68 protein-coding genes, 1 tRNA gene, 1 other RNA gene and 2 pseudogenes (1 of these 72 running past the window's edge) are annotated in these 54,385 nt (G+C 71.6%); 53 read left to right on the top strand and 19 right to left on the bottom strand.

The annotated features are described in order from the left end of the window. The first annotated feature begins 184 nt into the window (after positions 1-184). The 5 genes from ffs (at position 185) to bagB (ending at position 6,136) form a co-directional block, all read left to right on the top strand. An RNA gene (ffs, locus tag HNR21_RS04610) (signal recognition particle sRNA small type) lies at positions 185-280 on the top strand. 21 nt (positions 281-301) lie between these two features. Then, positions 302-2,488 (top strand): DNA polymerase III subunit gamma and tau, encoded by a 2,187-nt coding sequence (locus HNR21_RS04605; RefSeq protein WP_182704207.1) that lies wholly within the window; start codon positions 302-304, stop codon positions 2,486-2,488. Positions 2,489-2,560: 72 nt separating this feature from the next. Further along, on the top strand, positions 2,561-3,622 hold the full coding sequence (locus HNR21_RS04600; RefSeq protein WP_182704206.1) for a PLP-dependent cysteine synthase family protein: 1,062 nt from the start codon (positions 2,561-2,563) through the stop codon (positions 3,620-3,622). A gap of 316 nt (positions 3,623-3,938) precedes the next feature. Continuing rightward, the gene (gene bagA, locus HNR21_RS04595; RefSeq protein ID WP_182704205.1) at positions 3,939-4,934 is read left to right on the top strand and encodes an ATPase BagA; all 996 of its coding nucleotides are present in this window, start codon (positions 3,939-3,941) and stop codon (positions 4,932-4,934) included. A gap of 35 nt (positions 4,935-4,969) precedes the next feature. Next, positions 4,970-6,136 (top strand): ATPase BagB, encoded by a 1,167-nt coding sequence (gene bagB / locus HNR21_RS04590; RefSeq protein ID WP_182704204.1) that lies wholly within the window; start codon positions 4,970-4,972, stop codon positions 6,134-6,136. Positions 6,137-7,199: 1,063 nt separating this feature from the next. Here bagB and HNR21_RS04585 read toward each other — a convergent pair. Then, the gene (locus HNR21_RS04585; RefSeq protein ID WP_119731424.1) at positions 7,200-7,508 is read right to left on the bottom strand and encodes a WhiB family transcriptional regulator; all 309 of its coding nucleotides are present in this window, start codon (positions 7,506-7,508) and stop codon (positions 7,200-7,202) included. 838 nt (positions 7,509-8,346) lie between these two features. Here HNR21_RS04585 and HNR21_RS04580 point away from each other — a divergent pair. Then, entirely contained in the window at positions 8,347-10,593 is a 2,247-nt protein-coding gene (locus HNR21_RS04580; protein ID WP_182704203.1) for a penicillin-binding protein, read from the top strand. 121 nt (positions 10,594-10,714) lie between these two features. Here HNR21_RS04580 and HNR21_RS04575 read toward each other — a convergent pair whose 3' ends face one another. Further along, complete coding sequence (locus tag HNR21_RS04575) at positions 10,715-11,170, bottom strand: GatB/YqeY domain-containing protein (protein ID WP_119732220.1); 456 nt, start codon at positions 11,168-11,170, stop codon at positions 10,715-10,717. Positions 11,171-11,301: 131 nt separating this feature from the next. Between HNR21_RS04575 and HNR21_RS04570 the strand changes: the two genes are divergently transcribed. Then, entirely contained in the window at positions 11,302-12,204 is a 903-nt protein-coding gene (locus HNR21_RS04570; RefSeq protein WP_312880844.1) for a metallophosphoesterase, read from the top strand. Between the two features lie 97 nt (positions 12,205-12,301). Next, a tRNA-Pro gene (locus HNR21_RS04565) sits at positions 12,302-12,378 on the top strand. Positions 12,379-12,911: 533 nt separating this feature from the next. Here HNR21_RS04565 and HNR21_RS36735 read toward each other — a convergent pair. The 3 genes and pseudogenes from HNR21_RS36735 to HNR21_RS04555 all read right to left on the bottom strand — a co-directional run. Beyond that, positions 12,912-13,178, bottom strand: a pseudogene (locus tag HNR21_RS36735) (LacI family DNA-binding transcriptional regulator); the annotation flags it as partial. Positions 13,179-13,634: 456 nt separating this feature from the next. Continuing rightward, a pseudogene (locus tag HNR21_RS36730) lies at positions 13,635-14,018 on the bottom strand (tyrosine-type recombinase/integrase); the annotation flags it as partial. Then, complete coding sequence (locus tag HNR21_RS04555; RefSeq protein WP_182704200.1) at positions 13,969-14,568, bottom strand: helix-turn-helix domain-containing protein; 600 nt, start codon at positions 14,566-14,568, stop codon at positions 13,969-13,971. The gene HNR21_RS04555 and the pseudogene HNR21_RS36730, both read right to left, overlap by 50 nt. Before the next feature lie 197 nt (positions 14,569-14,765). Here HNR21_RS04555 and HNR21_RS04550 point away from each other — a divergent pair, with 197 nt between their 5' ends. From HNR21_RS04550 to HNR21_RS04360, 39 genes are all read left to right on the top strand, one after another. Then, positions 14,766-14,978 carry a helix-turn-helix domain-containing protein gene (locus HNR21_RS04550; protein ID WP_220500033.1) on the top strand — a complete coding sequence of 71 codons (213 nt, stop codon included), beginning with the start codon at positions 14,766-14,768 and terminating at the stop codon, positions 14,976-14,978. Positions 14,979-15,094: 116 nt separating this feature from the next. After that, on the top strand, positions 15,095-15,502 hold the full coding sequence (locus tag HNR21_RS36550) for a helix-turn-helix domain-containing protein (protein ID WP_182704199.1): 408 nt from the start codon (positions 15,095-15,097) through the stop codon (positions 15,500-15,502). Then, a complete protein-coding gene (locus tag HNR21_RS04540; protein WP_182704198.1) occupies positions 15,499-15,798 on the top strand; it encodes a hypothetical protein in 300 nt (99 codons plus the stop codon). The genes HNR21_RS36550 and HNR21_RS04540 overlap by 4 nt, the downstream gene beginning before the upstream one ends. A 74-nt stretch (positions 15,799-15,872) precedes the next feature. Further along, positions 15,873-16,067 (top strand): hypothetical protein, encoded by a 195-nt coding sequence (locus HNR21_RS04535; RefSeq protein ID WP_182704197.1) that lies wholly within the window; start codon positions 15,873-15,875, stop codon positions 16,065-16,067. After that, entirely contained in the window at positions 16,064-16,999 is a 936-nt protein-coding gene (locus HNR21_RS04530; RefSeq protein WP_182704196.1) for a bifunctional DNA primase/polymerase, read from the top strand. The genes HNR21_RS04535 and HNR21_RS04530 overlap by 4 nt, the downstream gene beginning before the upstream one ends. Then, positions 16,996-18,525: a YfjI family protein gene (locus HNR21_RS04525; RefSeq protein ID WP_182704195.1), complete on the top strand. Its 1,530-nt coding sequence runs from the start codon at positions 16,996-16,998 to the stop codon at positions 18,523-18,525. The genes HNR21_RS04530 and HNR21_RS04525 overlap by 4 nt, the downstream gene beginning before the upstream one ends. A gap of 291 nt (positions 18,526-18,816) precedes the next feature. Beyond that, the gene (locus tag HNR21_RS04520) at positions 18,817-19,257 is read left to right on the top strand and encodes a single-stranded DNA-binding protein (RefSeq protein WP_182704194.1); all 441 of its coding nucleotides are present in this window, start codon (positions 18,817-18,819) and stop codon (positions 19,255-19,257) included. Positions 19,258-19,269: 12 nt separating this feature from the next. Continuing rightward, on the top strand, positions 19,270-19,440 hold the full coding sequence (locus HNR21_RS04515) for a hypothetical protein (protein ID WP_182704193.1): 171 nt from the start codon (positions 19,270-19,272) through the stop codon (positions 19,438-19,440). Then, positions 19,437-19,577 carry a hypothetical protein gene (locus HNR21_RS04510; protein WP_182704192.1) on the top strand — a complete coding sequence of 47 codons (141 nt, stop codon included), beginning with the start codon at positions 19,437-19,439 and terminating at the stop codon, positions 19,575-19,577. The genes HNR21_RS04515 and HNR21_RS04510 overlap by 4 nt, the downstream gene beginning before the upstream one ends. Next, a complete protein-coding gene (locus HNR21_RS04505) occupies positions 19,570-19,755 on the top strand; it encodes a hypothetical protein (RefSeq protein ID WP_182704191.1) in 186 nt (61 codons plus the stop codon). Before HNR21_RS04510 ends, HNR21_RS04505 begins: the two co-directional genes overlap by 8 nt. A gap of 74 nt (positions 19,756-19,829) precedes the next feature. Continuing rightward, positions 19,830-20,624 (top strand): hypothetical protein, encoded by a 795-nt coding sequence (locus HNR21_RS04500; RefSeq protein WP_182704190.1) that lies wholly within the window; start codon positions 19,830-19,832, stop codon positions 20,622-20,624. Between the two features lie 73 nt (positions 20,625-20,697). Then, positions 20,698-21,339 carry a hypothetical protein gene (locus HNR21_RS04495; protein WP_182704189.1) on the top strand — a complete coding sequence of 214 codons (642 nt, stop codon included), beginning with the start codon at positions 20,698-20,700 and terminating at the stop codon, positions 21,337-21,339. After that, positions 21,336-21,563 (top strand): hypothetical protein, encoded by a 228-nt coding sequence (locus tag HNR21_RS04490; RefSeq protein WP_182704188.1) that lies wholly within the window; start codon positions 21,336-21,338, stop codon positions 21,561-21,563. The genes HNR21_RS04495 and HNR21_RS04490 overlap by 4 nt, the downstream gene beginning before the upstream one ends. A gap of 92 nt (positions 21,564-21,655) precedes the next feature. Further along, entirely contained in the window at positions 21,656-21,847 is a 192-nt protein-coding gene (locus tag HNR21_RS04485; RefSeq protein ID WP_182704187.1) for a hypothetical protein, read from the top strand. 13 nt (positions 21,848-21,860) lie between these two features. Continuing rightward, positions 21,861-22,013, top strand: coding sequence for a hypothetical protein (locus HNR21_RS04480; protein WP_182704186.1), 153 nt, complete (start codon positions 21,861-21,863; stop codon positions 22,011-22,013). Then, positions 22,013-22,300: an HNH endonuclease gene (locus HNR21_RS04475; protein ID WP_182704185.1), complete on the top strand. Its 288-nt coding sequence runs from the start codon at positions 22,013-22,015 to the stop codon at positions 22,298-22,300. Before HNR21_RS04480 ends, HNR21_RS04475 begins: the two co-directional genes overlap by 1 nt. Before the next feature lie 156 nt (positions 22,301-22,456). Then, positions 22,457-22,897 carry a phage terminase small subunit gene (locus HNR21_RS04470; protein WP_182704184.1) on the top strand — a complete coding sequence of 147 codons (441 nt, stop codon included), beginning with the start codon at positions 22,457-22,459 and terminating at the stop codon, positions 22,895-22,897. Continuing rightward, the gene (locus HNR21_RS04465; protein ID WP_182704183.1) at positions 22,887-24,563 is read left to right on the top strand and encodes a terminase large subunit domain-containing protein; all 1,677 of its coding nucleotides are present in this window, start codon (positions 22,887-22,889) and stop codon (positions 24,561-24,563) included. The genes HNR21_RS04470 and HNR21_RS04465 overlap by 11 nt, the downstream gene beginning before the upstream one ends. 15 nt (positions 24,564-24,578) lie before the next feature. Beyond that, on the top strand, positions 24,579-25,925 hold the full coding sequence (locus HNR21_RS04460; protein ID WP_182704182.1) for a phage portal protein: 1,347 nt from the start codon (positions 24,579-24,581) through the stop codon (positions 25,923-25,925). Next, positions 25,909-26,643 (top strand): VG15 protein, encoded by a 735-nt coding sequence (locus HNR21_RS04455; protein WP_182704181.1) that lies wholly within the window; start codon positions 25,909-25,911, stop codon positions 26,641-26,643. The genes HNR21_RS04460 and HNR21_RS04455 overlap by 17 nt, the downstream gene beginning before the upstream one ends. A 59-nt stretch (positions 26,644-26,702) precedes the next feature. After that, positions 26,703-27,275 carry a capsid assembly scaffolding protein Gp46 family protein gene (locus HNR21_RS04450; RefSeq protein ID WP_182704180.1) on the top strand — a complete coding sequence of 191 codons (573 nt, stop codon included), beginning with the start codon at positions 26,703-26,705 and terminating at the stop codon, positions 27,273-27,275. A gap of 38 nt (positions 27,276-27,313) precedes the next feature. Next, complete coding sequence (locus HNR21_RS04445; RefSeq protein WP_182704179.1) at positions 27,314-28,186, top strand: phage capsid protein; 873 nt, start codon at positions 27,314-27,316, stop codon at positions 28,184-28,186. 3 nt (positions 28,187-28,189) lie between these two features. Beyond that, positions 28,190-28,609, top strand: coding sequence for a hypothetical protein (locus HNR21_RS04440; protein ID WP_182704178.1), 420 nt, complete (start codon positions 28,190-28,192; stop codon positions 28,607-28,609). A gap of 12 nt (positions 28,610-28,621) precedes the next feature. Next, a complete protein-coding gene (locus tag HNR21_RS04435; protein WP_182704177.1) occupies positions 28,622-28,918 on the top strand; it encodes a hypothetical protein in 297 nt (98 codons plus the stop codon). A gap of 3 nt (positions 28,919-28,921) precedes the next feature. Then, positions 28,922-29,251, top strand: a complete 330-nt coding sequence (locus HNR21_RS04430; protein WP_182704176.1) for a phage head completion protein — start codon at positions 28,922-28,924, stop codon at positions 29,249-29,251. A gap of 1 nt (position 29,252) precedes the next feature. Further along, the gene (locus HNR21_RS04425) at positions 29,253-29,591 is read left to right on the top strand and encodes a hypothetical protein (protein ID WP_182704175.1); all 339 of its coding nucleotides are present in this window, start codon (positions 29,253-29,255) and stop codon (positions 29,589-29,591) included. A 1-nt stretch (position 29,592) separates the two neighbouring features. After that, entirely contained in the window at positions 29,593-29,967 is a 375-nt protein-coding gene (locus HNR21_RS04420; RefSeq protein ID WP_182704174.1) for an HK97-gp10 family putative phage morphogenesis protein, read from the top strand. Then, complete coding sequence (locus tag HNR21_RS04415; RefSeq protein WP_312880843.1) at positions 29,964-30,359, top strand: DUF3168 domain-containing protein; 396 nt, start codon at positions 29,964-29,966, stop codon at positions 30,357-30,359. The genes HNR21_RS04420 and HNR21_RS04415 overlap by 4 nt, the downstream gene beginning before the upstream one ends. 5 nt (positions 30,360-30,364) lie before the next feature. Beyond that, entirely contained in the window at positions 30,365-30,778 is a 414-nt protein-coding gene (locus tag HNR21_RS04410) for a phage tail tube protein (protein ID WP_182704173.1), read from the top strand. Positions 30,779-30,810: 32 nt separating this feature from the next. Beyond that, positions 30,811-31,215: a hypothetical protein gene (locus HNR21_RS04405; protein WP_182704172.1), complete on the top strand. Its 405-nt coding sequence runs from the start codon at positions 30,811-30,813 to the stop codon at positions 31,213-31,215. An 8-nt stretch (positions 31,216-31,223) separates the two neighbouring features. Beyond that, positions 31,224-31,523, top strand: a complete 300-nt coding sequence (locus tag HNR21_RS04400; protein ID WP_220500538.1) for a phage tail assembly protein T — start codon at positions 31,224-31,226, stop codon at positions 31,521-31,523. Positions 31,524-31,527: 4 nt separating this feature from the next. Then, positions 31,528-33,921 carry a phage tail protein gene (locus tag HNR21_RS04395; protein ID WP_182704171.1) on the top strand — a complete coding sequence of 798 codons (2,394 nt, stop codon included), beginning with the start codon at positions 31,528-31,530 and terminating at the stop codon, positions 33,919-33,921. Between the two features lie 2 nt (positions 33,922-33,923). Continuing rightward, a complete protein-coding gene (locus HNR21_RS04390; RefSeq protein WP_182704170.1) occupies positions 33,924-36,653 on the top strand; it encodes a hypothetical protein in 2,730 nt (909 codons plus the stop codon). Between the two features lie 10 nt (positions 36,654-36,663). Continuing rightward, the gene (locus HNR21_RS04385) at positions 36,664-37,131 is read left to right on the top strand and encodes a hypothetical protein (RefSeq protein ID WP_182704169.1); all 468 of its coding nucleotides are present in this window, start codon (positions 36,664-36,666) and stop codon (positions 37,129-37,131) included. Further along, a complete protein-coding gene (locus tag HNR21_RS04380; protein WP_182704168.1) occupies positions 37,128-37,583 on the top strand; it encodes a hypothetical protein in 456 nt (151 codons plus the stop codon). The genes HNR21_RS04385 and HNR21_RS04380 overlap by 4 nt, the downstream gene beginning before the upstream one ends. After that, complete coding sequence (locus HNR21_RS04375) at positions 37,580-38,038, top strand: hypothetical protein (RefSeq protein WP_182704167.1); 459 nt, start codon at positions 37,580-37,582, stop codon at positions 38,036-38,038. The genes HNR21_RS04380 and HNR21_RS04375 overlap by 4 nt, the downstream gene beginning before the upstream one ends. Positions 38,039-38,053: 15 nt before the next feature. Beyond that, positions 38,054-38,374: a hypothetical protein gene (locus tag HNR21_RS04370; RefSeq protein ID WP_182704166.1), complete on the top strand. Its 321-nt coding sequence runs from the start codon at positions 38,054-38,056 to the stop codon at positions 38,372-38,374. Between the two features lie 2 nt (positions 38,375-38,376). After that, positions 38,377-39,171, top strand: coding sequence for a peptidoglycan recognition protein family protein (locus HNR21_RS04365; protein WP_182704165.1), 795 nt, complete (start codon positions 38,377-38,379; stop codon positions 39,169-39,171). Positions 39,172-39,187: 16 nt separating this feature from the next. Further along, a complete protein-coding gene (locus HNR21_RS04360; RefSeq protein WP_182704164.1) occupies positions 39,188-39,430 on the top strand; it encodes a hypothetical protein in 243 nt (80 codons plus the stop codon). 114 nt (positions 39,431-39,544) lie between these two features. Here the strand turns inward: HNR21_RS04360 and HNR21_RS04355 are convergent, their stop codons facing one another. The 3 genes from HNR21_RS04355 to HNR21_RS04345 are packed head-to-tail and all read right to left on the bottom strand — an operon-like array spanning position 39,545 to position 40,241. Beyond that, positions 39,545-39,757, bottom strand: coding sequence for a hypothetical protein (locus tag HNR21_RS04355; RefSeq protein ID WP_182704163.1), 213 nt, complete (start codon positions 39,755-39,757; stop codon positions 39,545-39,547). Continuing rightward, on the bottom strand, positions 39,754-39,990 hold the full coding sequence (locus tag HNR21_RS04350) for a hypothetical protein (RefSeq protein ID WP_182704162.1): 237 nt from the start codon (positions 39,988-39,990) through the stop codon (positions 39,754-39,756). The genes HNR21_RS04355 and HNR21_RS04350 overlap by 4 nt, the downstream gene beginning before the upstream one ends. Then, complete coding sequence (locus tag HNR21_RS04345) at positions 39,987-40,241, bottom strand: hypothetical protein (RefSeq protein ID WP_182704161.1); 255 nt, start codon at positions 40,239-40,241, stop codon at positions 39,987-39,989. The genes HNR21_RS04350 and HNR21_RS04345 overlap by 4 nt, the downstream gene beginning before the upstream one ends. Positions 40,242-40,463: 222 nt before the next feature. Here HNR21_RS04345 and HNR21_RS04340 point away from each other — a divergent pair, with 222 nt between their 5' ends. Continuing rightward, complete coding sequence (locus HNR21_RS04340; protein WP_182704160.1) at positions 40,464-41,810, top strand: NsdA family TPR-like regulatory protein; 1,347 nt, start codon at positions 40,464-40,466, stop codon at positions 41,808-41,810. A gap of 50 nt (positions 41,811-41,860) precedes the next feature. Here HNR21_RS04340 and HNR21_RS04335 read toward each other — a convergent pair whose 3' ends face one another. After that, positions 41,861-42,091: a hypothetical protein gene (locus tag HNR21_RS04335; protein WP_182704159.1), complete on the bottom strand. Its 231-nt coding sequence runs from the start codon at positions 42,089-42,091 to the stop codon at positions 41,861-41,863. Continuing rightward, positions 42,088-42,846, bottom strand: coding sequence for a DUF6907 domain-containing protein (locus HNR21_RS04330; RefSeq protein WP_182704158.1), 759 nt, complete (start codon positions 42,844-42,846; stop codon positions 42,088-42,090). The genes HNR21_RS04335 and HNR21_RS04330 overlap by 4 nt, the downstream gene beginning before the upstream one ends. Before the next feature lie 170 nt (positions 42,847-43,016). Here HNR21_RS04330 and HNR21_RS04325 point away from each other — a divergent pair, with 170 nt between their 5' ends. After that, positions 43,017-43,178, top strand: coding sequence for a hypothetical protein (locus tag HNR21_RS04325; protein WP_182704157.1), 162 nt, complete (start codon positions 43,017-43,019; stop codon positions 43,176-43,178). Between the two features lie 135 nt (positions 43,179-43,313). Here HNR21_RS04325 and HNR21_RS04320 read toward each other — a convergent pair whose 3' ends face one another. From HNR21_RS04320 to HNR21_RS04300, 5 genes are all read right to left on the bottom strand, one after another. Continuing rightward, positions 43,314-45,224, bottom strand: a complete 1,911-nt coding sequence (locus HNR21_RS04320; RefSeq protein WP_182704156.1) for an FtsK/SpoIIIE domain-containing protein — start codon at positions 45,222-45,224, stop codon at positions 43,314-43,316. Positions 45,225-45,312: 88 nt separating this feature from the next. Then, positions 45,313-45,600 carry a hypothetical protein gene (locus HNR21_RS04315; protein WP_182704155.1) on the bottom strand — a complete coding sequence of 96 codons (288 nt, stop codon included), beginning with the start codon at positions 45,598-45,600 and terminating at the stop codon, positions 45,313-45,315. A gap of 24 nt (positions 45,601-45,624) precedes the next feature. Continuing rightward, a complete protein-coding gene (locus tag HNR21_RS04310; RefSeq protein ID WP_182704154.1) occupies positions 45,625-46,398 on the bottom strand; it encodes a DUF2637 domain-containing protein in 774 nt (257 codons plus the stop codon). Next, the gene (locus HNR21_RS04305) at positions 46,395-46,622 is read right to left on the bottom strand and encodes a hypothetical protein (RefSeq protein WP_182704153.1); all 228 of its coding nucleotides are present in this window, start codon (positions 46,620-46,622) and stop codon (positions 46,395-46,397) included. Before HNR21_RS04305 ends, HNR21_RS04310 begins: the two co-directional genes overlap by 4 nt. A gap of 78 nt (positions 46,623-46,700) precedes the next feature. After that, positions 46,701-46,958 (bottom strand): hypothetical protein, encoded by a 258-nt coding sequence (locus HNR21_RS04300; RefSeq protein WP_182704152.1) that lies wholly within the window; start codon positions 46,956-46,958, stop codon positions 46,701-46,703. Positions 46,959-47,578: 620 nt separating this feature from the next. On the opposite strand from HNR21_RS04300, the gene HNR21_RS04295 reads away from it, so the two are divergent. Continuing rightward, complete coding sequence (locus tag HNR21_RS04295) at positions 47,579-47,974, top strand: RidA family protein (protein WP_182704151.1); 396 nt, start codon at positions 47,579-47,581, stop codon at positions 47,972-47,974. A gap of 225 nt (positions 47,975-48,199) precedes the next feature. Here HNR21_RS04295 and HNR21_RS04290 read toward each other — a convergent pair whose 3' ends face one another. From HNR21_RS04290 to HNR21_RS04280, 3 genes are all read right to left on the bottom strand, one after another. Further along, positions 48,200-48,568 (bottom strand): DUF1801 domain-containing protein, encoded by a 369-nt coding sequence (locus tag HNR21_RS04290; protein WP_182704150.1) that lies wholly within the window; start codon positions 48,566-48,568, stop codon positions 48,200-48,202. An 80-nt stretch (positions 48,569-48,648) separates the two neighbouring features. Continuing rightward, positions 48,649-49,083 carry a VOC family protein gene (locus tag HNR21_RS04285; RefSeq protein WP_312880840.1) on the bottom strand — a complete coding sequence of 145 codons (435 nt, stop codon included), beginning with the start codon at positions 49,081-49,083 and terminating at the stop codon, positions 48,649-48,651. 53 nt (positions 49,084-49,136) lie between these two features. Then, on the bottom strand, positions 49,137-49,841 hold the full coding sequence (locus HNR21_RS04280) for a helix-turn-helix transcriptional regulator (protein ID WP_182704149.1): 705 nt from the start codon (positions 49,839-49,841) through the stop codon (positions 49,137-49,139). Between the two features lie 330 nt (positions 49,842-50,171). On the opposite strand from HNR21_RS04280, the gene HNR21_RS04275 reads away from it, so the two are divergent. From HNR21_RS04275 to HNR21_RS04265, 3 genes are all read left to right on the top strand, one after another. Beyond that, complete coding sequence (locus HNR21_RS04275) at positions 50,172-50,576, top strand: Fur family transcriptional regulator (RefSeq protein WP_220500536.1); 405 nt, start codon at positions 50,172-50,174, stop codon at positions 50,574-50,576. 32 nt (positions 50,577-50,608) lie between these two features. Continuing rightward, positions 50,609-52,846, top strand: a complete 2,238-nt coding sequence (gene katG / locus HNR21_RS04270) for a catalase/peroxidase HPI (RefSeq protein WP_182704147.1) — start codon at positions 50,609-50,611, stop codon at positions 52,844-52,846. Positions 52,847-53,049: 203 nt separating this feature from the next. Next, the gene (locus HNR21_RS04265; RefSeq protein WP_182704146.1) at positions 53,050-53,997 is read left to right on the top strand and encodes a DUF1963 domain-containing protein; all 948 of its coding nucleotides are present in this window, start codon (positions 53,050-53,052) and stop codon (positions 53,995-53,997) included. Positions 53,998-54,083: 86 nt separating this feature from the next. On the opposite strand, the gene HNR21_RS04260 is transcribed toward HNR21_RS04265, so the two are convergent. After that, positions 54,084-54,385, bottom strand: partial view of an acyl-CoA thioesterase gene (locus tag HNR21_RS04260; protein ID WP_182704145.1) — the final stretch only. Its footprint extends 520 nt past the window's final position; 302 of the gene's 822 nt are visible here — the last part of the coding sequence; its start codon lies off the right edge, out of view; its stop codon occupies positions 54,084-54,086.

The following is a 54,385-nucleotide window of genomic DNA, read 5'->3' as shown; positions in this document are numbered from 1 at the left end:
CTGTGCCCGTGCAGCCGGGTAGGCGAGCGAGGGTGTGTCCGTGCAACCGGGCGGGGGTGTCCGTCAGCCAGGTAGGCGGGGCGGGGGTGTGCCGGTGCAGCCGGGCAGGTGGATGGTCGGGCAGGTGAGTGGGGGTGTGGGCGGGAGTCGTGTCCAGGTGGGCGGTGGATGCCATAGACTCGGGGGTGACCCCTCGCACGGCGTCACCCTGTGAACCTCCCCAGGGCCGGAAGGCAGCAAGGATAAGCAGGCTCTGGCGGGTGTGCGGGGGGTCCTTTCGCACTTACTGGACGGACCCCCAATGAGTCTGGCTCTGTACCGCAAGTACCGGCCAGCGACGTTCGCCGAGCTCAAGGGGCAGGAGCACGTCGCCGAACCCCTGCAGCAGGCACTGCGCAACGGCCGGATCAACCACGCGTACCTGTTCAGCGGGCCACGGGGCTGTGGCAAGACCTCCAGTGCCCGGATTCTGGCCAGATCGCTGAACTGCGAGCTGGGTCCCACTCCCGACCCCTGCGGCAAGTGCGACTCCTGTGTGGCCCTGGGGCCCGGCGGCAACGGGCACATCGACGTGATCGAGATCGACGCGGCCTCGCACGGCGGTATCGACGATGCCCGTGACCTGCGGGAACGCGCGTTCTTCGCGCCGGTGTCCGCGCGCTTCAAGGTGTACATCATCGACGAGGCGCACATGGTCACGACCGGGGGCTTCAACGCGCTGCTCAAGCTCGTCGAGGAGCCGCCGCCGCACCTGAAGTTCGTCTTCGCGACCACCGAGCCCGAGAAGGTCATCGGCACGATCCGGTCGCGCACCCACCACTACCCGTTCCGCCTGGTGCCGCCGGGCACGCTGCGGGAACTGGTGGAGGAGATCCTCCAGAAGGAGGACGTCCCCTACGAGCCCGCCGCCCTGCCGCTGGTGGTGCGGGCCGGCGCGGGATCCGCCCGGGACACGCTGTCGATCCTGGACCAGTTGCTGGCCGGCGCCGACGAGAAGGGCATCACCTACGCGCGGGCCGTGTCGTTGCTGGGCTACACGGACTCCTCCCTGCTGGACGAGGTGGTGGACGCGTTCGCCGCGCGTGACGGGGCCGCGGTGTTCGCCGCCGTCGACCGGGTGATCGAGAGCGGTCAGGACCCGCGCCGGTTCGCCGCCGACCTGCTGGAACGGCTGCGCGACCTGGTGATCCTGTCGAACGTGCCTGAGGCGGGGTCCTCCGGGCTGCTGAACGTCCCCCCGGACGAGCTGGAGAACATGCAGCGCCAGGCGGCCGTGATGGGCGCGGCGGAGCTCGCGCGGGCCGCCGACCTGCTGCACAACGGGCTGACCGAGATGCGCGGGGCCACCTCGCCCCGGCTGATGCTGGAACTGGTCTGCGCCCGCATCCTGCTGCCGGCCGCCTACCAGGACGAGGCGTCCCTGATGGCCAGGCTGGAGCGCCTGGAACGCCGGATCGCGATGGGCGGCGGAGAGCCGTTCGCGGGCGGCGTCCCGGCGGCGCCGCAGGGCGGCACCGCGTCCGAGCAGGCGATCGCCGCCGCCAGGGCGGCCGCGGCCGGCGCCGCGGCGCAAGGTCGTTCCCCGGCTCCGTCCGGGCCTGATCGGGAGACCGCCGCAGGGAGGGGAGCCGACGCGGCGTCGCAGGGGCGTTCCTCCGGACCTTCCACGTCAGGGCAGGAAGGCTCCGCAGCAGGCGGAGCATCGCCGGGACCCTCCGCGTCCGAGCAGGGGACCTCTCCACGTTCACCTGCTCCCTCCACTCCGGCGGCATCGTCCGCACCTGGTCAGTGGCCGGACGTCGGTCCCAGTGTCGGCGGCCCCGCCGGCGCCGCGGAAGCACAACGGCGTTCTGTGGACAACCGGCAGGCCGCCGCCTCCGCCCCGCCCGCGTCCCGGCAGCCCGCTCCCGCGGCGGCGTCCGGTGGCGGGGGCGACATGACGGCGATACGGCGTGCGTGGCCGGACATCGTCGAGGCGGTCAAGCGCAAGAGCAAGGTCGCCTGGATGGTGATCATGTCCGGGGTCCAGCCGCTGTCCCTCGAGGGCAACCTGCTCACCCTGGCGTTCGAGGCCGAGGGCGCGCGGACGAACTTCACCAACGGCGGCCGGGACGCCGTGCTGCGCGAGGTCCTCAAGGAGTTCCTGGGCGTCGACTGGCGGATCGACACGGTCCTGGCCGGCAGCCCGCAGGCCGCCGCCAGGGCGTCCGCCGTCCCGGCCCCCGGCGCGGCTCCGCCGCCTCGTCCGGCGGCCGCCCCGGCACCGCCTCCGGAACGCCCGTCGCCCGCGGCCTACCAGGCGCCCGAGCCGCCTCCGCCCCCTCCCGAGGAGTTCCCGCCCCCGCCCACCGCACCGGTCGACGAGACCGACGAGGTGGACCCGGAGGGCGACGCCACCGTGGACGACACCGAGGCGGCGATCAGCGGCATGGAGCTCATCAAGCGCGAGCTGGGCGGCCAGATCATCCGCGAGATCGACAACTCCTGAACGACGCCGGACGCGATCCCGCCCGTCCCGTTGGAGGCGAACGGTGTCGGAGGGGGTGGCTAGGGTTCGGGCGTGGGGACTTCTCGCCGGTGGGTGACCGAGGCGATCGCCAGGGTGGAACGGGATGTGGCCGCCACGCCCTTGCGCGAGGTGGGGCTGCCCCGGGAGTGGGGCATCAGGCTGCACCTCAAGGATGAGTCGGCACAGCCTTCGGGGAGCGTCAAGCACCGGTTGCTGAGCGCGGCCTACGCGGATGCGCTGGCGACCGGGCGGATCACCGAGGGGACGACCGTCGTCATGGCGACGGCCGGTCCCGCGGCGGTGGCGGGGGCGTATTTCGCGCGGTCGATCGGGGTGGAGTTCGTGGCGGTCGTGCCCGGCTCCACCAAGGCGGAGAAGGCCGCCGCCATCGAGGCGATGGACGGACGATGCCGTCCGCACCATCCGCCTGCGGCGATCTATCAGGAGGCGCGGCGGCTGGCCGCCGACAGCGGCGGCTTCTACCTGGACCACTTCGCCGCCGCGGCCCATGTCATGGACTGGCGTGCGCGGGACGCGTTCCCGGAACGACGCGGTACGGGGACCGATGACAGGGGGAGCGGCAACATCGGGGCTGAGGTCGTCGCCCAGCTCGGGCGGGCACCGGAGTGGATCGTGGCCGGGGCCGGTACGGGGGCGACGTCCGGGGCCATAGGGCGGTTCCTGCGGTATCGGGGGTACGAGACGCGGCTGGCGGTGGCGGACCCGGAGAACTCGGCGTACTTCCCCGGCTGGGCGAGCGGCGCGCCCGACTACGGGACGGGGATGCCGTCGCGCATCGAGGGGATCGGACGGCCGCGGATGGAGCCCGGGTTCCTGGCGTCGGCGATCGACCTCGTCGTGCCGGTGCCCGATGCGGCGGCCGTGGGGGCGCTCGCACATCTGCGGTCGTTCGCGGGGATCAGGGCGGGCGGCAGTACGGGAACCTGCCTGTGGGCGGCCTGGCGGCTGATCGACCGGATGCTGGCGGAAGGGCGGCAGGGCGACGTCGTGGCCGTGATGGGCGATGCCGGTGCCGCTCCCGACCTCGACGGAACGGCCTATGCCGAGGCCGTCGCACGCTTCCTGGCGACCGGCCGCCTCGACGTTCCCTGACAGGCGTTCACCCAGGTGGCACGGCTTTCCGGGCATGGGTGGCCTGGAGCGGCGTCAGGCGGGTGAGCGGGCGTGCTTCGCACGTTGTGGGCGGTCGGCGGGGGAGCCCGCCTGCGGCACGACGTTTCTGCAGGATGAGAGGGTTGAGGGTGGGGCTGGGAGGGCAGAGGGCGTTTCGAGGCCTTGGCGCGCGTCGTCCGGGAGGCGGTGCGTTCGGGGTGATCCGCGGCCCGGCGGCAGGCCGTGTCAGGGATCACTTGCGGAAGCCGGGGCCGGGGTCGGAAGTCCTTGCCGAGCGAACGATATTGTGAGTCGAGTGAGCGCCAGAGACACCGATTGGGACGGGGTGCGGCTGCACGTCGTCACGGGGAAGGGCGGCGCCGGCAAGACCACCGCGGCGGCCGCGCTGGCGCTGGCGCTGGCCGCCGGGGGGCGGAAGGTGCTGCTGGTGGAGGTCGAGGGCCGGCAGGGGATCGCCCAGCTGTTCGACTGCCCGCCGCTGCCGTACGAGGAGCGCAAGGTCGCCGTCGCGCCGGACGGGGGTGACGTCTACGCGCTGGCGGTGGACACCGAAGAGGCGCTCATCGAGTACCTCGAGATGTTCTACAACCTCAAGCGGGCCGGGAAGGCGATGACCAAGCTGGGCGTCGTCGACTTCGTGACCACCATCGCGCCCGGCCTGCGCGACGTGATCCTGACCGGCAAGACCAGCGAGGCGGTGCGCCGCAAGAAGCCCGACGGCTCGTTCGTCTACGACGCGGTGGTGCTGGACGCCCCGCCGACCGGGCGGATCGCCAAGTTCCTCAACGTGAACGACGAGGTGTCCGGGCTGGCCAAGGTCGGGCCCATCCGCAACCACGCCGACACGGTGATGCGGGTGGTGCGCAGCCCCGAGACCGCGGTGCACTTCGTGACGCTGCTGGAGGAGATGCCCGTCCAGGAGACCCTGGACGGGATCGCCGAGCTCACCGAGGTCGGGCTGCCGGTCGGCGGGATCATGATCAACATGGTGCACGCGCCGATGCTGGACTCCGCGGAACTGGCCGCCGCCGGGGCCGGGGAGCTGGACGTGGCGGAGATCGTCCGCGGGCTCAAGGCGTCCGGGCTGGAGCACGGCGCAGAGGAGACCGCCGAGGCGCTGGTAGCCGAGGCCGCCGAGCACGCCCGCCGCACCGCCCTGCAGGCCCGTGAGCAGGAACGGCTCGCCGAGCTCTCGCAGCCCCGGTACGTGCTGCCGCTGCTGCCGGACGGGGTGGACCTGGCCGGCCTGTACGAGCTGGCCGAGGCGCTGCGCGAGCAGGGGGCGGCCTGACACGCCGGCCCGCGTACCCCGAGGTGAAGGACGAGATGAGCGCTCTGCGGACCCCGCCGGTGCTGGACGTCGACGCCCTGATCGACGACCCCCGGACGAAGATCATCGTGTGCTGCGGCTCCGGCGGGGTGGGCAAGACCACCACCGCCGCCGCGCTGGGCCTGCGGGCCGCCGAACGGGGCCGTGACGTGGTCGTGCTGACCGTCGACCCGGCCAAGCGGCTGGCGCAGTCGATGGGCCTGTCCGAGCTGGACAACAACCCGCGGCGGATCGACGGCGTCGAGGGCGACGGCGAGCTGCACGCCATGATGCTCGACATGAAGCGGACCTTCGACGAGATCGTCGAGGCCCACTCCGACCCGGACCGCGCCAAGCAGATCCTGGCCAACCCGTTCTACCAGTCGCTGTCCTCCAGCCTGTCCGGAACGCAGGAGTACATGGCGATGGAGAAGCTGGGGCAGCTGCACCGTTCCGGCGCGTGGGACCTGATCGTCGTGGACACCCCGCCGTCGCGGAACGCGCTGGACTTTCTGGACGCGCCGGAACGGATGGGCCGCTTCCTCGAGGGGCGGCTGATGAAGCTGCTGGCGGCTCCGGCCAAGACCGGCGGGCGGCTGGGCGTCAAGGTGCTGACCGCCGGGTTCGGGGTGTTCACGAACGCCCTGAACAAGGTGATCGGGGTGCAGTTGCTGCGGGACGTGCAGACGTTCGTGGCGGCGTTCGAGACCATGTTCGGGGGCTTCCGGGAGCGGGCCGAGAAGACCTACCGCCTGCTGCAGACCCCCGGCACCGCGTTCCTGGTGGTGGCCGCGCCCGAGCCGGACGCGCTGCGCGAGGCCTCCTACTTCGTGGAACGCCTGGCCGAGGAGCGGATGCCGCTGGCCGGCCTCATCGTCAACCGGGTCCACCGGGTCGCCCCCGGCACCCCCACCGCCGCCCGCAGCCAGGCCGCCGCCGAGACCCTGGAGGAACGCGGCGAGCACCCGCTGACCGCCGCCCTGCTGCGCCTGCACGCCGACCGCCGGCACCTGGCCGCCCGTGAGGAACGGCTCCGCGAGCACTTCACCTCGGCCCACCCCACCGTGCCCGTGGCCGCCGTCCTGGCCCAGCCGGAGGACGTCCACGACCTCGACGGCCTCCGCCGCGTCGGCGCCGACCTGGCGGCCAACAAGACGGCCCCGCCCACCGCCCGCCCGGCCTGAACTTCGTTCAAACCTTGCTCGCCCGGCAAACTTGGCCGAAATTATCTAGTCACTTCCTCCCATCCGTCCCCCACCTTCCGACCACCCGCGAAACCGCCCCGGCCCCTCGTGGCCACATGTGGCCAACCCTCCGTTCCGAGATCTACGGATCCCCGTGCCGCCCGGCCCGGCCGCGTGTCGCCTCATCCGCCACATGGGTCACAGGAGCAACGGCCCGCCGTGGTCGCGGTCTGACGGGGCGATGCTGCGCAGCCGAGGGTGTCCTGGGTGGTGCTCGAGCCGTGGTGGGGGATGCGGGATTTCTTGGTTTGAGCCGTCGGCCGGAGTGCAGGCGAGGCTGTGGGCGCTGCCGGCGGCTCTGGCCGATGGCGAGTCCTACCGGGATGTCCGCGTGTTGGATGCGTGCGAGCTGCGAAGAGCAGGCGTTTGAGGCGTGCGGACGTCGCGCGGCTGCGAGCCGGCGGCGAGGATCTCGCTCGTACTGCTGAGCGGTTGCTCGGATGCCAGGTCGTCGGCGGGACACGAGGCGGTGAAGTGGACCAGGCCCCGCACAACGCTCGCCTCAGCGAGCCAGGGACGACGGCGCCGTGGGGCCGACGAACGTGATGACGGGCTGTGACCGGCCGCGTCCGGGGGTGCGTGCCCTGGCGGTGTCGAGAGGGCGTGAGGTCATGTGCGGGATGCGGCAGCGCGGTGACCGGCAGGGTTCTTGCGGAGACGCCTCGGCCGTCGAGCGATGGCCGTATGTGCGGTGATGAGGGTCTCGCCACGGACTTCCGGCGGGTGGCGGGACGGTCGCAAAGGCGGCGGCCAGGGGGCCTGGCGGGCCTTGCGAGAGGCGTCGGGGTGATCGGCCTGGTCAGGGCGCAGGTCGTCGGCGTGGTGAGGCCGAGCGGTGACGATCGAAGGCTGGGCGGACGGGCGGTGATGGCTCGGCGAGGCCGCACCCCCGACAGGTGCGGCCTCGCCGGATGTTGCCGTACCACCCTCGCGACGGGATGCGCACGGCCCCTTGTGGGGGTGTGCGGATCGGTCGCGAGCCGCCTGGCCTGGACCGGGTGTGCTAGCTGGCCACCAGCTCGCCCTGGTCGTCGGCGGATCGCTCGTACTCCTCCTTGGCCGTTTCCAGCAGGTCGCGCCACGAGGACACGTCCGGCCGACGGCGCAGCAGAGCACGTCGCTCACGCTCGGTCATGCCGCCCCAGACACCGAACTCGATCCGGTTGTCGAGCGCGTCCGCCAGGCACTCGGTCCGAACCGGGCAGCCGCGGCAGATCAGCTTCGCCCGGTTCTGGGCCGCGCCCTGGACGAACAGTGCGTCCGGGTCCGCGTTACGGCAGGCGGCGCGGGCGGTCCAATCCGTGATCCACATCTTGGCCCCACTCCCCTAGGGTCTGTCGATTGCGCTCCTTGGCCGGACGGGCGCGGACGTCAGGCCGCCAAACGAAAGCCGTGGGGAAGAACTTACGGAAGTAAGAGAGGTTTCAACAGCCCCCGATGGGCCCATTCTCGATATAGCCCGCCCGGGCCATCCCCCCGGATCGAACTAGTTACCTTCTTGTGGTAGTGGGGTCGCGCTGCGTGTTCGCCCCACGGGACAGGGGCTCCCGCGGCGTGTCGCCCCACCGCCCCAGGCCCGTTCCATCCGGTTCTGTACTGTCCGAAACCCCTGTGGGGACCTGCGGCAACGGACTGCTGCGGGACGTTCGCCCGAGTCGGACGCACCCATGGGGGCGAGGTTGTGCGCGTCTTACCGGGACAAGACCCGCGCCCCCGCCCCAAGAGACCACTCCATCGCGTTCGTACGAGGTCGGCCGAGCCAAGAGTGGAGCTCAGTTGTAGTGGGTCCCGTGGCCGGACGCTCGTGCCAGGTAGGCCTCGGCGGCACGGGCGTGGGTCCCAAAGCCTGGACGCGGCCGTACGCACCGTTCTCCGGGAAGCATGGGGCGGCCCTGTGCACGTACGTCGCCGGGCTCGTCAGTGTGGCGTTCGACCCCGTTCGCTCCGGATGCACCGTCGTGGGGCGCCGCCGCCCGCCGGCGGACTGCGGAGGGCGTGGACGACATGCGTCGGGAGACCTGAAGCGGTCGGTGGTCGCCGGGGGTGACGGGAGGGGGTGAACGGGGACCCGTTGGTAGTGGTCAACCGCGGGTACGGTAGGAGCCGTGCTTGCGCAAAATCAGGGTCGTAGAAACGCGATCGTCCAGCTCGTGCGCCTGCTCGCGGCAGGGGTGGTGGCCGGCGTGCTGGTCGCGTTCATCGCGCTGCCGGGGGTCGGGAGCGTCGGGCTGACCGCGCGGGACGCCGCCAACGACTTCCAGGAGATGGACGCCGAGCTCAACACGTCCCCGCCGCCGGAGAAGACGGTGGTGTACGACGCCAAGGGCGAGCAGATCGCGGTGTTCTTCGACAAGTACCGCGAGTCGGTGCGGCTGAACCAGATCGCGCCGATCATGCAGAAGGCGGTCATCGGCATCGAGGACTCGCGCTTCTACGAGCACGGCGCCCTGGACCTCAAGGGCACCCTGCGCGCCCTGGTCAACAACGCCAGCAGCGACAGCACCCAGGGCGGGTCGACCCTGACCCAGCAGTACGTCAAGAACCTGCTGGTGGAGAACGCCCGGACCGAGGAGGAGTACCGCGAGGTCACCGCGCCGACCGTGGACCGCAAGATCCGCGAGCTGCGCTACGCGCTGCGGCTCGAGGAGACGATGTCCAAGAACCAGATCCTCGAGGGCTATCTCAACATCGCCTACTTCGGCGGCGGTGCCTACGGGGTGCAGGCGGCGGCCAAGCGGTGGTTCAGCAAGCCGGCCAAGGATCTGACGCTGCCCGAGGCGGCGCTGCTGGCCGGCATCACCCAGAACCCCAGCGCCTACGACCCGGTGCAGAACCCGCGGGACGCCCGCAAGCGGCGGGACACCGTGCTGTACCGGATGGCCCAGCTCGGCATGATCACCAAGGCGCAGGCGGACGCGGCGGCGGCCCAGCCGATCAAGCTGAACGAGGACAAGCCGGTCGGCGGCTGCGAGACCAGCAAGGCGCCGTTCTTCTGCGAGTACGTCAAGTACGAGATGTACCAGATCCTCTCGGACGGCAAGTACTGGGAGCTGCCCAAGCAGCGCCAGGCCGAGATCGAGAGCAAGCTGCGCCGCGGCGGCTACGTCATCCGCACCACGCTGAGCATGAAGGCGCAGAACGCCCTCGACAAGGCGGTGCGCTCGCGGGTGTCGCCGACCAGCAACAAGGTCGCCGTCGAGGCGATGGTCCAGCCGGGCACCGGCCACATCAAGGCGATCGGGCAGAGCAAGCGGTTCGGCGCGGGGCCGGGCAAGACCTCGCTGAACCTCGCCGCCGACATGTGGCACGGCGGCGGCGTCGGTGTGTCGGCCGGGTCGACGTTCAAGACGTTCACGCTGGCGGCGGCGCTGGAGAAGCGCATCCCGATCCGCACGTCGATCCACTCGCCCAGCCGGACCACCGTCAGCGGCTTCACCAGTTGCAACGGGGACGGCTTCCCGCCGTGGACCGTCGCGAACTCCGACCCCGCCGAGAACGGGCCGTACAACCTCAAGAACGGCACCTGGATGTCGGTCAACACCTTCTACGCCGAACTGGAGAAGCGGGTCGGCCTGTGCGACGCGGTCAAGATGGCCGAGCGCTTCGGGATGAAGCAGGGCAACGGCAAGCCGCTCCAGCAGGTCCCGTCCCAGGTGCTGGGCGTGAACGACGTCGACATGGTGCACCTGGCCGCCGCGTACGCGGGCTTCGCGGCGCGCGGCAAGTACTGCGAGCCGGTCGCCGTCCTGGACGTCGTCGCCCCCGACGGCGGCAAGCTCAAGCTGCCCGAGAAGGAGTGCAAGCAGGTCGTCGCGCAGAACGTGGCCGACCAGGTGAACGAGATCCTCAAGGGCGTGCTGACCCAGGGCACCGCCAGGGGCAACGGCATCGGCCGCCCGGCCGCCGGCAAGACCGGCACCTGTGAGGACTTCACCTGTGCCGTCTTCGCCGGGCACACCCCGAACATGGCCGCCGCCGTCGCCTACTGGGACCTGCGGGGCCCGTGGAAGTACAAGGTGTACGGCGTGTACGGGGCGACCATCCCGGCGCCGATCTGGGCGCAGAGCATGCGCGGCGCCCTGGCCGGTGAGCCCGCCCCGGCCTTCGCCACTCCGGTCGGCGACTTCGGCGATCTCGCCGACGTTCCCGACGTGCGCGGGCGTCCGGTCCCCGAGGCGATGGCGATGCTGCGGGAGGCCGGCTTCAACCCCGAGGTCGTGCCGCGCCCGGTCCGGTCCAACCGCCCGCCGGGCACCGTGGCCAACACCTCCCCGGGTCCCCGGCAGGAGGTCGAGCCCGGCGCCAAGATCATGATCTATGTCAGCAACGGCCGGGACCGTGAGGACCGTCCCGATCGCCCGGGCCGGGACGACTTCCCCTGGCCCTTCGGCGACTGACCCTGGAACGCGGAGCGGCCGGGCGCCTCGGGGAGGCGCCCGGCCACTTGCGTTTTCGACGCCCGCAGGCACACCCGGGCCGGGTCCGCGGGCCGTCCGGGCTGAGCGTCGTACGGCGGGGTCAGGCGGTGAGCTGGCGCTTGACCTCGGCGGCCACCCGGGAGCCCTCGGCGCGGCCGGCGACCTTGGGGTTGACGACCTTCATGACCTGGCCCATGGCGCGCGGGCCGGAGGCGCCGGTCTCGGCGATGGCGGCGGCCACCAGGGCGGTCAGCTCCTCGTCGGTGAGCTGGGCGGGGAGGTAGCCGGTCAGCACCTCGTGCTCGGCCCGCTCGGCCTCGGCCTGCTCGGTGCGGCCCGCCTTGGCGAACGCGTCGGCGGCCTCGCGGCGCTTCTTGGCCTCCCTGGTCAGCACCTTGGTGATCTCGTCGTCGGTGAGCTCCCGGGCCTTGTCGCCGGAGACCTCCTCGGTGCGCACCGAGGTCAGGACCATCCGCAGGGTGCGGGTCCGCACCTCGTCGCGGGCCTTCATCGCGGCCGAGAGGTCGGCTTCCAGCTTCTCCTTGAGAGCACTCATGCCCCACATCATGCCCGGGGCGACACGGCCGTCTCATCTGTATTTGGTCCTGTTGTGCCGCACCGTTCGGCAGAACATCACATCTCTGACAGCATGGGATGGTCGGGAAGGGCCGACCCGTAGGAGAGACCGTGCGCAAGCTACACGCCGTACCGCTGGGAGTGGCGGCCGCAGGCGCCGCCACGTTCGGCTATGCGTCGGTGGTCGAGCGGAACTGGTTCCGCCTGCGGCGCTTCGACGTTCCCGTGCTGGAGGAGGGCAAGCCGCCGGTCAAGGTGCTGCACATCTCCGACGCCCATCTCACCCCCGGGCGCAAGCGGCTGATGCGCTGGGTGCGCTCCCTGGACGCGCTCGACCCGGACCTGGTCGTCAACACCGGTGACACCATCTCCCACCCGGACGCCATCGGGCCGTTCCTGGACGCCCTCGGCCCCCTGCTGGACCGTCCCGGGGTCTTCGTGTACGGCTCCAACGACCTGTACTCGCCGGTCCTGAAGAACCCCCTGCGCTACATCTGGCGTACGAGCCAGAAGGACTACAAGCGCAGGCGCCGCATCCCCGACCTGCCGTACCGCGAGCTGGGCGCGGCCCTGTCCGCGGCGGGCTGGCTGGAGCTCAACAACCGCATCGGCCGCCTCAAGGTCGGCCCCCTGGACGTGGAGTTCGGCGGCATCGACGACTCCCACATCAACCGCGACCGGTACGACCAGATCGCCGGCCCGGTCGACCCCCGCGCCGACGTCCACATCGGCGTCATGCACTCCCCGGAGCCCCGCAACCTCGACCGCTTCGCCGCCGACGGCTACGACCTGCTGCTGGCGGGCCACACCCACGGCGGCCAGGTCTGCGTCCCCTTCTACGGCGCCCTGGCCACCAACTGCGGCATCGACCGCCCCCGCGTCAAGGGCCTGCACCGCCACAACGGCGCCTGGCTTCACGTCTCCGCGGGCCTGGGCACCTCCCCGAAGGCCCCGTTCCGCTTCTGCTGCCCGCCCGAGGCCACCCTCCTCACCCTGGTCCCCCGCACCTCCTGATCGACTCCCCCGAAAACCGGAACGCACCACCCCCAACCATCCGCTAGACTCAACGAGGCGCCGGGAGCAAGTGCACCGCCTCCCGGGCAGCCACCACCGGGGTGTAGCGCAGCTTGGCAGCGCGCTTCGTTCGGGACGAAGAGGTCGTGGGTTCAAATCCCGCCACCCCGACCAGGTCAGAGGCCCTTTCCTCCATCGGAGGGGAGGGCCTCTCCCAGTTCTGGGAGAGGATTGGGAGACGATCTTCACCGGGCTCCCTCCCGACGCTCCTGCAGAAGCTCGTCCAGCACCGGCACCGGCGAGCGAGGATGCATCGCCGCGCGGGCATCCAGGGCAGCCTCCCACCGCGCCGTCAGCCCGTCCAGCAGCTCGGCGCGCATCGCCGGGGTGACGTGGGAGTAGCGGGCGCCGATCCCGCCGAGCTGGTGCCCGAGCCGCTCATGGCTCAGGATCTCGGGCACCCGCATCTCCACCATCGCCGTCTTGTGGCTGTGACGAAGACCATGCGGGGTCAGGCCCTGGGCGATCGGCGTCCAGCACCAGTCCGCCCGCCCGGCCGCGCCTCGTCCGCGCACCGGCACCCCGGGGAACGGGTCGGCGGCCACCGGCACCGGCCTGGCCGGCTGCGGAGCTTTCGGGGGATACCAGCCGGTCGCCGCCGGCTGGAACACCCAGGTGCCGAATCCCGACCGCCGCCAGTGCGCCGCCCCGGCCGCGGCCGCCGGCGCATGTCCCGTCCGCGCGTACCCGAGTTCGTCGATGGCCTTCTCCACCCGCTCCCGTGTCGCCTCGGCCACCCGCTCCGGCCGGTTCAAGACGTTGGACACCGTGCCGACCGCCACGCCGGCGCGCTCGGCGACCTCGGCCAGCTTCACCGTCTTGCCCGGCGCGGCCGGGGTGCCGCTGAACACGTAGGTGCGGCCGTGGCAGGTGCACGGCCGCGGTGTGGTGCGGGCGATGTGCGCCGACACCATCCGGGCCAGCCATTCGGGTAGGTCGACGTCCCGGTACGAGTCGTCCTTGGGCGGAATCCGGATCAGCTCACCGGTGTCCAATTCATAGAGTTGCCATTCGACCCGGATCGATCCCGGCCGCACGTAGCGGGTCTCCAGGCCGACCAGCTCGGCCCACCGCAGACCCGTGTAGAACTTCAGCACCATCGCCACGAAGTCGTCGGCCCGGCCGGACAGCAGCGAGCACCGCTCGGCGATCAGCAGCGCGCCCAGGGCGTCGGTGGTGACCTTCTCCGGGCCACGGTCGCGGGCCCGGCCGGACCGCTTTCCGCGCCCCCGCCGCCTGGTCGCCGGGTTCGCCGCGATCAGCCCTTCCTCAACCGCGTCCGCCAGACAGGTATGAAGGGTGCCCCGCCACGTCTTCACCGAGGACGGCTTGTAGCCGGCGTCCAGCTCGCTGCGCGCCCAGCTGTCGATGTCGGCACCGGTGATGTCGGCCAGCGCCCAGTCCTCGAACGCGGGGAGGATGTGCTCTTCGAGGTGGCGTTTGTAGTTTCGAAGGGTCGACTGGGCCAGGTCCAGGCTCCCGAACCACTTGGAGGCCCACACGCCGAGGGTGAGGCGGCCAGCGCCGGGGTCTTTCCACGAGCCGCCGCGGACCTTGGCCTCCTCGTCGTCCGCGGCCTGGACGGCTTCCCGCTTCGTGCGGAACTTCCGGGTGACGCCGTCGGCGTCCTTGACCGTCCCGTACTTGCCGTCCGGCTTCTTGTAGCGAGCCCGGTAGTAGGCGTTCGATCCCTCACCGCGCTTCTCAGCGTAGCCCAAGTTTACGTACCCTTCTTCGCCTCCGGTCCATCGCATCCTCCAGCCCATCACCTTCGGCGGCGATTTCTGGATAGCGCTCTCTTAGATCTTCCAGCAGGGAAAGGTGCCGTTGGATCATGATTACATGATCCTGATACTCGCCCCTGAGATGGTCGAATTCTGCCTCTGCAGCTCCAAGGGCTTGGGCTGCCCTTCGAGTCATTTCCTCGGCTTGCATCTTGACCTTCTCATACTCTCGCCGAGTTCTTTCGAGGCGTGCATGCGACGCTGCTATTTTTTCTTCTACGGCGTTTGCTTTTTCTTCTATATGATGAACCATCCTCAAGATCGCCTCGTACTCTCTTTGAATGTTCTCGTCGACTGGCCGCATGAGGCTGTCCAGCGGGATCTGGAAGATGTTGGCCAGGGCGAGCGCTTCATCGAGGCGCAGTGGCCGCTCTCCCGACTCGGTACGTGCCACCGTCATCTGGTGCCAGGACAGGTCCAACTCGGCCATGCGTTTGGCCAGCTCGGTCTGACTCATGCCGAGTCGTTCCCGGTGCCGGCGCACCGCGGCTGCCGCGATCTCGTTGACCTTGTAGTCCACCGTCGTCCCCTACGTCCGGCTTGCGCCTCTTTGTGTCCGGCTTGCGGCTCTTGCCCAACGTCACGTTGGGAGGCTAGCAGAGGAGTGCAGCCGCGTAGTGTTGCGGCCAGGAGAGTTCATCCGATACCTTGTTCGAGGTCCCAAGATCGTTGGGTGCGTAGCGCCCAGATGATGGTGGGGAGGAGGTGTTCCCCCAGGTGAGTACCGCATCGACCAAGGCCGAGGACTTCGCGCTGGACTCCATGCTGCTGAAGCCCGAGGCGGTGGCGTACCAGCTCCAAATCGCTCGGACTCGCGTGTTCGCGCTGATCAAGAGCGGCGAGCTGGAGTCGGTGAGGGTTGGTACCAGCCGCCGCGTCCCGCGCGAGGCTCTCGAGCGCTACCTCGAAAAGCTTCGGGCGGCTTCCTGAGCGGCGGCTGGTACCGATCTCATGTCACTCCCGGCTTGGTGGTGGCACACCCTGCCGGGCGTTGAGTCCGTAGAACCCCTCCCAGGGTCGTCTTCCGTGAACGGAAGTGAACTCCGTTGCACAATAGGCAACACAGTGAGCCGCTTGCAAGCTCCATAGCCCCGACACCTGCAGTAATTGAGTGTGCGCAGCCGGTTCACCCGGCGATCTCCGCGGCTGGCGCGCCCACCGAGCACGACCTGTCTGGCCTCCTCACGCCCGAGCAGGTTGCCGACCTGCTCCAGGTCAAGGTGTCCTGGCTGAAGGAGAAGGCGCGGCGCCGAGAGATTCCACACGTGCTGATCGGCGGGGCCTATCGGTTCGCCTACTCGCACGTTCCCGAGATCGTGCACCTGTTCGAGCGCCGCCCGGACGGCCACGCTGGCGACCGCCCGGCCACACGCCGCCGTACTAGCACGCCATCCGGTGACGGCGCTGTTGCCACGCTGCGAGCCCGCCGGCCGCAGAGGCGGAGGTCGGCATGACCGGCCCCGCCGTCACCATCGGTGCCCTCGTCGAACTCCAGGCCGACGCCCACGGGTTCATCGATGCCCACGACGCCCACGAGGCGTGCCGGGCCGTGGACGCCGCCCACGGCCCGGCACTCGTCCTCGTCCATGGCCCGCTGCTGGCGCCCCCCGCGGCATCCGCCGAAGCCATTCGGATCGTCGGCGCGGCGCTCTGGGACGCCGCGAGCATCGCCGTGCACGGCAACGGACCGCACGTGGCCGAGGTCGCCGCCGCCGAGGAACGGGCGTTCCGTACCGGCACCGCTGCCTGATCACCCTCGCACTCCATACGTCCGGGCGGCCCTCAGCCCATGCGAGGGCCGCCCCATCCGAAGGCGATCGCCACATGACGAACCCGAACGACCGCGCGGCCGACCGTGAGGCCGAACGCCGGTCCGCCGAAGCCATCCGACACATCTCTCTCCAGCTCGGCGAACTGACCGAACTGCGCGGCCGGGTCGCCGTCGCCCGCGCGATCCTCGCCCGCGGCGGCGACCGCCAGGCCGCTCTCGACGCTCTCGACGGGAGGTTCCCCCGGTGACCACCAGGCGCCAGGCCGCCACGGCACACGCCGCCCGCGGGTGGGCGGTCTTCCCCGCCGGAACCCCCGGCAGCGGCCACAGCCACCCGACCCCGACCGACCCCGACTGCGCCCGCTGCAAGGCCGAGAAGGCGCCTCGCAGCGGTTGGAAGTGGAAGCAGCGCAACAGCAGTAACCCGGCGGTCATCGCCGAGCACTGGCCGGCCGACGACCCCAACATCGGCATCGCCTGCCTGCCGGCCCGCCTTGTCATTCTCGACCTGGACACTCCGGCGCACGGCGCCGAGATGCCCCCCGAGTGGGCCGCCAAGGGTGGCATCCGGGAGGGCGCCGACGTCCTCGCCCACCTGGCCGAAGAACGAGGCGAGCCGTTCCCGTTCGAGACGTACACGGTGATCACCGCGTCCGGCGGAATGCACCTGTACTTCAAGGCCATCCCCGGCCGCCCCATCCCCAACAGCGCGGGGCGGATCGGTCCCATGGTCGACGTGCGCGGCGACGGCAACGCCGACGGCACCCCCGGCGGCGGGTACGTGCTCGGCGCCGGGTCCAAGGTCGGGAACGGCGAGTACCGCGTCAGCTACGACATCGACCCGATGCCACTGCCGGAGTGGATCGCCGACCTGGCCGACCCTCGCCCGGCCACCGTCACCCCCATCCGGCAGCAGGCGCCGAGGGATACGTCCACGCGCCCCCGTAGCCGGTTCGTCGGTCTCGTTGACACCGTTCTCAACGCCCCCAAGGGGCAACGGAACAACGCACTTCACTGGGCCGCCTGCCGCGCCGCCGAGATGGTCCGGGACGGCCACGTCGACCAGCACGCCGCATATACGGCGCTCACCGAGGCCGGCGTCTCCATCGGCCTCGGCGAGCGTGAAGTCCAGGCCACCATCCGCTCCGCCTTCGGCTCGGCCATGGGGAGGACTGCTTGAGCACACGGGCCAAGGCCGAACAGATCGTCCAGGAGGCCGGCATCCCGCCGGACCCCGAGCCGGAGCCGGAAGCGGAGACCTGGGAGGACCTGGTCCCGCTCGGGTCCAAGGTCGAACTGCCCGCTTTCCCGCTGGCGACCCTGCCCCCGTATATAGCGGACATGGTCGCCGGGGTGGCCGAGGAGATGCAGGTCCCCCAGGACCTGCCCGGGGCGTTGGCCCTGGCCGCTCTGTCGACGGCCGCCGGGGGCCGCGCCGAGGTCGAGGTGCGCGGGCAGTGGCGGGAGCCGCTGAACGTGTACGTGGCGGTGGCGATGCCCCCGGGGTCGGGCAAGTCCCCGGCGTTCCGGGCGATGATGGCGCCGATCTTCGCGGCCGAGGCCGAGCTGAGGGAGTCCGCCAGGGAGAAGATCGCCGAAGCGTTGGCCGCCCGGGAAGCCGCGATCGCGACCGCGCAGGACTCGCTGAAGAAGGCCAAGGACATCGAGGAGCGCAAGGTCGCGATCGCCGCTGCGCAGATGGCCGAGCAGATGCCGGTCCCCACCGTGCCGCGTCTCACCGCCGACGACGTGGTGCCCGAGCAGGCCGCGACCATTATGGCCGATCAGGGCGGCCGACTCGCGATTCTGTCGGCGGAGGGGACCTTCCTCGAAGTCGTGCTCGGCCGCTACAGCAACGGCCGCCCCAACCTGGAACTCGTTCTGAAGGGCCACGCCGGGGACCGGCTCCAGATCGACCGGCGCGGCCGGGAGGAGTACATCGAGCGGCCCGCCCTGACCATCGGCATCGCCATCCAGCCCGACCTGCTGAAGGACCTGGCGGCCAAGCGGCAGATGCACGGCCGCGGCGGCATGGCCCGGTTCCTGTTCAGCCTCCCGCCGGACTTCGTCGGCTACCGGAAGATCACCCCGGACACGGTGCCGCACGAGGTGATCCACTCCTACAGGGAGACCCTTAAGGACCTGGTCATCGACATGGCCGAGTGGGAGGACCCGGCCGTCATCCCGATGACCCCGGCCGCCCTGAAGCTCCACATCGAGTGGCGGACCGAGATCGAGCCGCGCCTGCGCCGGGGGACCGGCGACCTGGAGGGCCTGCGCGAGTGGGCATCCAAGCTGCCCGGTGCGACCGCTCGCCTGGCCGGCCTGCTGCACCTGGCCGAGAACCCCAAGCGGGGACCCCTGTCCGCGATCTCCGAGGAGACGATGGGCCGGGCGATCGAACTGGCCCGCTACTACGTCGCGCACGCCATGGCCGCGTTCGGCGTGATGCGGTCGCACCCCCGGCTCGAAGACGCACGGGCCGTGCTGGAGTGGATCAAGGCCGACGCGTCGAGGACGACGTTCACCCGCCGTCAGGTCCACCGGGCGTTCCAGCGCCTTTTCGAGACCGCCGACGACGTCGACCAGGTCATGACCCTGCTGGAGGACCACGGGTACGTGCGCCTCCAGCCCGCCCCCAAGGGCCGGGGCCGCAAGCCGGTCACCTACACCGCCCACCCGGACGTCCACGCCGAGGGCCGGTGACACGGTGACAAAAAAGCGCCACACGCCCAGTGACCTGCGGGAACACCTGTCACCGACCCTGGTGACAACCACGGTGACGAATAAGCCGGGCGGTGACAGAAACACCGCTGCCCACGCCAACGTCACCGGTGCGGTGACAAATGTCTCCGCAGGTCAGACCCCTGACCCGCTATTGCGTCACCACCCTGTCACCGGAGCCGGTGACAGCGTTATCCCAGGTCAGACCAGAGATTCGGCTTTCTGTCACCGCTTTGCCTCCCGCTACGTCCCCAAGCCGAAGGAGTAACGGCCATGCCCCTGCCGACCATGACCGGCACCGCCCGCCTGACCCACGACCCCGAACTGCGGTTCGGGCAGTCCGGCGTCGCGGTCGCCAAGGTGTCCCTGGCGTTCAACTCCCGCCGCAAGAACCAGGCGGGGGAGTGGGAGGACGGTGACACCTTCTTCGTCACCGGCACCCTGTTCGGCGACCGCGCCGAGGCCGCCGCCGAACACCTGGCCAAGGGCACCGAAGTCGAAGTCCGCGGCCGGCTCAAGACCAGGACCTGGGAACAGGACGGCGTGAAGCGCTCGGCCGCCGAGCTGCTGATCGACGCGATCGCCCCCACCCTCCGCAGCGCCGCCAAGAAGGCCGCCCGCACCGGCGGCAACGGCCAGCGCACCCCCCAGCCCGCCGCCGATCCGTGGGCGACCGGCGGCCCGTCAGGGTTCAGCGACGAACCCCCGTTCTGAGAAGGGAACCCCATGTCCGCCAACTACACCCAGTGCCGCTACCTCCGCCGCAACGGCGAACAGTGCACCGCCGAGGCGCTCGACCCGTCCGCCGACATCCTGATCTGCAGCAAGCACGCCGCCCGGACCATGCAGCTCATCCGCGCCGCCGCCACCGGCCAGAAGCAGAGCAGCCGCCGGTGACCGCCCTGGACCTCGTCATCATCACCGCCCTGTACCTGGGCGTGATCGGCCTCGGCTGGGTGCTGTTCCGGGCCCTGATGGTGCTCGCCGAGCACCGCGTCAAGAAGATCCACTCGAAGGAGAACCGCCGTGGCTGACACCACGCCCACCGACCCGACCGACCCGACTGGCCAGCCCGACCAGCACGCCGCCGAGATGACCGTCGACCTCGCCTTCCGCATGGGCCTGGCCCTCGGCCGCATCGAGGCCAAGATCGACGCGCTCCTCCTCCAGACGCAGCGCGCCGCCGAGCCCCGCCGGGACGACACCGGCTGACACCCGCCCGAACCATGACCATCCACGAGCAGGCCGGGCCCGCCGCTACCGGGCCCGGCCGGGGAAGGAATCCTATGCCCGCCCCCACCGGCTACCCCGACCACCCCGAGCACATCGCCACCATGCGCCAGGCCATCGCCGAGCTGCGCGGCGAGGAAGACGCCCCCGGCGCCGGCCTGGCCGTCCTCGGCCAGCTCGTCGACTTCGCCGAATGCCGCGGCCTGTACTTCGCCGGCGGCGCCGAGGCGAACCTGTGGGGCTTCGGCACCGCCCGCATCGTTCTCGACGAGCCCGGCGGTGGGTTCTGGATGCGGCTGTTCGACCTGGCCGAACCCGCCGGTCTCACCGACGAGCAGCTGTACCGGGTGTTCCTCGCCGAGCTGGCCGACCAGCAGGAGCAGGGCCGCGACGACGACTGCCCCTCGGTGCTGTACCTGAAGGCGCACGGCGCCCGCGACCTGCTCGTCCACCACGACTTCGTGATGCGGCTGTTCGCCACCCACAGCCCGTGGCGGGCCGAGTTCTTCGCCAACACCCAGGAACTCATGCGGCACGCCATGATCCGCAGCGGCCTGGGCGACGCCCTGTTCGGCTCGTCCCCGACCGGGTTCACCGTGGTGGCCACCCTGCGCACCGACGACGACCAGCCGGTCAAGCTGTCGATGCCGGTGCTGGAGTTCGACCCCGACAACGTCCCGATCGTGGCCGCCCCGTTCGATGACGCCGAGGGCGAGCGCATCCCCATCACCCACCTGGCCGACACGTGGGAAGTCCACCGCGCCACAGACGTCGCCCGCGACTTCTTCGGCCCCACCACCGACGAGGCCGAGGCGACCCGGCGGGCGTTCCGCGGCCCCGTCATCGCGTAACCCACCGGCCCCGGCCGACACCACCCCGCCGGCCGGGGCCATCCCGCCGGAACCGACCCGGAAGGAGCCCGTCGTGGACATCACCGCCCTGGCCGTGGACGTCGACCACCTCGTCCGCCCCGGCGGCCTGCTCGACCAGCTGGAGGCCCTCGTCCCCGAGCAGGCCACCAACCCAGAGAACAGCGGCGGCCACCACAAGGTCACCGGCTCGCCCGCACCCTGGCACCAGGCCGGGTTCCTCCTGCTGGAAATCCACGAGGGCGCCCGCCGTCTCGAAGCGTCCCTCCGCCGCGACACCAGCGGCAGGCTCGGCGACCGCCGCGGCGGCAGCACCACCAACACCCGCGACGCCCTGAAGTCCTGCGTCCGGCTCGCCGAGGCCCTGGACGACGATCAGGTCCAGGCCGCCGCCCGCATCGTCGGCCGCTGGGTCCGCGCCGCCCGCCAGCTCAAGGACATCGACCAGGCCGACCGCTGGGAACCCCTGCCCCGCCAGCCCGGCATGCTCCCGCCCGCCTGCCACTACTGCGGGACGTACTCGCTGCGGTGGAACCGGAGGTCCGGCGAGGTGCGGTGCATCCTGCCCGACTGCCGCGACGAGGACGGCCACCGGCCCGTCGCCCGCATGGAGATCGGCCGCTACAGCGGCCAGGCCGCCCTTGTCTGGCGCGACGGGCGGACCGTCACCTACGCCCACCGGGAGCCCGCCGCGTGACCACCTGGACCGCCGAGGACGCCGCCCGCCTGCTCGACCCGCCCATGACCGTCGACCAGGTCAGGGCGCTCATCAAGGCCGCCGGCATCCGCCCTGTGGGCCAGCGCCGCACCGGCCGCCGAGGACGCCCCGCCGAGACCTACGACCCGGCCGTCCTGATCCGCGCGCACGCCGCCCTCGCCCCGCTGCTGGTCGAGACCGAACACGCCGACAACGCACAGTGATCACCGGCCGTTTTCCGTGGTTAAATGGGTCCTGAAGACGTATGCCCGAGGCCCCGCCCAGCGCGGGGCTTCCGCATGTCAGGGGGTGGCACGTGACCGACCACCGCATGACCCTCACCGCCGCTGTGCTCGAGGTCGAGCCCACCGAACCTGACGCCCAGGGCCACCGCTGGCGGCGCTGCGAGGCCGGACCCACCATCGCCGGGGCCTGTACGTGCGGACTGGTCATCACCGGTCCCCGCCCCATCGCCAGCCCGCTCATCCGCCAGCACGCCGGCCACTGACGAGGAGGGCGCCGTGACCGTCGACGAGGCCCTCGGCAACGCCGCCCGCCTGCTCCACGAGGCAGAGCTGGAGCGCGGGAACCTGCCCCTGATGGAACGGCTGGAGTCCATCGCCGACACGTGGGTGTCGATCGCCCAGCTGATCACCGAGCGGGACCGTGTCTGATGGCAGCCCCCTGGCGTTCGACCCCCCTGCCCCCTGACTGGAAGCGCCGGCGCCTGGCCGTGCTGGAGCGGGACGGCCACACCTGCCAGATCGCCGGGCCACGCTGCACCGGCCGAGCCACCGAGGTCGACCACACCGGCGCGGCCGACGACCACCGACTCGAAGCGCTGCGCGCCGTGTGCTCGGCCTGCCACGCCAGCCGCACCGGCCGGCAGGGCGCCGCCGCCCGCGGGCCTCGCCCGAGCCGACGACGGCCACCCGAGCCACACCCCGGCATCCTGGCCTGACCGGCACGGAGCGTGACCGCTGGGGGTGGGGGAGGCCCCCCTCCAAGGGGCCGGGAGCACGGCTGGGGTTAGCAGGTCGCGCTCTGTACGGGTCACAGCCCCCCAGCGTCACCGCCCGTGAGGGGCATCGATCACCGTCTGTGAAGGGGGCTGGTCATGCCGGGTATGGGGCCGCCGCCGGCCGAGCGCAAGCGCCGCCGCAACGCCGACACGTTCGAGAACGCGCAGGTCACGGTGCCTGCCGAGCCCTCGGTGGACGCGCCGCCGCTGCCGAACGCCAAGCGGTACCTGAAGGCCACCCGGGACTGGTACGCCACGTGGTGCCGCTCCCCGGTGGCCGCCGCGTTCACGGCGACGGACTGGCAGCGCCTCCACATGCTGGCCCCTCTGGTGGACCAGTACTGGCGGGGGCCGAGCACCAAGCTGATGGCCGAGATCCGCATCAGCGAGAGCCTGCTGGGCGCCACCCACGTCGACCGGATGCGCGGCCGGATCAAGGTCCAGGCCGACAAGCCGGCCCCGGCCGCCGCCGCGGCGGGCAAGGGGGTGGCGGACCTGACGGCGGCGCGCCGCAAGCGGATGACCGATGCCTCGTGAACTGGTCTACGCGCCGGGCCACGACCGGGGCCGGTCGCTGGGGTATCTGGCGTGGGCGTGGGTCGAGCACTTCTGCGTGCACGGCCCCGGCGACGTCCAGGGCGAGCCGGTCGAGCTGGACGACGAGTTCGGTGGGTTCCTCGTCGACGCCTACGCGCTGCGGCCGGACGGCCGGAAGCTGTACGACTCGGCGGTCATCTCCCGCGCCAAGGGCCGCGCCAAGAGCGAGCTGGCCGGGTTCATCGGGCTGTTCGAGGCGCTGGGCCCGTGCCGGTTCGCCGGGTGGGCGCGCGGCGGCGAGGTGTACGAAGACCCGTGGGGGCTGGGGTTCCGGTACGAGTACGCGCCGGGCGAGCCGATGGGCCGCCCGGTGACGTACCCGTTCATCCGGTGCCTGGCCACCGAGGAGACGCAGGTCGGCAACACCTACGACAACATCCTGTTCAACCTCACCCACGAGGATGCGCCGCTGGCCCAGGTGCCCGGCATCGACGCCGGCCTGACCCGCGTCTACCTGCCGGACGGCGGGGAGATCGTCCCCAGCACGGCGTCCAGTTCGGCGAAGGACGGCGGTAAGGAGACCTGCACGATCTTCGACGAGACCCACCTGTACGTCACGCCTGAGCTGCGGCGGATGTACAAGACGGTCGACCGGAACTGCCGCAAGCGCAAGGCGGCCGAGCCGTGGGCGTTGCAGACCACCACGATGTACCAGCCGGGCGACGAGTCGGTGGCGGAGAAGACCCACGAGCGGGCCAAGCTCATCGCTGAGGGCAAGACCCGCGGGACGCGGCTGCTGTTCGACCACCGGGAGGCGCCGGCCAAGGTCGACCTGGCCGACCGCGAGGCGCTGCTGGCGGCGCTGCGTGAGGTGTACGGGCCGTTCGCCGATGTCCTGGACTTGGACGGGATCATCGAGAACGAGTTCTGGAACATCGAGAAGGACGTCGAGGAGTCCCGGCGCTACTTCTTCAACCAGCCGACCGCCGCGCGGGATGCGTGGGTGACCAAGCCCCAGTGGGCGGCGTGCACCGACGCGACGATCGTCGTCGCCGATGGTGACCCGATCGCGATGTTCTTCGACGGGTCCACCTCCGATGACGCGACGGGGCTGGTCGGCTGCCACATGGAGACCGGGCACCTGTTCGTGATCGGCTGCTGGGAGAAGCCCCAGGGGCCCGCGGGCGCGGACTGGCGGGTCGACCGTGCCGACGTCGACCGGGTGGTGCGGGCCGCGTTCGACCGGTGGGACGTGGTGGCGTTCTTCGCCGACGTCCGCGACTTCGAGAGCTACGTCGACACCTGGGGCAGTGACTTCGGCCGGGGTCTGCTGATCGAGGCGACGACTGGCCGGTACCGGCATCCGGTGGCGTGGGACATGCGGGCCCGTGAGAAGGAGTTCACCGAGGCCGCCGAGCGGATGCTGATCGACATCAAGGCCCGGGACCTGACCCACGACGGGGATGCCCGGCTGACCCGGCACGTGCTGAACGCCCGGCGGCGGCCGAACAAGTACGGCGTGTCCATCGGCAAGGAAGGCCGCGAGTCGCCAAAGAAGGTGGACCTGGCGGTGTGCGCGGTCGGCGCGCGGCTGGCGCGGCGGCTGGCGATGGCGCACCCGAAGTGGAAGCGGCGTCGCCGCAAGACCGGACGCGCTGCGTTCTGAACGGAGGGGTGCACAGTGCCGCTGAGCAATGCCGCCGCCGTGGCGCAGGCCAAGACGCTGCTGGAGATCCGGGAGGCCGACAAGGGGCGGCTGGACCGCATCCACGACTACCTGCGCAACGACCCGGATTGGCGGCCGGTGTGGCTGGCGTCGTCGGCGCCGACCGAGGTGCGCCAGCTCGCCCAGGTGTCTCGGGTGAACATGCTGAAGTTCGTCGTCAACTCGCGTGTCCAGGCCATGTACGTCGACGGGTACCGGACGCCGCGGGCCGCGCAGGATGCGCCGGCGTGGGAGATCTGGCGGCGCAACCGGATGAACATGCGGCAGCTCGGCGTGCACCGGGCCGCCCTCGGCTACGGCGTCTCCTACGTCACGGTGACGCCGGGCGACCGGGCGCCGGTGCTGCGGGGGGCGTCCCCGCGGGACATGACCGTTGCGTATGAGGATGACGACGAGTGGCCGGTGTACGCGCTGGAGCGGCGGCGGGCTGGGCGGTGGCGGCTCATCGACGAACAGGCGGTGTACCCGCTGAAGTGGACCGGCAGCGGGTTCGAGTCCGCCGGCGAGCCGATGCCGCACGGCGCGACGATGGACGGGCAGCCGGTCTGCCCCGTCATCCGCTACCGCGACACCGACGACCTGGACGACCCGGTGATGGGGATCGTCGAACCGCTGATCGACCTGCAGGACCAGATCAACATCACCTCGTTCGGCTTGCAGGTCGCGCAGCACTACGGTGCGTTCCGGCAGCGGTACATCCTCGGCTGGGTCGCCGAGACCGAGGAGCAGCGGCTGAAGGCGTCGGCGTCGAAGATGCTGACGTTCGAGGACCCCGACCTGAAGGTCGGTGAGTTCGAGCAGACGAACCTGTCGGGTTACATCGAGTCCCGCGAGGCGTCGTTGCGGCACCTGGCCACGGTGTCGCAGACGCCCGTGCACGAGCTGACCGCCCAGCTGGTCAATCTGTCGGCCGAGGCCCTGGCCGCCGCCCAGGACAGCCGGCGGCGGGCCACCGAGGAGAATCAGACCTGTCTGGGCGAGTCGCACGAGCAGACGCTGGCGCTGGCCACCGTGATGTCCGGCGGCACCGTCGACCCCACCGCCACGGTCCGCTGGCGGGACACCGAGGCCCGCTCGCTCGGCATGGTCGTCGACGCCCTCGGCAAGCTGTCGCAGATGCTGGGCGTCCCGCCGCAGGAGCTGTGGGAGCGGGTGCCCGGGGTGTCCGACGACGACATCGAGCGGTGGCGGGCGGCGGCGGCCGAGGGTGATGCGCTGGCGAACCTGACGGCGCTGCTGGAGCGGCAGACCGCCGAGCCCGCCGACGACCCCGAGGCGGTGCCGGTTGGCGCGGACGCCTGAAGCCGACGTCCTGACCCGCGTGCACCGGCAACGGCAGATATCGCTGGCCGCCGCCGTGGTGCAGGACCTGATGCAACTGTGGCGGGCGATCGTCGACCCGAACGACCCGTCGACCTGGCAGCGGTTCGCTGAACTGGCCGCGACGCTGATCGGGCTGCGCCGCCGCGATTCGGCGGGCCTGGCCGCCGACTACTACCGGGCGTTCCGCACCGCCGAGGGCGTCGATGAGGGGGCGCCCACCGTGGTCATGGCGGCCACGCTCGCCGCGCCCACGGTGGGCGAGCAGGTCCGGGCCGCCGGGCTGGCCGGCTACGCAGGCGGCCGCCGCGCCGGGCAGGCCCCCGAGCAGGCCGCGCGGAACGGCCTCGTGCGGGCGACCGGGACGGCCACGCGGATGGTGCTGTCGGGCGGACGCACGACGCTGGTCGACTCGGTCCGCGCGGACCGCCAGGCGCTCGGCTGGATCCGGATCGTCGACGCGAACCCGTGCGCGTTCTGCGCGATGCTCGCGTCCCGCGGCCCCGTCTACAAGTCGGCGCGGACCGGCGGGTTCCAGGCGCACGACCACTGCGGGTGCACCGCTGAACCCGTCTATCGAGGCTCCCGGCTGCCCGCCGCGAACGCGCGGCTGGAGCGGCTGTGGAACGAGGTCACCCAGGGCAAGTCCGGCCGCAACGCGCTGAACGCGTTCCGCCGGCACCTGGAGGGCCGCGAGTAAGGCGCCACGGCCGCGCTTCATTCGGCCGGACCACCCATCACTCCACCTGGAGGTTTCGCGTGTCCGACGACACGACCACCACGCCGGCCGCCCCGGCGGAGAAAACGTTCACCCAGGCCGAGCTGGACCGGATCGTGGCCGAGCGGCTGCGGCGTGAGCGGGAGAAGTACGCCGACTACGACGACCTGAAGGCCAGGGCGCAGGCGGCGGACGCCAGCAAGTCCGAGCTGCAGAAGCTCGCCGAGCGGGTCGAGGCCGCCGAGAAGCGTGCGGCCGACATGGAGGCCAAGGCGCTGCGCGCCGAGGTCGCCCAGGCCAAGGGCCTGACCCCGGCGCAGGCCAAGCGCCTGACCGGCACGACCCGCGAGGAGCTGGAGGCCGACGCCGACGAACTGCTGGAGGTGTTCGGCGGCCGGAAGGACTCCGGCGGAAAGGACGGCGGCACCGACACCGGCGCCGACAAGGACGACCCCGAGCCCGACTCCGGCAAGGGCGAGGGGGACGCGGGCGCGGCGCTGTTCGGCCGCCCCAAGGAAGTGCTCGTCTCCGGGGCCGCGCCGGACCGTGAGCCCGGCAAGAGCGCCGACGAGCTGGCCGACGAGGTGCTGAAGAAGGCCCGCGGCGGCCTGTGACCACACGGCGGGATCGCCGTGAAGACAAGGAGTAGACCATGGCGGTTCTGACCGCGCAGCGCATCTCCAGCCTGGCGGTGTCCCTGCTGACCCGCAGCCTGGTGCTGCCCATGACCGTGTCCCGGGTACCGGGCGGGGAGTTCGCCGGCGACAACGGCGACACCGTCACCGTGCGGGTCCGCACCCCGCGGGCGGCCCGCGTGCAGGCGACGCCGGGCGCGACCATCACCTACGACGCGCTGAACGAGACGCCGGTCGACGTGTCGCTGACCCACCTGTACGACGCGACCCGGCTGACCGACGAGGACATGTCGCTGAACATCGTCGACTTCGGCGTCCAGGTCACCCAGCCGCAGGTCGAATCGGTGGCGACCGGCGCCGAGGACCGGCTGGCCGCGGCCATGAACGCCGTCGCGGCCGACGCCTCGTTCGCGCTGACCCCGTCCGCCGCCGACACCGACGCGAAGATCCTCCAGGCCCGGGAGACCCTGTCGGAGGCGAACGTCCCCGCCAGCGACCGGTTCCTGGCGTGCGCGCCGGACATCATCACCCGGCTGCTGAGCGTGGACAAGTTCGTCCGCGCCGACGCGGTCGGGGACGGCACCGCGATCCGGGAGGCCATCGTCGGCCGGATCTACGGGTTCACGGTGCTGGAGTCCAACGGCCTGGCCGCCGGCACCGCCGTCGCCTACCACCGCAGCGGGTTCGTGTTCGCCAACCGGGTGCCGGTCGCGCCGCGGGGCCTGCCGTCCAGCCAGACCGCCACCGCCACCAGCGGCGGCATCGGGATGCGGCAGATCTTCCAGTACCAGCCCGACATCCTGTCCGACGCGTCGGTGCTGTCCACGTTCGCGGGCGCGGCCGTCGTCAGCAACGACCGCGTGTTCAAGCTCAACACGGCCGCCTCCTGACCCATGGCGACCCTGATCACCGTCGAGCAGCTGCTGGCCCGGCCCGGGTTCGACGGTGTCGACGAGGCCACCGCCGAGGCGGTCCTGGAGGACGTCTCGGCGCTGGTCTCGCTGATCGCCGCGCCGGTCGAGCTGACGGCCGCCACGCTGCCGTCAGCGGTGGTGCCGGTGATCGTGTCGATGGCCCGGCGCGGCCTGTCCAACCCGCGCGGCCTGTCCGGCGAACAGCTCGGCGACTACGGGTGGCAGGCCGGGGGGCAGACCTCATCGGGCGTGTACGCGACCCGGCACGAGGAGCGGATCATCCGCCGCGCGGTCGGCCGCCTCGGCGCCAGCAACGCCACGTTGAACAGCGACCTGCCGCTGCCGCCCGAGCGCGCCGGGGGCGGCGGCTTCGAGAACGAGTTCCTCAACTCCCTGTAGGAGGTGGTGGCGGTGGTCATCTACAAGAACACCAAGACCGGCGCCATCGTGCGGCTGGCCGCGCCCAACAAGGCGATGGACCAGTCACAGCGGTGGCAGCGAGTGGAAGAGACCGCCGAGCCCGCCGACCCCGCCGGCGGCCAGGAGCCGGGACGGTACGACCCCGCCGATCACACCGTCGACGAGGTCAACGCCTACCTCGCCGACGTGGACCTGGCCGAGCGGGAGCGGATCATCCAGGCCGAGGCCGAGGGCAAGGCACGCCGCGGCATCATCTCCGGCCCGTACTCGGACCTGTCCGGAGCCTGACCAATGATCGGCCACCTGCTCAACCGGGAGTTGGAGGTGTGGCGGTCGGCCGCCGTGTCGGACGGGTCCGGCGGCCAGACCCTCGCCTTCGCTCTCGTCGGCACGGTGGCCGCGATGGTGTCCCAGCCCACCGCCAAGGAACGGCTGGAGGGCGGCCAGTGGGGTGCCGACCACTCCCACGACATCCATCTGCTGGCGGGCACCGATGTGCGCCGCGGTGACGAGCTGCGCGGCGGCGGCCAGCGCTTCCGGGTGCTGGCGACCGTGAGCAACAGCCGGTCCACCTACCTGAAGGCCCCCGCGGCCGAACTCACCCAGCCTGAAGGAGCCTGACATGGCTGATCTCAACGTCACCCAGGTGCCCATCGACGGCGGCCTGGCCGACCTCGCCGCCGCAGCCGTCCCCGCCGGGGCCAGCGGGGATACCGCCCCGACCGGGCAGAGCCGGTTCCTGGCGGTGATCAACGGGGGCGCGTCCCCCCGCACGGTGACGGTGGCCACGCCCGGCACCGTCAAGGGCCTGGCGCTGGAGGACGCGGTGATCACGGTGGCGGCCGGGGACACCGCGCTGCTGCCGCTGAACCGGGTGTTCGCCGGGGCGGACGGCCGCGCGTCCATCTCCTACGACGCCGTCACCTCGGTGTCGGTGGCGGTGCTGGAGCTGGGCGGCTGACATGGCGCAGCGGGTCGAGATCGCCGGATGGGACCGGCTGCTGCGCCGCCTGAACGACCTGCCCGAGGACATCCACGAGGGCGCCGTCAAAGCGATCACCGACGCCGCGAACGATGTGCGCGACGAGACCCGCGACACGGTGCGGGTCGACACCGGCCGCGCCCGGGACGGCACCGTCGCCCGCATCAACGCGGCCCGGCTACGCGCCGAGGTCGGATGGTTCGACCCGGACCTGTACTACATGAAGTTCCAAGAATTCGGGACCGAGGAGATCACCGCGAACCCGGCGCTGACCCTGGCCGCCCAGCGGGAGCGGCGCCGGTTCGCGCAGCGGCTGTCCGCTGATGTGCGTGCGGCGCTGGAGGGCCGCCTGTGACCACGCCGCTCGCCCCGGTCCAGGCCGCGATGTACGCCCGCCTGAACGGCGACGCGCTGCTGGCCGGGCGGGTGTTCGACCACGTTCCCGAGGGCCAACCGAAGCCGTATGTGCTGCTGGGCGAGGCCATCGAACTGCCCGACAACCATCACGGCGGATTCGGGCGGGAGACCGTCGAGACCTTGCACATCTGGTCCGACCAACTCGGCTACAGCGAGGGCACCCAGATGGCGGCGCGGATCGTGGCGCTGCTGGACCACCAGCCCCTCACCATCGCCGGCCACCACCACATCGCGACCCGCTACGAGTTCGCGCAGACCCTCACCGACCCCGCCCGGCCGGGCTTGCGGCACGTGGTGCTGCGGTTCCGGATCATCACAGAACAGGAGTAGGCCGCATGGCAGGCATCAACGCGTTCGGCACCGAACTCCAGCGGTCGGACATGGCCCCGACCCCGGTGTTCACCGCCCTCGCCAACGTCACCAGCATCGAGGGCCCCGGCCTGTCCCGGGAGACCATCGACGTCACCGCCCACGACAGCCCCGACGCGTGGATGGAGTTTCGGGGAGGGCTGAAGGACGGCGGCGAGCTGAGCCTGGAGGTCAACTACGACCCGGCCGAGCACGACGTCCTCGTCGCGGACCTGGACGACGACGAGCCCCGCGACTACAGGCTGGTGTTCCCGGACCCGGCGGCCACCACCTGGACGCTGAAGCTGATCCTGACCGAGTTCCAGCCCGAGGCGCCCGTCGATGACAAGCTCGCCGCGTCCCTGACCTTCAAGGTCAGCGGCAAGCCGGTCCTCGCCTGACCCCAACCCCTACGACGACAAGGAGGCGCCTGGTGGCGCTGCTGGATAAGGACACGCTGCTGGCCGCGCTCGACCGGGCCGAGGTCGAGACGAAGGACGTCGCGGTGCCCGAGCTGGGCGGCACGGTGCGGGTGCGGGAGATGCCCGGCACCCTGCGCAACCGCATGGAGGCCACCTACGCCACCATCCGCAACGGCGGCGACTCCAAGAGCCTGGACACCGTGACCGCGCTGATGATCGCCACCTGCGTGGTCGACGAGTCAGGCCGGCAGCTGATGAACGTCAACGAGGCCAAGCGGCTGCTGAGCGTGCGGCCGAAGGTGGCGTTCCGGCTGCGTGACGCGATCATCGACGTGTCCGCGGTCGACGAGGAGGACGTGGAGGCGCTGGCCGAGGTTTTCGGCGACGCCCAGAGCGACAGTTCCATTTCCGGCTAGCGCTCGCCCTGGGCATCCCGGTCGCCGAGCTGCTGACCCGCATCACCTCCAGTGAGCTGACCGCCTGGATGGCCTACGAGCAGGTCGCCGGGCCGCTCGGTCCGGACCGCGCCGACCTGCAGGCCGGCATCGTCGCCGCCACGGTGGCGAACGCCAACCGCGGCAAGGGCGGCCGCCGCGCGGTGCCGCGCGACTTCATCCCCAAGTGGGACCGCAAGCCACAGCAGTCCTGGCAGGAGCAGCTGGCCATCGTCACGGTCCTCAACAAGGTGTTCGGCGGCGTCGACCTGCGCGGTGAGAGGGGGTGACCGGGTGGCCATTCTCGACCAGCTCATGGTCCGCATCGGCGTCGACGCCCGCGGGGTGCGCTCGGGCGCGGACCGCACCATCGGGCAGTTCTCCCGGATCGGGGATGCGGCCGACCGCCTCGGCGACCGCCTCGGCCGCATCGGCGGGCGGGCCGGCCGTGAGTTCGGGGACGGGTTCTTCCGGGACGCGGACGGCAGGTTGCGGGACGCGCGCGGCCGGTTCGTCGCCGAGGGCGAGGAGACCGGCCGCGGCTGGGCCTCGCGCCTGACCCGCGCGGCCGGCACCGCCCTGAAGGCCGGGCTGGGCCGTCTGGTCGGCACCGCCGCCACCGCCGGGCGGGCCATCGCCTCGGCCGCCCTGCCGGTGGGGGTGTTCGCCGCCACGGCCGCGTCGCTGGCGGCGAGCCCGGCCGCCGCGCAGCTGGCCGCGATCGGGCAGGCCGCCGTCGCCGCCGCGCCCGCGCTGCTGGCGCTGCGGGTGGCCGGCATGTACGTCGCGGGCACGCTGCGGGCGATCTTCGCCGAAGGCAGCGCGGCGCGGGCGGCGCTGTCCCCGCTGGCCGACCGGTTCACCACGGCCGGGCAGGCCGCCTCCAAGGCGGCGGCCGCCGGGATCCGCCCACTCGCCGAGCAGCTCGCGCGGGTGGCGGGCCCGGTCGTCGAGGCCGGGATGGTCCGCATCGGCGACGCCGCCAACAAGGTGCAGAAGGAGTTCCTGCGGTGGGCGGCGTCCGCGGACGGGGTCCGCACGATCCGGGGGATCGTCACCCCGATCGGCGAGGCCATGAACAACCTGGCCCCCGCCGTCTCCCGGGTGGCGATCTCGTTCGCCAAGATGCTCGGGCGGATCATGGGCGTGTCGGTCGCCGCCGGGCAGGCCGGGCTGGCCGGGGCCCTGGACAAGCTCGCCGACACCTTCGACCGGGTCGACGCCGAGTCGGTGCGGGGCGGCCTGGACAAGCTCGCCGCCACCCTGCGCACCGTCCTGGGCGTGGGGCAGACGGTGGCCGGCTGGATCGGCACCCTGGTCAGCGCCTACCGCACCTACACCACCGAGTTCCGCGCGGTCGCCGACGCCCTGAGCGTGGTGGCGATCATCTTCGGCGGGCCGATCATCGCCGCGGTCGGCGCGGCCGGGCTGATCATCCGCCACTTCGACGCGATCAAGAAGGCATGGGAGAACCTCAAGGGCGCCTTCTCCGGCGGCTCCGGTGGCGGCCCGCTCGGCGGGTTCCTCGGCAACCTGCGGACCGCCGCGGCCGAGATCCTGCCGTCCCTCAAGGGCGCGTTCGACCAGATCAGGTCCGCTGTCCTGCCGGTCCTCACCGAGATCGGCGGGAAGATCGCGGGTGAGCTGGTCCCCGCGATCGGGGAGTTCGTCGCCGCGATCTCCCCGCTGGTGTCCTGGCTGATCGACCGGCTCGGCCCCGTCGTCGCCACGGTCTTCAAGACGGTGCTGGGCGTCATCTCCGGGGCGATCAGCATCATCACCGGGATCATCCGGGTCTTCACCGCGGTCCTAACCGGGGACTGGGGCAAGGCCTGGGAGGGCATCAAGAGCATCCTGTCCGGCGCCTGGCAGATCATCACGTCCGTCATCTCGGGCGCGATCTCCCTGGTCAAGAGCATCATCACCATCGCCCTGGACGTCATCAAAGCCGTCTGGACCCGTATCTGGAACAGCATCAAGTCGCTGGTGGGCGTCGTGTGGAACGGCATCAAGTCGCTGATCACCGGGGCGATCAACGCCGTCAAGAACCTGATCACCAACCACGTGAACAGGATCAAGACCGCCTGGTCGCAGGCGTGGAACTTCGTCAAGACCGCCACGACGAACGCGATGAACTCGCTGCGGAACGCCGTGGTCAACGGCGCCAACCGCGTCATGTCGACGGTCCGCAGCATCCCCGGCCGCATCCGCTCGGCGTTGGGCAACCTCGGGTCGCTGCTCTACAACGCGGGCCGGAACGTCATCCAGGGGCTGATCAACGGGATCAACGCGATGATCGGCCGGGTCCGCAACGCCATCGGCAACGTCGCTTCGACGATCCGCCGTCACCTGCCGTTCTCCCCCGCCAAGGAGGGACCGCTGTCCGGCAGCGGGGCGCCGGACCGGGCCGGGCAGAAGATCGCCGCGATGCTGGCGGACGGCATGGCACGCGGCACCGGCCTCGTCGCCGGCGCGGCCGCCCAGATGGCCGGGGCCGCCGCCGTCACCGCAGGCGGGGGCGGGGCCGGCTACGCCACCCCGGCCGGGGTCCGCGCCGCCGGGTCCGGCGGGATGCCGCCGCTGGTGATCCGCTCGGGCGGCAGCGAGCTGGACGACCTGCTGGTCGAGCTGCTGCGCCGGGCGATCGCCGACCGCGGCGGCAACGTGCAGACCGTCCTGGGGAGTTGAGCATGGGGCGATGGGGTGAGCGGATCGACCTGCAGCTGGACGGCGTGTGGACCGACATCACCGGCCGCGTCTACAACCGCGACCCCATCGTCATCACCCGCGGCCGGTCCGGTGAGGGCACGGTGGCCGAGCGGTCCTCGTGCACCCTGACCCTCAACAACCGCGACGGGTGGTTCAGCCAGGGCAACCCCCGCTCCCCGTACTACGAGGTGCTGACCCGCAACACGCCGCTGCGGGTGTGGATCCCCACCAGCGCCCACGTGTGGCTGCCCGGCGGGACCGGCGATCGGGTCACCACCGGCGACGACGCCACCCACCCCGTGGGCGACCTGGACGTGCGGGTGGAGGCGACGCTGGACTGGTCGCGGCCGGTGGACCTGGCCGCCAAGTACGTCGGCGGCGCCGTCAACCAGCGCTCCTGGGGGCTGTCGATCGGGCTGGAGTCCACCCCGACGCTGATCTGGTCCCCGGACGGCACCTTCGCGTCCCTGCGCACCGCGCGCGCCACCGAGCAGCTGCCGCCCGGGTGGCTGCACCGGGCGGTCCGCGCGGTGCTGGACGTCGACAACGGGGCCGGCGGCTGGACCGTGACGTTCTACGTCGGCGACACCGTCGCCGGTCCATGGACGCAGATCGGCGCCCCGGTCACCGGCACCGGGGTCACCAGCGTGTTCGACTCCACCGCGCCGATCGAGGTCGGCGCGACCGACGCCCTGACCCTGCCGCCGCCCGAGGGCAGGTTGCACGCCTTCGAGCTGCGGTCCGGGATCGGCGGGACCGCGGTCGCGTCCTGGACGGCCGCCAACCTCACCGTGGGCGCGACCAGCTTCGTCGACGACCAGGGCCGCACCTGGACCGTGGGCGGCAACGCCGAGATCAGCAACCGGGACGTGCGGTTCGTCGGCGAGGTGGCCCGCTGGCCGGTGGCCTCAGACAGGTCGGGCCGGGACGTGCACGTCAAGGTCACCGCGTCCGGGATCATGCGGCGGCTGCAGCAGGGCCCGTCCCCGCTGCAGTCCCCGGCGCGGCGGGACATGGCCAACCCCGCCCGCACCGACATCGCCGGCTACTGGCCCTGCGAGGACGACAAGGCCGCCACCGCGCTGGCGTCGGCGCTGCCCAACCACCCGCCGATGCGGTTCACCGGCGCCCCGGCCCTGGCCGAGTACTCCGACTATCTGCCGTCCGGGCCGCTCCCGCTGGTCAAGACCGGCCGGTTCCACGCCACCGTCCCCACCTACACCGAGACCGGCGAGAACGTCATCCGCTGGTATGCGCGGTTCTCCGCCGCGCCGGCGGCCGAGCAGCGGGTGATGGTGGCCGCCACCACCGGCACCGCCGCCCGCTGGGAACTGTGGGTCCGCACCACCGGCGGCGGCCGCCTGCTGATCTTCGACCGCGACGGCATCCAGCTCGCCGACTCCGGATGGATCGCGTTCGACGTCCACACCAGCGGCGACATGGTCATGCGCGTCTTCATGCGGCAGAGCGGCGCCAACGTCGACTGGGTCATGGGCCGCGAGAGCTTCGACGTCCCGGACGCCACCTGGACCGACGTCGGCACCACCGGCACCCTCGCCGCCCACACCGCCGGGCGGGTCACCAGCATCCAGCTCAACCCGGACGGCAACCTCGGCGACGTCGTCCTGGGCCACCTGGTCCTGGCCAACGCCGAGACCGCCTTCGATGCCTCCGGTGCGGCGCTGACCGCCCACACCCTGGAGCCCCCCGCCGACCGCGTCACCCGGCTGTGCGCCGAGGAGAACATCCCGCTGACCCTGGTCGGCCCCGACTCCGGCATCGTCCGCATGGGCGCCCAGTCCATCGCCACCCTGATGGACCTGCTACGTGAGGCCGAGACCGCCGACATCGGCATCCTGCACGAGCCCCGCCACAAGCTCGGCCTGGCCTACCGGACCCGGGAGGGCCTGTACGCCCAGACCCCCGCCGTGGTCCTGGACTACGCCGCCAAGCACATCACCGGCGACCTGGCCCCCGTCGACGACGACCAGGCCACCCGCAACGACATCGAGGTCAAACGGCCCCGCGGCTCGTCGTACCGGGCCGTGCTGGAGTCCGGGCCGCTGTCCGTCCAGGCCCCACCCGCAGGAGTGGGCCGGTACGACGAGAGCATCGAGGTCAACGTGGGCCGCGACCTGGCCCTGCCCGACCAGGCGGGCTGGCGTCTGCACCTGGGGACGTGGGACGAACCCCGCTACCCGACGCTGGAGGTGCACCTGGCCAACCCGCATCTCGGCGCCGACCTGGTCGCCGGGCTGCTCGCCCTAGACGTCGGCGACCGCATCCGCATCGACAACCCGCCGGACTGGCTACCGGCCGAGGCCATCGACCAGATCGTCGCCGGAACCGTCGAGACGATCACCCTCACCGAATACAAGATCCGGTTCAACCTGGTCCCGGCGCGGCCGTGGGACGTGGCCTCCTACGAACAAGGTCGCCGCGACACCGCGGGCAGCGAGCTGGCCGCCGCCGTCGACGCCGACGACACCACGCTGACCGTGGCGACCACGGTCGGCCCGGCCTGGACGACGAACCCGGCCGACCTTCCGCTGGACATCGTCGTGGGCGGTGAGCGGATGACCGTCACCGCGATCACCGGGGCCGCCTCGCCGCAGACGTTCACCGTGACCCGCTCGGTGAACGGGATCAGCAAGGCGCACGCGGCCGGGGCCTCCGTCTCCCTGGCCGACCGGGCGATCCGAGCACTGTGAAGGAGGTGCGGTGACCTACGTCCGCGCGCGCGACTGGCCGCCGACCGTGCAAGCCGCCGACTACACCGACCAGCTCAACCTGACCAGCAGCAGCTACGTGCCCGGCAGCCCCGAGGTCGGGGTGCAGTTCGTCGCCCCCACCTCGGGCCGGATCATCATCACCATCGGCGGCGGCGCCCGCGACAACACCAACGACAACCGCGTGTTCCTGTCCCCGCAGATCTTCGAGGGGCCGGACGTGTCCGGAACGGAGATCCTCGCGCCCTCGGTCACCATCCACGGCTGGGGGCAGACCAGCACGGCCGCCACCGCCGGCTACGGCTCCCGCGAGTCGCTGTACCCGTTCCCGGGTGCGGGTGAGACCGAGCTGGTCCCCGGCCAGGTGTACTACGCGCGGGTGATGATGGCCGCCGAACAGGGCGTCGGCGCCAGCGCGGACGTGTTCAGCAGGTTCATCATCGTGGAGCCCGCCCCATGACCGCCGCCGGGAGCGTCATCCGCGCCGCCGACTGGCCGCCCACCGTCGCGGCCGGGGACTCCACCACCATCAGCAACATCACCAGCACCACGTTCATCACCGGCAGCCCGGTGGTCGCCACCACCTTCACCGCCCCCACCTCGGGCCGGGTGAAGATCACAGTCGGCGGCGGGATGCAGAACAACGGAGCAACCGGCCGGGTGACGCTCGCCCCGAACGTGTTCGCCGGGACCGGCCCCGGCGGCACCGAGGTGCTGGGCGTCGCCAGCCCCCTGCGCACCGAGCTGACCTGTCCCACCGAGGCGGCCAGCTTCTACTACGCCAGCAGGAGCTGCACGCTGGAGGGCCTGACCCCGGGCGCCACCTACTACGCCCGGGTCATGTACCGGGTCACCGCCGGGACCACCGGTGACATCTCCCGCCGCGACATCATGATCAGGCCGCTGTCGTGAGCGGCCTGTACGCCGGCACCGTGGTGCGCGCCCTGGACTGGCCCCCGTCCGCCTCCGCCAGCAACTCCACCGCCCAGACGGACGTGTCCAACATCGCGTTCGCCACCGGCAGCCCGGTCGTGGCCGTCACCATCACCGCCCCCACCAGCGGCCGGGTGAAGGTGGAGGTGTCCGGGCTGATCCGCGACAACACCGGCGACAACCGCGGCATCCTCGCCTTCGAGGTGTACGAGGGGACCTCGGCGGCCGGGACGAAGGTGGTCGCCGCCGCCGTGCGCGCCAACAGCATGACCAGCATCGGCGAAGCGTCGGACTACATGAGCCACGGCCGCGCCACCCTCGTGGAGGGCCTGACCCCCGGCGGCCTGTACTACGTCCGGCTCGTCCAGGCCGTCTCCGGCGGCACCACCGTGGACATCCTCAACCGATCTCTGATCGTCTATCCGGTCTCCTAGGAAGGACGCAGCAGCGTGACGATCACTATCAAGGACTTGGGCGACCTGGTCATCTACGCGGGCGCGATCGCCGTCGCCCTCACCGCGATCGGCGTGGTGGCGCGCGTGGTCGTCGTGCGCCCCCTGCTGCGGTGGCTGCGCAAGGAGCTGCAGCCCGCCGTCCAGGAGACCCGGCAGGTCGCCACCGAGACCCGCGACGCCGCCACCAAGGTCCAGGCCGAGGTGTCCCCCAACGGCGGCAGCAGCATCAAGGACGCCATCACCCGCATGGACGCCGAGATGCAGGTGCTGTCGACCCGGCTGACCGACCACATCACCAACCACCCCAGGAGCTGACCTTGGACATCATCAGCCGCGGCGAGTGGGGCGCCCGCGCCCCCCGCAACCGCACCACCACCACCTGGGACAGGCGCACGGAGTTCATCGTGCACTACTCCGAAGGCCCGACCTCGCAGTCCGTGCGGTCCATCCAGGACTTCCACATGGACAACCCCAAGCGCAGGTGGTCGGACATCGGCTACAACTTCCTGGTCGACACCAAGGGCCGCATCTACGAGGGCCGCGGCTGGCTCACGGTGGGCGCGCACGCCCCCGACCACAACACCTCGGGCATCGGGGTGTGCATGATCGGCCGCGACGGCGACGCCACCGAGGCCGCCCGCAAGGCCATCCGGTGGCTGTACGACGAGGCATGCCGCCGCGCCGGCCGCCGCCTGAAGATCCTCGGCCACCGGGACGTCTACAGCACCTCCTGCCCGGGTAACGAGCTGTACGCCTGGGTGCGCAAGGGCATGCCCGTCACCGGCAGCTCGTCGCCGGCACCGTCCAAGCCCTCGAAGCCGTCCCGACCCGGCACGGCCGCGCCGCCGTTCCCGCTGCCGGACGGGCATTGGTTCGGCCCCGAGTCGTCCGACCCCCGCAACCACTCCGGCTACTGGGCCAAGGACCGGCCGCACATCGAGAAGCTCCAGCGGCGCCTCGCCGACCGCGGCTGGCGCATCAAGGTGACCGGCCGCTACGACGACCGCACGGCCGCCGTGGTCAAGGCGTTCCAGGCGGAGAAGGGCCTGCGCCCGGACGGCCTGGCCGGCGTCAAGACCTGGCCGCTCATCTGGACCGCCCCCATCACCTGACCCCGAAGGAACCGTCATGCCCCTGTCCGACGCGATCGTGTCGCTGATCCGTACCTACGCCGCCGTGTGGGTGTCGGCCGCCGGCCTGTGGCTGGCCGACCGCGGCATCGAGCTGCCGGTGGACCCGGCCACCATCGCCGTCACCGGCCTGGCCGTCAGCGTCTACTACGCCGTGGTGCGGGTGCTGGAGTCCCGGTTCCCGGCGGCCGGGGTGCTGCTGGGGTCGGCCAAGCGCCCCACGTACCCGCCGACCTCATAGCCCCGGCTTCGGGGAGACGAAAGTCCCCGCCCTCCCGCATGGGAGGGCGGGGACGCTTTCGCTGGATGGGGCGGCGGCCAGGGCCGGGGCTCCACTGCCGGCCGCCGCCCCGGCTCATGGGGTCGGCGGGATCTTGGGCGGGATCGGTCCCCAGCCCGGCGGATCCTCGGACGGCAGGTCGGCGTCCCAGGCGGGCGGGGCGAGCGCCAGCACCTCGCCGTACACCCGGTGGCGGAAGTCGCGGTCGTCGCTGTCGAGTGCGGCCAGCACGTCGCGCCACAGTTCCCGCGGCAGGGCCGTCCATCCGGTGTCGTCGGCCTGCGTCATGCTCCCGTGCCCTCCGCGTGCGGGGTGTCCAACCCGAGGGCCGTGCGGGCGGCAGTGGTGTACGTGACCCGCTGGCCGTCCTGGGTCATGGCGGCGAGGATCTCCCGCCAGCAGCCCCGGCACCATGCGCTGCCGTCCGCCGTCACCACGGCCGCGGACACCGGCTCGCCGCCGTGAGATCCCGCGTCGCAGGTGACCCCGGCCGGGGCGGCGTGCACCCGGTAGCCGCTCACGCCGGTCCCCACGAGCCCACCGGGGTGCGGGCGGGGGCGGCCTCGGCGCGGTGCCGGCCCGCCGTGCCGCCGCTGGCCCCGAACCATGCCTCCACCTCGCCGATGCGCGCCAGCAACTCGAGGGCATTGGTCGCCTCGATGTGCCCGTCCCAGTACTTGCCGCGGGGGACGGCCCAGAAGCGGCGGGTCGCGTGGCCGTACCAGACGGCCCACCGGCCGCCGGCCTGCTGCTCGACATTCCGGGCGATCACGTCACCCTCGGCCGGAGGGATACGCTCTCCCATAACCACGACCTCCGTTCGTGGCCAGGCCCCGGAACCCCCTGGTGTTGGCCCACCAGGCCGGGGCCGTTTGCGTTTGTGCGGTCACGGTCAGCAAAACCGCGTCACACGACACAGGGCAGAGGGCACTATGGGGAACACCGGACGTGTTCCCCGGGGAACACCGGCCAGACCGGAAGGTGTGCGCGCACCATGCCTAAGCCCGAGCCGAAACCCGAACTGCTGGCCCTTGGCAGGCGGCTGCGAGTCGAGCGCGAACGGCGGGTAGGTGGCCGCCGGACCATGGCCCGCCTCCTGCACGATGCCGTTGATGATCTCCAGAAGCCCGATCCGCCGGCATTCATCGAGTACCTCAAGCGCTGGGAATCGGGCAGGCACAACGTGTCTCACCGCTACCGCGCCGCCTACGCGGCCGTGCTCGGCATACCTGAGGAAGAACTGTTCGGTCCGTCCAGTCCCTCAGAGATTCCACAGGACCGCTCTGCCGCCGTTCCTGTGGGTACCGTGGATAGCAGTTCCGCTCCCGACCTCCGGGATGACGATGTGAAACGCCGCCAGCTCATCCAGGACGCCGGTGCCCTCACGGTGGGCGCCGCCGTCGCGCCCGTCGTGGCCGCTCTCACCGACGCGTGGCAGGCCAGTCAGCCCCGGCTGCCGGGCTCCAGCGTCTCGCGTGCCATGCTCGACGACTGGGCCGCCGCCTACGCGGTCCATGTCCGCAGCTACGTCAACGACGCCCCGGCCGTCGTCCTCGCTGGCCTCGCCCGTGACTGGGCGGAGATGGCCCCTCACCTGGCCCAGGCGCAGCCCAAGGAGGTCGAACGCGACCTCGCCCATGCCGCCGCCAGGCACGCCTACCTCATCGCCGGCACGGCGGTTCAGCTCGGTGATCCGCGGCTGGCGAACCGCTGGTGGCTCACCGCGCGGGCGCTCGCCGACCGATCCGGGGACAACCTCCTGTCCGCCTACGCGCGAACCTGGGAGGTGACCAACCGCGTCACGGATCCCCGGGAGGATCCCGCCGAACTGCTGGCGCTCGCCCAGGACGCGCGCCGCCGCGCGGGCCATCGGCCGACCGGCACGCTGATCTACGCGACCACCGTGGAGGCGGAAGTCCTCGCGTTCATGGGCCGTCATGGCGCCGCGGTGGCCACCATCCGCCGGGCCGAAGAGATCTTCGACCGCGTCCCGGCGAGCGAGCCCAACCGTGAGGAACTGCTCCGCTTCGACCAGAGCTGCGTGTACGCGCTGGCGGGGCTGACGCGCCAAGCCGAAGAGGCGCAGCGGGCCGCGCGGCGCTTCTACCGGCCCGACACCCACCTGTATTCGTCGGTTCAGCTCAGTCTCTACGCCGCTGTCGCGCACGCTCGCACCGATCCAGGCGAAGCCAGCCGGCAGGCTTTGGACGTTCTCGAAGCCGTCCCGCCGGATCGGCGGATCAAGCGGGTCACGCTGACGGCCCGCCGTGTCCTGGACGTCGTCCCCGAACAGGCCCGCCGCCTTCCGGCTGTCCGGGAGCTGCAGGCGTTGACCGCCTGACACGCCAGAACCCCACCGGCCGGGCTGACCGGTGGGGCTCTGCTCCGTTGCTACTCGCCGCGCTTGACCGCCATGGCGGCCAGGAACCCGGCGTCGAACCCGGCCGACCAGTCGTCGGAGTCCGGGCCGCCCTGCTCATGCTTGAGCAGGTCCAACAGGCGCCCGAGCGCGACGTTGTGGCCCTCCTCCTGGTCGACCATCGCGGCCATCAGGCCGATCACCTCGTTCAGCCGGGCCTCGATTCGGTCCAGCCGCTTGGCCGTCGTCTCCGGGGCGTTCACCGCTCGGACCTCTGGGACGCACGGGCGGTGGCCACGAGCTTCAGCAGCTCGAGCGCCAGGGCCTCGGCCTCGTCCAGGGTCAGCGGCCGGTCGTAGTCGGGCTGGCGGTTATCGGCGATCAGGCTGATCACCGACTGCTCGTCCAGACTGGTTTCGCTGGTCAGCCCGGCGAGCATCGGCCCCACCTCGCGGTCGGCCGCCCAGTGCCCGTGCATATCGCACTCCTCGCCCTTGCACCAGATGGGGTGACCGGGGATGCGGGGCTGCTCGTCCTGGGCGGCGGCCAGCAGGGCGGCCAGGTGCCTGATCAGGGTGGCCGCGTCGGCGAGGGACAGGTGCGTGCCCTGGCCGGTCTCGTCGCGGCCCATCCAGATGCGGGGCTCGATCTCCCGGTAGTGCTGGACGAGGTTCAGGTCCAACGTCGCCCCAGCCTCGTCGCCCATCTCCAGCGGCTCCTCGGCGGTCAGGCGCATGACGATCCCGCCGCCGCAGTGAGTGCGGTCGGTGTAGGCGTCGCCGTCCACGTGGAGGCCGCCCGAGTCGCACCAGGTGGGGCAACCGCTCTCCGGCATCCACACCGCACGGGCCGGGGCCTGCTGGCCGCTGGGGGCGTTCTCGTCGCCCTGTCCGGTGCCGCCGTCCTCGATGCCGCAGTGGGGGACGTCGCCGTGCTTCTCGGTGATGTAGACGACCACGGCGGGGCGGCCACAGGAACAGGTCTCGCCGGGCTTCGGTGCTCGCTCGATGTAGGTCATGGGGGCGTCTCCCGGTCTGATGCCGTGATTTTTCGAGGGCTCCGCCGCTGCTCAACCCTCGTTTGTGGATAGCCACACGGTACGGCACGGCTGGTGATGTCGCAACAGGTCAGGCAAAGTTTGTGGATAGCCATCTGGATAGCCACATGGATAGCCACAGGGGGAGCGGCATGGCCGATCGACACAGGCACCCATCGCGGGGCATCCGCATCCCCGATGAGCGATGGGAGGCCGCGAAGAAGAAGGCCGAGCGTGAGGGCCGCACGATCACCGAGGTCGTCAACGAGGAGCTGGAGAAGTACATCAAGCGGCCGGACCGGAAGAAGAAGTGACGACCACCCTTCGAGGCCCCCGAGATACCCGAGATCGCAGGTCAGTGGCCTCCTAGGAAACGCGCAGGGGACCCGAGAACCTCGGGCCTGCCACCCGAGATCTAGGGCCCCCTCGCACGTGGGCTAGGACCGTTCCTAGGCGCGTTCGAACGCCCGTTCGACGTCGGCGCGGCGGTACCCGCGCTGGTTGCGCCCGTCGATCCACTGGTCGGCCGGCCGCACCCCGAGCGGCCGCAGTTCGTCGGCGAGCCGGGTGGCGTCCCATCCCTCGAACGGGCCGAGCATCGGGAGCTTCTCCAGCAGCAGCGTGGTGGGGACCTTCTCGGCCTGGCCCATCACCGTGAGGATCGCCTTGAGCAGCCGCACCCCGGGCCGGGCGTCGGACTTGGGCAGCGTCCCGGCCTGCTCCCGCAGCCGGTACGCCCGGCGGGTGAGCGCGGTGACGTCCCGGTCGCCGATCAGGTACGTGCGCATCGCGACCGGCATCGACCCCTCGGCCAGCAGCAGCCCGGCGCCGCGCTGGGTGGAGTCGATGCGGTGGGCGCTGTAGCCCTGCCCGGCCCAGCCGCGGCCCAGGATCGTGTCCGAGGCTTCCGGGGTGGTGCACCGCAGCGCCCACCGGATCGACAGGATGTCCCGCAGCTTGGTCGGGATGACGTCGCCGGACGGGCGTTGCGTGGCCACCGACACCACCCACCCGGCCGCGCGGCCCCGGGACACCAGGTCCCACAGCCCGTTGACGATCTCCTTGCCCAGGTCCGAGGCGGCGAAGAACTGCAGCTCGTCGATGTGGAACACCGACAGCTCGATGCCGAGCTGCGCGGCTACGTCCCCGGTGAGCTTCTTGGCGCCGATCGCCCGCAGCCGCCGGTACCGGTCGGCCATGTCGTCCTGGGCGTCCCGGATCATCTCCAGCATCGCCGCCGGGTCCGGGTCGGGCAGGAACCTGGCGGCGATCGGCTCGTAGTCCATCAGGTCCGCGCCGCCCTTGCCGTCCGCGATCCACAGCGGCACCCGCGGGTCCAGCGCCACCGCGCCGAGCACGTTGTGACACCCGACGCTCTTGCCGGCGCCCGGCTCGCCGCCGGTCAGGATGCTGCGCTCGGGCAGCGCGAACGCCACCGGCCGGCCGCGCACGTCCACCCCGACCGCGACCTTCTCGTGCCACACGTCGAACGCCCCGGCCCGCTCGGGCAGCGGCGAGGGGATCGACGCGCCGGACAGCGGGTCGGCGTCGGCGCACCACAGGGTGACCCGGCCGGTGTGCCCGCGGACCGGGTCGACGGCGAGCTGGGCCAGGTCGACACCGAACGCCGAGGCCAGCGCGGGCTGCCGCTTGCGGGCCTGCTCGGCGGTCACCCCCGCCGGGAGTTCGACCACCGCCGTCCACGCCCGGTCCGCGTCCCGGGCCACGGGCCCGATGACGCGGATGTCCTCGGTCTTGCCGAGCTTGGCGGCGGCCACCGCCGCCCGCACGGCCCGGCCGGACGGGTGCGTGCCGATCCCTCGGCCGTCCGACCCTTCGGTCTCGACCCGCCGCAGGCGGCCCTCGACGGCCGCCACGGCGCCGAGGATGACGACCAGCAGCAGCACCGCCAGGCCCGGCGCGACGACGACCAGTAGCACCACCACCGCGGCGACGATCCCGCCCGCCCACGCGGCCACCCGCCGGCGGCGGGCCCGCTCTCGGACGACCATCTCGGGGCGGGCGCCGAGGTGCTGGGAGAGTTCGGCGGCGGTCACCCACCGCCATCCGGCACGGGCGGCGCGCACCGTGCCGAGTACGGCGTACCCGGCGTGCACCCGCCCGTACCTGAACGCGGGTACGACCACCCCGCGGGCGGTCATCTGGGCCAGCCGCGCCGCCCGCTTCGGCAGGGGGTTGCAGGTCCGGCACGCCAACCGGACCAGCGGGTCGCCGTGCGTCTCCAGCCCGAGTTCGGAGTGCTCGAGTTCTGCGATCCGGCCGTACCTCGGGCGCGTATTCGTACCCGGCGGCATCAGGTTCTCGGTGATGGCGTGGCGGTCGATCGTCGTGTCCGTCATCCTGGTCTCTCCCTTGTTCGAGGGACCGGCCCCGGGCGCTGCTTTGGTCGGTGAGCCCGGGGCCGGGCATCGGTCGGTTGCCGCTGGCCTACCAGCGCCCGCGCTTCGCCCGGATCAGCCGGGTCTGCAGCGTCTCGACGCGGGCGCGCGCCTCCCGCAGCTCGGCGGCCAGCGGGTGCAGCAGCCGCCGCTCGATCTGTCGCACCAGCTCGTGCTCGTCGGCGCCCTCCTTGGCGCGGCCGATGACCTCGTACAGCACCCCGCCGAACGGCGGGACGCCCCTGCGGATCTCCTTCAGCTCGGCGGCCAGCTTGTCCCGCTCGGCGGTCACCGCCGCCAGCTCGGCGAGCAGCCGGTCAACGTCGTGGGTTGGCATGGTGGTCTCCTGCGTGAGTGCGGGTTACTGGGCGGCGGGTACGGTGCCGTGCTCGGCGAGTACGGCCAGGTACGCCCGTACCTGCTGGGCGCGCGGCTGACCGACGCGCAGCGCCCGGCGGATCGCTCGGATCGACGGCACCCGCCCCGCGGCGATCTCGTCGGCGAACACCTCGGCCGCCTGCCGCTGGTGCGTATCCGGCTCGGGTACGGCCGCGGGTACGGGCTCGGGCGCGGCGGGTACGGGCGCCTCGTCGGCGGGCCGGGGCGGCGTGGTGATCTTCGGCAGCGGCCACCAGGCGGGGTCCGCCGGCGGCATCGACTCCCACAGCTCGTACCCGGCGGGTACGGGCTCGGGTGCGTCCTCGTCGACGGCGGGGGCCGGGTCGGCGGGCGCCTTCGAGGGGACGGTCCGGCCGCGCCGGATCATCCCCATGAGCAATTCCACGACGACCACCAGCGTCACGGCCGGCCAGGCGGCGATGACCGCGCCGACCGGGCCGTGCTCCAGGCCGTGCAGGACGTTGACAGCCACGGTGGCGCCGATGCCCAGCGCCAGGGCGAGACGGGCCAGCGCCGGGGACTGCTGGCGGCGGCGGGCCGAGTCGAGCATCACCATGCTCGCCACGAACACCAGGCCGTCGATTGTCAGTGGCGTGAGGTATGCGGTGACGCCGGTCTCGCCGTGCGCCTGGGCGACGCCGAGGGCGTGCCGGTAGGAGATCACCGCGGCGATGCCGCCGATGCCGACGACGGTGGCGGCGGCCAGGGCGCGGATGGCGCGGTCCCCGGCGCTCACAGGGCACCGTCCTCGGTGATGCCCTCGAACGCCCTCACCAGCCGCAGGAGCGCCGCGGCGGAGCGGCCGGTCGCGCGGTTGCGGTCGTTCTCGTCGACCGGCCGCTGGTAGCCGTGCCGCTCCAGCACCTGGAACACGTCGTAGATCAGGCCGACCGTGAACCGGGAGTCGTGGTCAGCGCTCGGGGTGCCGCCGTCCGGCGGCGGGGTGACAGACTTGCTCATGGGTTCGGACCTCCTGTGCGGGTCTCGGATCCAGGCCCCGGCCGGTGGCGGAATCACCGCGTCCGGGGCCGCTGTGTGTCAGGACGGGCCGGTGCTCCCGAACACGTCGGGGAACGCGACCGTGAGGGTGGGGCAGGGCCAGGCGACGAAGTGCGCGGCCTGCTCGCCGAGCTGCTGGCCCAGGGTGTTGCAGTGCGCGCACCCGAACACCAGCCCTACGGCGCCGGTGGCGTGCTGGGTGGCGTGCGCGATCAGCGCCGGGGTGTGCAGTTCGGCGACGCGCGCCAGGGCGGCGATCGCCTGGTCGCCGGGGCCGGGATCGGCTGCGGACGGCATGACCCTCCTGGGAGAAATCTGGGAGATGATCTTGCTTGCCAGACTGGGTCAGGAAGGGCCAAGCTGAGTGAGGCAGAGGCTTCTACCTGGTCAGACCTTGATCGCCCAGGTAGCTCAGCAGGGTTGACCTTGTTCGGGACGAAGAGGTCGTGGGTTCAAATCCCGCCACCCCGACACTGGTGAGAGGCCGGTTCCCAAGCACAGGGGACCGGCCTCTTGATCGTTCGACCGTGCTTCGACCGTGAGACCGAACGTCATCCCCCGGCATCCCACGGTCGCCAGGCACACGTCACAGGCCCCGGGCGGGCGCCGTCCGGCGGCCGTCCGTTCGCTCCACGACCGCGATCTGCGCGACGCCAGGGAACGGCCGGTCGGGTGGTTGGTGGGGGCTGTCATGGGCTCGCGGTGCCGATGCGCGGTCTGCCGGACGCCCTTCCGCCCGGGGCGACCAGGCGGCGATAGACGACCGCTCGGTCGGGGCGCATATGAGGATTCTGTTGGAATACACGACACAGGATGTCGTGATTTGCTGGGAGGCTCATCAGCGCGGCCAAAAAATGGCGGCTACCGAGTCGGTCGGCGTGCGTGATGTCGACGAATCGAATGGAGCTGATGTGGCAATGGAGCGGACGGCGGTCAACCCGTGGGCGTGGTCGGTGGAGCTGGGGTACAACCAGGGGGAGATCGTCTCCGGGAACACCCGGACCCTGTACTGCGCCGGGCAGACCGCGATGGGCGGCGACGGCAGGCCCCGGCATGCCGGTGACATGGCGGCGCAGTTGGCGCTGAGCCTCGACAACCTGGAGGCCGTGCTCGGCGAGGCCGGCATGTCCCTCGCGAACCTCGTCCGGCTCAACGTCTACACCACCGACGTCGATCGGCTCTTCGAGCACTACGGCGTGCTGGCGTCGCGGTTGGGCGCCGCCGGGGTGGCACCGTCCACCACGATGCTCGGGGTGACACGGCTGGCGATCCCCGACCTGATGGTCGAGCTCGAGGGGACCGCCGTCGCGTGATGCGACCTCGCCGCCTCCGGCGGGGCTGCCGGAGGCGGCACGAGTAATAGGCGATTTCCGGTGCTCGGGATGGCGGCGAATCGGTGAGGCGTCAAAGGCCATCGACGACGCCTTGAACGCCAAATTCCGAAAGGCCGAGCCGACGCGACGGATCGAAGAAGGTGACTCCTTTTCCGATGCGTCTCAACCTTCGATTCGCCGTGCCGGAAGGTGCGGGGCGGCTCCTCACGTGCGGCGGTGGTCGACTGCGGCGTCGATCAGGGCGATGATCTGGTCGGCGGGGAGTTGACCGGCCCGTTCGACGACGACGGAGCGGCCTCGGCTCCCGGAGCCGGTGAGGATGGACGCAGGGTCGGGCAGGTGCGCGCCGTGTTCGAAGAACAGGGAGACGGTGCGCTCGCGGGGGAAGACGCCACAGAGGTGACCGGCCTGCGGATGGTGGTAGCCGAAGCCGTGCCAGCCGGGCCACACCTTCTCGCGGGCGTCGGGAATCGCCGTCGTCACCAGTTCCCGCAGCCACAGCGCCGCCTTGACGACGCGCGGGTCATGCCCCTTCAGGAGCTCCTCGACGGTCAGAACGTCCTGCCGTGTCATGGGTCTCCTCCTCGTTCGCCGGTGACGGGGTGCTGCGGTCCGGCGGCGAGGGATCTGCTCCGCGCCGCCGGGCCGTGCTCTCACGCCTCGGCCGGAGGAGAGAACACTCCGAACAGATTGCCGGAGGGGTCACGCAGGTAGGCGTTCGCGGGCCCGCCCTCGGACGCCTCGTGCCGTGCCACCACCGTGCCGCCGAGCCGTTCGACCGAGGCGCAGACCTCCTGCACGTCGCGTACGGCGACCGAGAACACGGCGTGCCCCGGCATCGTGCCGCCGGTGCCCAGGATGCCCCCGGCCGGAGCGTCACCGCCCGCCGTGGTGATCAGCCGATAGTCCGTGCCGGCCTCGCCGGCCTGCGGGTCGGCGGCGACCTGCCAGCCGAACACCTCGCCGTAGAAGCGCTGGGCGGCGTCCGGATCGTCGGTGGCGATCTCGAACCAGGCGACGGATCCGTAGGGGGGCATGCTCATCGTCATCTCCAGGAAGAAGGCGTGCGCCTGCGGATGCGGGCGCACCGGCCACCTTCTCCCACCCGGGCGACACCCCTATGTCGGTGTTTCCGCGGGTTTCACTCCCAGACGGGGATGCGGGAGATCAGCTCCGGTGGAGCGGACGTGTCCAGGTCCGAGGGTCGTTCGGCGAACCCCTCCGACGTCTGCACGGCCGAGCGGACCCGGTCCAGGCGGAAGGCGCGGACGTCCTGCCGCAGGCGGCACCAGCCGGTCAGGTACCAGCCCCGAGGACCCGCGACCAGCAGTTGCGGCTCGACCTCGCGCGTCGTCCGCTCGCCGCGGACGTCGACGTACTCGATCCGCAGGACGCGCCGGTGCTGCACCGCCTGCCGCACCGCCTCCGCGACCGACGTGTCCAGGGGGTCGGCGGCGGGCTGGAGAAGGCGCACGGTGGCGGTGAGCTCGCGGGCCCGCCGGGCGGACGCGTCGGGCATGACGGCCACGATCTTGCGCAGCGCGCTGCGGGCCTCGCGGGCGAAGGGCGTGCGGTCGATCTGGCCGAGCGCCACGGCCATGGCGAGCGCCTCGGCCGGGGTGAAGTTCAGCGGCGGCAGGGTCATGGCCTTGTCCAGCATGTACCCTCCCCGCCTGCCCGGCTGGGCGGTGATCGGCAGGCCCGCCTGCTGCAGGGCGCTGATGTCGCGCTCGATGGTGCGCATGCTGACCTCGAAGCGCCCGGCCAGCCACCGGGCGCTGCGGCCCTGGGGAGCGACCGCCCGGAGTTCCTCCACCAGCGCGTACAGCCGATCGGTCCGGTTCACACGGTGAGGCTATGCCCGGCGGTCAAAGAGGTGGAGGATCGGCTTCACCCTGGAGGGCGCGCCGCAAGATCTACCGGACACGGACCAGGGCTTCGTCCATCACGGGCGGGTCGGAAGGGAAGGCATCCTCCGAGCCTCGGTCGGTCTTCGGCCGCCGTCTCCGCCCTGCCGTGCAAGGCTTCGTGCGGTGGGAGCCGAGCTCGGCCGGGGGTGAGGGCCGCCGAGCTGGAGTCTTGAGCGTGTCCAGAAGTTGGGTCGGCCGTAATCTTGACTGATTCCAGAAAATGGTCCAGTCTGTGGGGCGTGGCCACGAGCTCGGACTTCCAGCAGATGTTGCGCGGGGCCGCTCTGCGCGTGACCCGTCCCCGGGTGGCGGTGCTCAGCGCGGTGCACGCGCATCCGCATGCCGACACCGACTCGATCATCGGCGTCGTGCGCGGGGAGCTTCCGACGGTGTCCCACCAGGCCGTGTACGACTCGCTGCGCGTGCTGACGGCGGCGGGTCTGGTACGGCGCATCCAGCCGCCCGGCTCCGTGGCGCGCTACGAGTCGCGGGTCGGGGACAACCACCACCACGTCGTGTGCCGGTCGTGCGGGGCCATCGCCGACGTCGACTGCGCCGTCGGTGAGGCGCCCTGCCTGACCGCGTCCGACGACCGCGGCTTCTCGATCGACGAGGCCGAGGTCATCTACTGGGGCCTGTGCCCCGGCTGCTCCACCGCACAGAGTTCCTGATCAACTCCGCTTGGCCCCTGGAAGGATGCCCAGTGTCTGAGAACAACGAAGTCGTCACACCGACCCCCGAAGAGGTCACGGAGAGCGAAGGCCGCTGCCCGGTGGCGCACGGCCGCGCCTCGCACCCCACCGAGGGCGGCGGCAACCGCGGCTGGTGGCCGAACCGGCTCAACCTGAAGATCCTCGCCAAGAACCCCGCCGAGGCCAACCCCCTCGACAAGGACTTCAACTACGCCGAGGCGTTCCAGAGCCTGGACCTGGCCGCCGTGAAGCGGGACATCGCCGAGGTGCTCACCACCTCGCAGGACTGGTGGCCCGCCGACTTCGGCCACTACGGCCCGTTCATCATCCGGATGGCGTGGCACAGCGCGGGCACCTACCGCATCAGCGACGGCCGCGGCGGCGCCGGGGCCGGCCAGCAGCGCTTCGCGCCCCTCAACAGCTGGCCGGACAACGCCAACCTCGACAAGGCCCGCCGGCTGCTGTGGCCGGTCAAGAAGAAGTACGGCCAGAAGATCTCGTGGGCCGACCTGATGATCCTGGCCGGCAACGTCGCCTTGGAGACGATGGGCTTCAAGACCTTCGGCTTCGCCGGCGGCCGTGAGGACGTCTGGGAGCCCGAGGAGGACGTCTACTGGGGTCCCGAGAGCACCTGGCTCGGCGACGAGCGCTACAGCGGCGACCGGGAGCTGGAGGAGCCGCTGGCCGCGGTCCAGATGGGCCTGATCTACGTCAACCCGGAGGGCCCGAACGGCAACCCGGACCCGATCGCCGCGGCCCGCGACATCCGCGAGACGTTCCGCCGCATGGCGATGAACGACGAGGAGACGGTCGCCCTGGTCGCCGGTGGCCACACCTTCGGCAAGACGCACGGCGCCGGCCCGGCCGACCACGTCGGCCCCGAGCCCGAGGCCGCCCCGATCGAGGAGCAGGGCCTGGGCTGGAAGAGCGGCTACGGCACCGGCAAGGGCGCGGACACGATCACCAGCGGGCTCGAGGGCATCTGGACGCCCACCCCGACCAAGTGGGACAACAGCTTCTTCGAGACCCTGTTCAAGTACGAGTGGGAGCTGTTCAAGAGCCCCGCCGGCGCGCACCAGTGGCGGCCGAAGGACGGCGCCGGCGCCGGGACCGTTCCCGACGCCCACGACCCGTCGAAGACGCACGCGCCGACGATGCTCACGACCGACCTCGCGCTCCGGTTCGACCCGATCTACGAGCAGATCTCGCGGCGCTTCCTGGAGAACCCGGACGAGTTCGCCGACGCCTTCGCCCGCGCGTGGTTCAAGCTGACCCACCGTGACATGGGCCCGATCCAGCGCTACCTCGGCCCGGAGGTCCCCGACGAGGTGCTGATCTGGCAGGACCCGATCCCGGCGGTGGACCACGAGCTCATCGACGCCGCCGACATCGCCTCCCTCAAGGAGCGGATCCTCGCCTCGGGCCTGTCGGTCTCGCAGCTGGTCTCCACCGCGTGGGCGGCGGCCTCGTCGTTCCGCGGCAGCGACAAGCGCGGCGGCGCCAACGGCGGGCGCATCCGCCTGCAGCCGCAGGTCGACTGGGAGGTCAACGAGCCCGACCAGCTCGCCACCGTGATCCGCACCCTGGAGGGCATCCAGGAGGCCTTCAACTCCGCCCAGACCGGCGGCAAGCGGGTCTCCTTCGCCGACCTGGTGGTGCTCGGCGGCTGCGCGGCCGTCGAGAAGGCCGCCAGGGACGCGGGCTACGACATCGAGGTGCCCTTCACCCCGGGTCGCATGGACGCCTCGCAGGAGCAGACCGACGTCGAGTCCTTCGCGGCGCTCGAGCCGAAGGCGGACGGGTTCCGCAACTACGTCGGCAAGGGCCAGCGCCTGCCCGCCGAGTACCTGCTCATCGACAAGGCCAACCTGCTCACCCTGAGCGCGCCCGAGATGACGGTCCTGGTCGGCGGTCTGCGCGTGCTGGGCGCGAACTACAAGCAGTCCAAGTTCGGCGTCTTCACCGAGACCCCGGAGAAGCTGACCAACGACTTCTTCGTGAACCTGCTCGACCTGGGCGTCACGTGGCGGCCGACCTCCGAGGACGCCTCGACCTTCGAGGCCCGTGACGACGCCACGGGCGAGGTCAAGTGGACCGGCACCCGGGTCGACCTGGTCTTCGGGTCCAACTCCGAGCTGCGGGCGCTCGCCGAGGTGTACGCGAGCGACGACGCCAAGGAGAAGTTCGTGCGCGACTTCGTCGCGGCGTGGGACAAGGTGATGAACCTCGACCGGTTCGACCTGTCCTGATCCCGCCTGAGTGACGTCCAGGCCGGTCCGCACGGGCCGGCCTGGACGTCCTCGTTTTCCGAGGCCCGCACCCGGCTCTTCCCGGTCCGGTGACAGCGTGCCTTCGCCGCCACGGCCCCGAAGACCGGCGGCGTGACCACGGGTCTGCGACCAGCGGCTGTACGCAGCCCTCCCCTTGTGCGCGTTGCGTTAGCCTACGGGCCATGTCGATCTTGTCCGCCGGGCCCGGCAACCGTCATCTGCTTCCGGACGACCTGGACGCGATGCTCACCGCGGCCGTACGCGAGGAATCCGAGCTGCCGGATGACGAAGCCGCCGAACTCACGGACAAGATCCGTGCCCTCGTGCGCCCGGCCTGGCTGCTCAGCCCGGTGCGTGACGCGCCTTCCGTCGTCGGTGGTTCGCGCATCGGCGGGCTGCCGGATCTGCCCGAGGGCATGTCCTGGCCCACCGTCCGTGTCGCACCCGACCGTGAGGCCGCGCTCTGCTTCACGGCACAGATCGACCTTGCCGAGGTGCCCGGCGTGGCGGACGCGGGGTGGCTGCCGTCCAGCGGCCGGCTGTGGTTCTTCCGTGACGAGAAGGGCGCCGGCGCCGACCCCGACCATGTCGTCCTGTACGCCGATGTCGCCTCGGACCGGCTGCGGACCGTCCAGCCGCCGGCCGGCCTGGACTATCTCGGCGGCCTCGGCTTCGGTCCCGAACCCGACCGGCCGGTACCCGTACGCCTGCATCGGACGCTGTTCCTGACCGCGAACTACAAGACCGGCTGGCACAGCCAGGGCCACGACAAGCTCGCCGAGGCACTGGACGAGCACTTCGAGGAGGACGGGGCCGGCTTCGAGGTGTTCTCCGACATCCAGCGGCACCTGGAACACGCGGCCGTGGGGGACCAGCGGTGGGAAGCCATGCTGCTGGGCCGCCCCACCCCCTGCCCACCTCCTGCAGGGGTCTGTCCCTGTGGCCGTTCCACCCCGGACGACACCCCCGGATACAACACCGAGGACGGTCCCTGCGCCTGGGCACAGGACTCACTGCTCGTGCTCTACGACCTCTGGGGCGACGGTCCCCTGGTGTTCACGGCGGACGCCACGGTCACCCCGCCCACCACCGACGGCCGCTGGCCCGGCACGGAAGCCTGGGTCTACTAGCCCATACCCATCGGAATTCGCCGTCGCGGGAGTGTCAGGGCTCCTTGGCGCGGCGGAGGGTGCGGGACGTTGTTCGTGCCGGGGGGTCAGTCCTTGAAGTAGACCAGTTGGTGGGTGGTCGCCAGGAGGGTGCCGTTGCGGCCCCACATCTGGGCGGTCTGGTCGAAGTAGCCGCGTGAGAAGCGGTGGGCGCGCGCGGTGCCCAGGACGTAGTCGTCGCCTTGGGCCGCGATCTCCTCGGCGTCGGCGTGGAAGTACACGGTGAAGGAGACGGTGCCGGCCGCCATGTACCGGCCGCGCCGCAGGAACACCCGGGGATAGAACACGTCGCACAACGCCGTCAGCGCCGGGAAGTCGAGGGGGCGGGCCGGGGCGTCGCGCACCCACA

Origin of the sequence: Thermomonospora cellulosilytica (assembly GCF_014138835.1) — a bacterium.
Lineage (GTDB): Bacteria > Actinomycetota > Actinomycetes > Streptosporangiales > Streptosporangiaceae > Thermomonospora > Thermomonospora amylolytica.
This window is presented reverse-complemented; position numbering and strand designations above follow the sequence as displayed.

What these genes read in the sequence shown, in the direction of transcription:
- HNR21_RS04605 (WP_182704207.1), top strand. Translation starts at nt 302, where the DNA reads ATGAGTCTGGCTCTGTACCGCAAGTACCGGCCAGCGACGTTCGCCGAG.
- bagB (WP_182704204.1), top strand. Translation starts at nt 4,970, where the DNA reads ATGAGCGCTCTGCGGACCCCGCCGGTGCTGGACGTCGACGCCCTGATC.
- HNR21_RS04585 (WP_119731424.1), bottom strand. Translation starts at nt 7,508, where the DNA reads ATGTGGATCACGGATTGGACCGCCCGCGCCGCCTGCCGTAACGCGGAC.
- HNR21_RS04575 (WP_119732220.1), bottom strand. Translation starts at nt 11,170, where the DNA reads ATGAGTGCTCTCAAGGAGAAGCTGGAAGCCGACCTCTCGGCCGCGATG.
- HNR21_RS04540 (WP_182704198.1), top strand. Translation starts at nt 15,499, where the DNA reads ATGACCGGCCCCGCCGTCACCATCGGTGCCCTCGTCGAACTCCAGGCC.
- HNR21_RS04535 (WP_182704197.1), top strand. Translation starts at nt 15,873, where the DNA reads ATGACGAACCCGAACGACCGCGCGGCCGACCGTGAGGCCGAACGCCGG.
- HNR21_RS04520 (WP_182704194.1), top strand. Translation starts at nt 18,817, where the DNA reads ATGCCCCTGCCGACCATGACCGGCACCGCCCGCCTGACCCACGACCCC.
- HNR21_RS04515 (WP_182704193.1), top strand. Translation starts at nt 19,270, where the DNA reads ATGTCCGCCAACTACACCCAGTGCCGCTACCTCCGCCGCAACGGCGAA.
- HNR21_RS04500 (WP_182704190.1), top strand. Translation starts at nt 19,830, where the DNA reads ATGCCCGCCCCCACCGGCTACCCCGACCACCCCGAGCACATCGCCACC.
- HNR21_RS04475 (WP_182704185.1), top strand. Translation starts at nt 22,013, where the DNA reads ATGGCAGCCCCCTGGCGTTCGACCCCCCTGCCCCCTGACTGGAAGCGC.
- HNR21_RS04470 (WP_182704184.1), top strand. Translation starts at nt 22,457, where the DNA reads ATGCCGGGTATGGGGCCGCCGCCGGCCGAGCGCAAGCGCCGCCGCAAC.
- HNR21_RS04465 (WP_182704183.1), top strand. Translation starts at nt 22,887, where the DNA reads ATGCCTCGTGAACTGGTCTACGCGCCGGGCCACGACCGGGGCCGGTCG.
- HNR21_RS04445 (WP_182704179.1), top strand. Translation starts at nt 27,314, where the DNA reads ATGGCGGTTCTGACCGCGCAGCGCATCTCCAGCCTGGCGGTGTCCCTG.
- HNR21_RS04440 (WP_182704178.1), top strand. Translation starts at nt 28,190, where the DNA reads ATGGCGACCCTGATCACCGTCGAGCAGCTGCTGGCCCGGCCCGGGTTC.
- HNR21_RS04430 (WP_182704176.1), top strand. Translation starts at nt 28,922, where the DNA reads ATGATCGGCCACCTGCTCAACCGGGAGTTGGAGGTGTGGCGGTCGGCC.
- HNR21_RS04425 (WP_182704175.1), top strand. Translation starts at nt 29,253, where the DNA reads ATGGCTGATCTCAACGTCACCCAGGTGCCCATCGACGGCGGCCTGGCC.
- HNR21_RS04420 (WP_182704174.1), top strand. Translation starts at nt 29,593, where the DNA reads ATGGCGCAGCGGGTCGAGATCGCCGGATGGGACCGGCTGCTGCGCCGC.
- HNR21_RS04410 (WP_182704173.1), top strand. Translation starts at nt 30,365, where the DNA reads ATGGCAGGCATCAACGCGTTCGGCACCGAACTCCAGCGGTCGGACATG.
- HNR21_RS04390 (WP_182704170.1), top strand. Translation starts at nt 33,924, where the DNA reads ATGGGGCGATGGGGTGAGCGGATCGACCTGCAGCTGGACGGCGTGTGG.
- HNR21_RS04380 (WP_182704168.1), top strand. Translation starts at nt 37,128, where the DNA reads ATGACCGCCGCCGGGAGCGTCATCCGCGCCGCCGACTGGCCGCCCACC.
- HNR21_RS04360 (WP_182704164.1), top strand. Translation starts at nt 39,188, where the DNA reads ATGCCCCTGTCCGACGCGATCGTGTCGCTGATCCGTACCTACGCCGCC.
- HNR21_RS04355 (WP_182704163.1), bottom strand. Translation starts at nt 39,757, where the DNA reads ATGACGCAGGCCGACGACACCGGATGGACGGCCCTGCCGCGGGAACTG.
- HNR21_RS04340 (WP_182704160.1), top strand. Translation starts at nt 40,464, where the DNA reads ATGCCTAAGCCCGAGCCGAAACCCGAACTGCTGGCCCTTGGCAGGCGG.
- HNR21_RS04330 (WP_182704158.1), bottom strand. Translation starts at nt 42,846, where the DNA reads ATGACCTACATCGAGCGAGCACCGAAGCCCGGCGAGACCTGTTCCTGT.
- HNR21_RS04325 (WP_182704157.1), top strand. Translation starts at nt 43,017, where the DNA reads ATGGCCGATCGACACAGGCACCCATCGCGGGGCATCCGCATCCCCGAT.
- HNR21_RS04320 (WP_182704156.1), bottom strand. Translation starts at nt 45,224, where the DNA reads ATGACGGACACGACGATCGACCGCCACGCCATCACCGAGAACCTGATG.
- HNR21_RS04315 (WP_182704155.1), bottom strand. Translation starts at nt 45,600, where the DNA reads ATGCCAACCCACGACGTTGACCGGCTGCTCGCCGAGCTGGCGGCGGTG.
- HNR21_RS04305 (WP_182704153.1), bottom strand. Translation starts at nt 46,622, where the DNA reads ATGAGCAAGTCTGTCACCCCGCCGCCGGACGGCGGCACCCCGAGCGCT.
- HNR21_RS04300 (WP_182704152.1), bottom strand. Translation starts at nt 46,958, where the DNA reads ATGCCGTCCGCAGCCGATCCCGGCCCCGGCGACCAGGCGATCGCCGCC.
- HNR21_RS04295 (WP_182704151.1), top strand. Translation starts at nt 47,579, where the DNA reads ATGGAGCGGACGGCGGTCAACCCGTGGGCGTGGTCGGTGGAGCTGGGG.
- HNR21_RS04290 (WP_182704150.1), bottom strand. Translation starts at nt 48,568, where the DNA reads ATGACACGGCAGGACGTTCTGACCGTCGAGGAGCTCCTGAAGGGGCAT.
- HNR21_RS04275 (WP_220500536.1), top strand. Translation starts at nt 50,172, where the DNA reads ATGTTGCGCGGGGCCGCTCTGCGCGTGACCCGTCCCCGGGTGGCGGTG.
- HNR21_RS04265 (WP_182704146.1), top strand. Translation starts at nt 53,050, where the DNA reads ATGTCGATCTTGTCCGCCGGGCCCGGCAACCGTCATCTGCTTCCGGAC.